The following is a 57,671-nucleotide window of genomic DNA, read 5'->3' on the forward strand; positions in this document are numbered from 1 at the left end:
ACAACACTGGGGCAACCCAGCACGTCAGACGATAGTGCAGATGATTAGCACGACGCCAGATTGCCAATCCCCTCGCCGTCGAGGGATTGGTCGAACACCACTACAACCTTGCACGGTATCGATTTTAAACCCCAGATATTCACGTACGCGCATGTCGCACCGGCTCCATTGCCTGGTGGCTATAGCGTCGGTGTCCCACCCGATCCCATTCCGAACTCGGCCGTGAAACCCGACTGCGCCAATGGTACTATCGCTCAAGCGATGGAAGAGTAGGTCGTCGCCAGGCATTGAAGCCCGTGCAACATGCAAAACACACGAATATCAAAACCCATTCACACTTGTCTCATACCCCTTCGCTAACGCGAATGTCGCGGGGTGGAGCAGCCCGGTAGCTCGTCAGGCTCATAACCTGAAGGTCACAGGTTCAAATCCTGTCCCCGCAACCAACCTCATACCACGACAACGCCGCCCTCACGGGCGGCGTTGTCGTTTATGCTTCAGGTCATAACGCTCGCCCGAAACATTGGCGAAGGGGCGTTGCGTACGTTCGGCTCCGCTATCGTTACTCCGCTAGTCCCTACCAGGTTCGGTTACCGCCCTCAGATCTCACCAGGCGGGGCGGTCGAACTGCGCAGCGACAGCAGCGCGGGGACGGTGATGGGCGTGGGCGAGGTGGGGTGTGCGCCAAGATCAGCAATGATGTGGTTGACCGCTTGAGTCGTCACTTCCGCAATGGGCTGTACCACCGCTGTGAGTGGCGGATGCGCCAGACGGATGATCGGCGTGTCGTCGAAGCTGATCAGCGACAGGTCGCCCGGGACAGTGAGGTTCTGCGTGCGCGCCAGTTCGAGCGTTGCCAACGTCATTTGATCGTTGCTTGCGATGATTGCCGTCGGAGGGCTCGGGAGCGCGAGCAGCTGCTCTGCCGCGGCACGGCCCGAAGCATAACTGAAGTCGCCGACGGCGAGGAGGTCCGCATTCGAAACGCCTGCCGCCTCCATGGCGCCGTGCCACCCATCGACACGCCATCCGCTCAGTTCATACTCTGCGGGCCCTGCGATGAAGCCGATCCGTGTGTGACCGAGCTCGAGGAGGTGTTCGGTCGCAATCCGGGCGGCGCGCGCGTCGTCCATGATCAGCCGGATGCCGGGTCCCTCGGTGAGCGAGCCGATCCGCGCGAAGCTGATGCCGTGCGCCGCGAGCAGGTTGATGATCAGCGGGTTGCCCGAATGCGGTGGCGTCAGGATCACGCCATCGGGTTGCAACGCCGCGATCGCCGCGAGCAGCTCGCGCTCGATATGGTCGCTATGCGTGTCGACCAGCTCGACGATTAGCCGATAGCCATGTTCGGCGCAGGTCAGCATGCCGCCCAGCATCATCTGGTCGAACCAGTCGGTGCCCTGCCGCGCACGCCAGTCGGCGATCGTGCGCTCGCGGTCGTTGAGCGCAAGGATCAGGTAGGAGCGCGATCCGCCCATGCGCTGCGCGGCGATCGACGGGACATAGCCGAGCTTGTCGATCGATGCCTGGACACGGCTCATCATCTCGGGCCGGACGCCGGTATCCTTGTTCACCACGCGGCTGACGGTCTGGAGCGATACCCCCGCATCCGCCGCGACATGCTTGATCGTTACCGCCTGACGTCGTCTTGCCATCCGTGTCGGCTCAGGCAGCGACGGTGGAGGGGCGGGCGGGCGCCGCGCCGCAATAGCGCGCGACGTACGCGGCATGCTCGGGCAGCCCGGCGACGGTCGTGTTGGTGCCGTCGCGCAGCCCCGCCAGCAACCGCGCCAGCTCCTCGTCGCGCAGCTTGGTCGCGATCGGGTGATAGCTTTGCGGGACGATCCCCTGGCCGAGCATCACCTGCACCCAGCTATTCTCCGCGAACAGCTCCTCGTTCTTGCGGAAGACGCGGCCGGTCTCGCGGAACAGCTCGATCTTCTGCTCGAGCGACTCCGGGATCGGCATCGTCGCGCATTGCCGCCAGAACGCGCTGTCGCGGCGGTTGGTCGCCTTGTAATGCAGGATCAGGAAGTCGCGGATCTGGAGCATGTCGGTATGCTGCTGGTCATTGAACTCGGCGACATCGCGCGGGGACACCGCACCCGCGGGGAACAGCCGCAACAGTCGCAGCACCGCGCGCTGGATCAGGTGGATGCTGGTCGATTCGAGCGGCTCCATGAACCCGCCCGACAGCCCGATCGCGATGCAGTTGCGGTGCCATTGCTGGCGCCGCGCGCCAGTGACGAAGCGGATCATGTTGGGCTCGGTGAGCGTCTTGCCTTCGATATTGCCGAGCAGCCGGTCGAGCGCGGCGTCGCGGTCGAGATAGCGGCTGCAATAGACGAGCCCGTTGCCGGTGCGGTGCTGGAGCGGGATGCGCCATTGCCAGCCCGCGTCATGCGCCATCGCCCGCGTATAGGGCAAAGCAGGGCGGACACTCTCAGTCTGGATCGCGATCGCGGAATCGCAGGGTAAATAATGCGTCCAGTCGTCGAAGCCCGCGTGCAGCGCGCCCTCGATCAGCAGCGCGCGGAAGCCGGTGCAGTCGAGGAACAGGTCGCCCTCGATCCGTGCGCCGGACTCGAGCACCAGCGCGGCGATGTCGCCGCTCTCGCCGTTCAGTTCGACCTGCGCAATCTTGCCCTCGATGCGGCGCGTGCCGTCCGCCTCCGCCATCTTGCGCAGGAACCGGGCGTAGCGCGTCGAATCGAGCTGATACGCATAGTTCATCCGGTCGTCGGGCAGATGCGCGAACTTGCCCTGCAACGCCGCACGCAGCTCGAGGCAGTAATCGTCATAGGGCTGCTCGTGCCCCTTGGTCAGGCCGTGGAGCCAGAAATGCTGGAAGCCGGCGGACCAGTGATCCTTGCCGGTGATGCCGAACGAATGGAAATAGCTCTCGCCGCGGTCTTTCCAATCGTCGAACAGGATGCCGAGTTTGAACGTTGCCTGCGTCTCGCGCATGAACTCGGCTTCGTTGATTCCGAGCAACCGGTTGAAGGTGATCATCGGTGGGATCGTTGATTCCCCCACGCCGACCGTCCCGATCGCGTCGGATTCGACCAGCGTGAGGTCGATCGTGCTGCCCATCGTGCGCGCGATTGCCGCGGCCGCCATCCAGCCTGCGGTGCCGCCGCCGGCAATTACGACGCGGCGAATGGGGTGTTCGGTCATCGGCTGAGCGCTCTCAGGAGGAAGGCACGGAGGCGGCCCGCGGTGTCGGCGGTGAGCGGTGCGAGCACGCCGCGCGCGGCTTCGGGGATATGGTCGACGACGTCGGGTCCGTTGGCGAAGACGTAATGGTCGAACATCGCGCGCCAATGCGCCTTTTCGTCGTCGGGCAGGTCGCGGAGCGCCAACATCGCGTGGTTCAGCGCATCCTGAGGCTGACCCAGCCAGCGCGGAGTCTCGCGCCACCAATAGTTCACGAGCACATTGAAGTCGGACAGTCCCTCGACATGATGCCACCACATCGCCGGGATGTAGAGCGCGTCGCCCGCCTCCAGCTCGGCGATCTGGCCGTGCTCCAATGCGTCGCGAAAGCGCGGATGCTTGGCGTAATCGGGATCGTGGAAATCGACCATGCTGACCGCGCGGCCGGCGGGCGTGTTGTCGACCGGGCCGAGGTAGAGGTTGCGGAACTGGTCCCTCGGGAAGACCGTGAACCGGCGCCGGCCGACCGCGACGCAGGCGAGATTGTCGGGCACGTCGTTATGCGCCGCGATCCGCGTGCGCGTGCCCATCCAGATACTGGCTAGCGGGGTGCGGTCGCCGAGACCGACATAGTTCGCCTCGTGCAGCCCGGTGAAGAACTGGTGCAGATCGATCGAGGCGAGATAGATGGCGTGCGCATCGGGCGCGCCTTCGTTCGCGTCGATGCGTGCGAAGATTTCGGGCAATTTCGCGCGGAGCATCTGGAAGTTCATCGCGTGCGCGGCGTCGTAGAAAAGCCGGCCGCCGCTGTCGGGCATCGCGACGGACACCGCGAAGAGCATGTCGCGTGCGTGGCGCTGGATATAGTCGCGTGCCGCCCTCGGCGATTGCCGGCCGGCGCGGACCATCGGCCAGTCGGCGATCAGTCCGCGCACGATGAACGGCGTGGTCGCCTCGCGTAGCCGTGCGTCGAGATCCGCGGGGTCAGTGACGACCAGCTCGCGGATTCGTGGCATCGCTGCGAAGATGCCGGCATCCGTCTCAGCCACGCGCCACCCGCCGGTTCTTGCGGGCGACGAGATCGCCGATCGCGCCGAGCGAGGCGAGCGCCATGAAGATCGGCATCAGATGCCCGGCTGTGTGCAGGTCGGCGACCGTCGCGGGATCGAGTGCGGCGAGCCGGTCCTCGTCGATGACGTGATAGCCGACCAACCGGTTCTTCGACCCGTCGTCGAGCGTCACGTCCATCGTCAGCGGTTCGAGCAGGTCGTAGCGGCGCAAGGCGGCGAAGAAATCGGCGGACGCGACATAGTCGGTGTCGAGCGCGCGGAGCTGATCGGCGACGCGTTCGAGATAGGGCGTCGGCCGGCCGGTCTCGTCGAACACGCGGACGCCCTCGCCGTGCAGTCCGATCCGTCGGCTTGCCATGTCGATATGCACCTGGCGGACGTCGCCTGCGCCGCGCCCGACCAGGAAGGGCTGGCTGTCGATCGCGAGCGGGCGATAGCGCGCGTCCCAGCCGGCGTCGGTCAGGAACAGGTTCTCGCCCGGCTCGAACCCGAACATCGCCAGCGCGCTGAAACTGTCGCGCGCGGAATCGAGCTGGAACAGGATCGGATAGTGCGTCTGTACGCGTCGGAACTCGCTGGGGACGGTGATGCAGGTCATCACCGCATCGCCCATGTCGGCGCCGCGCTCCGTCCGGATGCGCAGGTCGCGGTGGTCGTCGGCGGTCAGGATTACGTGGTCGGACATCAGGCTATCGGTTCCATGACGGGGGCGGGGGCGGGGGCGTTCGCGTGCCGCAGGGCATCGAGATAGGCGCGGTTGGTCGGCAGGCCGGCGGCCAGCATACGCCTGCGCTGTTCGACCTGCGCGAGCAAGCTCTGCGCGCGGGAGCGGTCCGGCGTGAGGATCGGTCCGCGGGTCGGCGCAGGGAATTCCATGCCGTACAGGACGTATTGATAGCTCGCCGCCGGGAAGATCTCGTCGACCATCGGGAAGTCCGCGCGCGAGGGCGGCTGGTGCCGCCAGAGCTGGAGCAACTCGGTTAACCGCGGCGGGATCGAGGCGGCATCGCGATGATCGCGCCAATAGGGCTCGTCGCGTTCGCTCAGCACGTAATGCAGCTTGAGGAACTCGACGATCCGGTCCCAGCGATAGCGGAACAGCGCGTTGAAGCGCATCGCGTAGATGTCCATTGCGCCGCGGTGGCTGGGGAAATTGTCGAGCAGCGCGTCGAGCGAGAGCTCGATCAGGACGATCGCGGAGGCTTCGAGCGGTTCGAGGAACCCCGCCGACAGACCGACCGCGAGGCAGTTGCGGTGCCAGAATGTCTCCCGGTGGCGCGACTGGAACGTGAGCTGGCGGAACGAGGGCGGCGCGGCATCCGGGGCGGTGGCGCGCAGATAGCGGGTCAGCGTGTCGGCCGCGGCATCGTCGCTGAGATGCGCGGAGGAATAGACGCAGCCGACGCCGCGCCGTGTCGGCAGGCCGATGTCCCAGATCCAGCCGGAGCCGTGCGCGGTGGCGTTGGTCTGCGAGGCGATCGGGCTGTCGGCGGCGACCGGCACCTGCACCGCGAGCGCGCGGTCGTTGAACAGCGTGCCGCCGCGATCGACCGTGCCGATCCCGTAATGCCCCTCGATCAACAGCGCGGCGTGACCGGTGCAGTCGAGGAACAGGTCGCCCGCGATCGCGCCCGACGCGCGGGTCCGTACCGCGGCGATGTCGCCGTCCGCCTTGCCGTCGATACCGACGACATGGTCGCGGATGTGGCGAACTCCGAACCGCTCGGTCGCGTGTCGCATCAGCATCGTGGCGAGCTTGCCCGCATCGAGATGGTACGCGTAATTCAGCGTGCCGGCATAATCGGGCATAGCCCGCTGGCGGGGGGCGAGATCGCGGTGGCAGATGGCGCCCTGTGCGCCGACCGTGTCCGCGAACCGGCCGCCATGCTCGGCCCAGGCGGCGACGATATCGCGCGGGTCGCCATCGACCGGCGCGGTGAACGGGTGAAGATAGCTGTCGTCGGCCGCACCGGTCCGCCACCCGTCGAACCGCGAGCCCTGTTTGAAGGCGCCTTCGCAGGCGAGCAGGAAGTCGGTTTCGGTGATGCCGATCCGTTCGAGCGTGCGGCGCATCGTCGGCCAGGTGCCCTCGCCGACGCCGATCGTCGCGACGTCGGGGGATTCGATGAGCGTGACGGACAGCGGCTGTTCCGCCCCGCGATCGGCGCGGGCGGCGATCAGGCAGGCCGCGAGCCAACCCGCCGTGCCGCCGCCGACGACCACGATGGTCGTGATCGGCTGGTCCGCGCACGCAGCGTTTCCGGCACCGTTCTTCTCGACCATCGTCTGCTGCTCGTGTCCTTCTCTGCGCGATCCGACCGTGCCCCGCCGGCTTGGGAAAAGCCACCGTCCGTCATCCTGACGCAGGTCAGGATCCAGAGTAGTTGAAGACGGCGCTTCGTGGCTCTGGATCCTGACTTTCGTCAGGATGACGGGTTTGTGGCGGGCAGGCCACCTCCACCTCGCGGGGGAAGATCGCCCGCCTCAGAAGGTGAAGCGCAGGCCTGCCGAGTAGCGTGCATAGCCGGGCTGCGCGAAGGTGACGAAATTGTCCGAGCGACGATGCCCGCGACGACCCTGGCCGGTGAGGTTGATCGCCTCGACGAACACCGCCAGCCCCTTTTTCAGCTCTGCGCTCGCGCTCGCATCGACCTGGCCGTACGCCTCGACATAGGTCGGGTCGAACGCGCCGCCATTATAGAACTCGCCACGCCAGTTATACGCGACACGCGCCTGGATGCCGTTCTTGTCGTAATAGGCGACCGCGTTGGCGCTGTCGCTGAGCCCGGTCAGCGCGAACTGGCCGATATTGGGGTCGAGCGTATTGTCGTACTTCGCGTCGCCGTTGACGATCGTGTAGTTCAAGATGACGCCGAACCCGGTTTCCCACAGCCGGTGCTGGATCGCGAATTCCCAGCCGTTGATGTTCGCCGTCTGGTCGCTGTTGAACGGCTGGCTCAGCTGGAAGTTGAACAGATCGTCCTGCGGCAGCCCGAAGATGTTGCCGGTCAGCAGGCCTGAGTCGCTCGTGCCCGTGACCTGCGACGAGGCAGGGAAATTGCGCAGGATGTAGTCGCGGACGCGCAGATTGTCGGTCGTGCCCAGTGCCGCCACCGCCTGGCGATAACGCGGACCGGAGCCCGGGTTGCGCAGGTCGAATGCGGGCGTGTTGATCTGAGTCGTGCCGATGAAGTTCTTCACGTCCTTCGTGAAGTAGCCGACTGAGATGTAGCTTTCGGGACCGTAATACCATTCCGCCGACAGATCGATGTTCTTCGACTTGAAGGGGACGAGGTTCGGGTTGCCCTGGCTACCCGTGCCGCCGCCGATGCGCGGGTTGGAATCGATGTTCAGGCCGCCCTGCAGGCTGCCGTAATCCGCACGCGTGATGGTGTGGCTGTACGAGGCGCGCAGCTTGACGTTGCGGACCGGTTCGATGTCGAAATCGACCGCGGGCAGCCAGTTGTGATAATTGCCCTTGAGCGAGGTGAACGAATTGGCGCCATAGGTGAGCGCGAATTCGTTCGCACCGGTCCAGCGCGTGCCGTTCGGGATCGGCACCAGCGCCGACGAGTTTACCTGCGTCTCGTCATAGCGGACGCCGCCGATGATGTGCGCCGCCATGTCGAACACCGTGAACTTGGTGTTGAACTGGATGTAGGGCGAGATCGTCCGTTCGCGGATGCGGCGATCGTTGGTGTAGTTGGCAAGGCAGGTGCCCGGCGCCGCCGTCCCCGTCTGCGGTGCGCTGCAGATATTGTATGTCGAGCGCAGCAGTTCGGCCATCTGCTCGAAGTTGAAGGTGTAGATCGACTTCGGCAGCGCGGGATCGTTCGCACCCGAGACGCCGTTGAACTTGTTCGGCAGGCTGGTGAGGCTGAAGAAGTCGTCTGGGACCGCCGCCGCGCCGAACGACGCGCCGCGCGGATCGACGCCGCCCCAGGTCTCGTTCTGGATGAACCCGTAGGCCGAGCGGACCTTGTTGTCGACGTACGAGAAGCCCCAGTCGATGCTGCTGAGGAAATCGCCGTCGTGGTCGTAATGGCCCTTGAGCTGGAGCTGGTTGATCTCGTCCTTGAAATACGCGTTGCGGAACGCGTTGCCGGTCGGCGTGATCAAGGATGCGTTCAGCGGATCGATGCCCGGATACATCTGGTACGAGATGACCGGCAGGTCCTTCTCGAAGTTCACCGTCTGCGACTGGACGCCGAAGATCGCGCCGCCGATCGACGTGCTGCTGCCGTAATCGTTGGTCGGCTTCGACACCGCGGTCGAGTGATGCGCGTCGAGCGACATCGTGACGTTGCCCGGCGCTTCCCAGGTCAGGTTGCCGCCGAGCGACTTGTTCTCGGATTTGTTCGCGGTCAGCGAGCTGCTGTACGACAGATCCTTGCCGGGTGCGAAATTCTCCGAATAGAAGAGCGGGCCGGCGGCCGGACCATTGGTCCACGCGCTGCGCGTGTCGCCGAAGTTGAACCAGATGCCGACGCTGCTGTCGCGCACCTCGACCTTGTTGCTCGAATAGGTGAAGTCGAGCGTCGCGGTCAGCGTGTCGGTCGGCTTCGCCTGGAGGACCAGCTGGCCGTTGATGCGCTCGCGGTCGATGTCGATGACGTCATAGGCCGCGCTCTGCGGGATCTCGTAGACGTCGGTCGGGCCGGGGCGATTGGTGATGTTCGCGCCGCCGGGCGTACCGGTTTGTGCGAGCGTGCCCCAGTTGTTCTCCGCGCCGAGGAAGCCGTCGCGGAAGCCGACACTGGCCGAGTTGTTGCTCGCCTTGCGACGCTGGTACGCGCCGCTGAACAGGATGCCGATCCGGTCGTCGGCAAAGGTGGTGGACAGGATGCCCGACACTTCGGGCGTGATCGGGTCCTTGCCGTTGCGCGAACTGTCGAGCACGCCCTTGGCGGCGATGCTGCCGCGCGTGCCCGGCTTGTCGAGCGGGCGGGGGGTGCGGATGTTGATCGACGAGCCGATACCACCCGAGGGGACTGCGGCGCGGCCGGTCTTGTAGACCTCGACCGCGGCGACGCCTTCGGAGGCGAGGTTGGCGAAGTCGAACGAGCGCGAGGCGGGCGCGCTGGCGCCGTCGCCGAGCGTCGAGGTCGGCATCTGGCGACCGTTCAGCGTGACGAGGTTATATTCGGGACCGAAGCCGCGGACGGTGACGGTCGAGCCTTCGCCGTTCGAGCGGTCGATCGACACGCCGGTGATGCGCTGGAGCGATTCGGCGAGGTTGGTGTCGGGGAACTTGCCGATATCCTCGGACGAGATCGCATCGACCACGCCCTGGCCGTTGCGCTTGATGTCGATCGCCTCGCGCAGCGATGCGCGGATACCCGTCACGACGATGTCGTCGGTGGTCTCGTTCGGATCGGCTGGGGCGGCCTGTGGTGCGATGTCCGACGGGCCGGGATTGCCGACCGTGGCGGCGGCGTCCTGCGCCATCGCGATGCCGGGCAGGCCGACGAGCGCCAGTGCCGAGGTGCCGATGACGAAACGCGAAAGCGAGCGAGCTGTGAAGCCACGCATGATAGTCCTCCCCTGTCGACGACGCTATGATCTGCGCCTTCTCCGTGAACGTTCACATTCTCCGTCCGTCACACTGTGTCAACAAAGGTAGCGGTACCGTTGTGAACGTTCACACGAAATGGATTCAACAGTGTCCGCGGTGCAACACTTGGCCATCCGGGGCAGGGCGGGGCCGGAGCAGGTGACGGTTTCGCGCGGGTGATGCCGGAGGGCGGTTGCTCCGAGCGGTTCGTCGGGCTTAGGGATTGCGGGATGGCGCGTCCTTTTTCCTTCCCCGCGCCGCTGCCCGATCGTCGGTCGACGGGCTTCCTGCTGGTCTTCGCGCTGGCCTATGTCGGCGGGGTCGTCGGTTATCTGCCGCTGCTGACGCTGTTGCTGCCGATCAGGGTCGATGCGGTCGCCGGGGCAGGGCGGCTCGGCGTGCTCACCGCGATCGTCGTCGCGGGCGCGCTGGCCGCGAGCGTGTCCAACATTGTGTTCGGCTGGGCCAGCGACCGGGCGGTGATGCGTGGTGGGGGGCGTCGCCTCTGGCTCGGCGGGGGGCTGGTTGCGACGATGCTGTCCTATGCCGCGATCGCGATGACGACGTCGGCGATGGGGCTCGTCCTGGCGGTCGTCGCGTTCCAGGTCGCGGTGAACGCGCTGCTCGCGCCGTTGCTGGCGATCATGGCGGATGAAGTGCCCGATGCGCAGAAGGGCGTGGCCGGCGGCTTGCTGGCGATGGCGAGCCCGGTTGCCTCGGCGCTCGCCGCCGCGCTCGTGGCAACCGCGCTGCTTGGCGACATGGCGCGGCTGGGGATCGTCGCGCTTGCGATCGCCGTCTGCACGATCCCCCTGCTCCTGACGCGCACGCAGCCGGTGATGGAGGCGCGGTCGACCCGGCCGCCACCTGCGGTGCTGCGGCGGGACCTCGCGCTGGCGTGGACGGGGCGGCTGTTCGTGCAGATCGCGGGCAGCGCGCTGATGGTCTATCTGTTCTACTACCTGGAAAGCGTCGCGCCGGCAGTGGCACCGGCGACCATCGCGGCGCGGATGGGGATGGTGATGATCGTCGCCTATACGGTGCCGCTGCCGATCGCAGTGCTCGTCGGGCGGCTCGCGGACCGCTCTGGGCGCACCAAGCCGGCCCTGTTCGCCGCGACGATCGTCGCAGCCGCGGGGCTGGTCGGGATGGCGCTGGCGGACAGCTTTGCCGTCGGCGCGATCGCCTTCTGCGTCTATGCCGCGGGGGCGTCAGTGTTCCTGGCGCTGCACGCGTCGTTCGCGATGCAGCTGTTGCCCAGCCCGCGCCACCGCGGACGCGATCTCGGCCTGCTCAATCTGACCAACACGTTGCCCGGCCTGCTCGGGCCGCTGCTGACCTGGGCGCTCGCCACGCCGACCGATTTCCGCGCGGTGATGCTCGTGCTCGCCGCGCTGACGCTGTGCGGCGGGCTGATCATCCTGTTCGCACGTGGCCGGCGTTGAGCGGACGCGTCAGCGTCGCCAGTACCGGACGTAATCGACCGCCATCCGCTGCGGAAACGCCTTGTCGTCGATGCCCTTCTGCCCGCCCCAGTCGCCGCCGACCGCGAGGTTGAGGATCAGGTCATAGGGGCGCGTGAACGGCCAGGCCGCCTTGCCGCCGGGCTGGTCGTTGGCGACGCGCATGGTCGCGCGACCATCGACGCCGATCGTGATCGCGTCCGCGCGCCAGTCGAGCTGATAGCGGTGATAGGCCGTGCAGGCGGTCGCGATCCGGGTCTGCGCACCGCGTTGCGTGCCTTTGGTGTGATTGAACGCCGCGGTGTGGAGCGTCGCATGGACGGTGCCCGCATCCCAGCCGACCATCTCCATGATGTCGATCTCGCCTTCGTCGGGCCATTTGCCGCCCGACGGCAGCAACCAGACCGCAGGCCAGCTGCCGCGTCCGCAGGGCAGCTTCACGCGGACCTCGTAAAAGCCATAGCCATAGGGGGTGCGCGAGACGAGCTTGGCGGCGGTATAGGCCTGACCACCCCAGTCCGGGAATTTCGCCTTCGACAGCGTCTCTCGCCGGGCCTCGATCACCAGCGCGCCGTCTTTGATCCGCGCGTTGGCGGCGCGATCCTTCGCATAATATTGGCGTTCGTGGTTGGCCCAGCCCTCGGCATTGCGCGACGTGTCGAAGCGCCATTTACTCTGGTCAATCGCCTTGCCCTCGAATTCGTCGGCAAAGCTCGGCGTGCCCGTCGGCACGGTCATCGGTGCATCAACGCTATAGTTGGTCGCGCCAAGCGTGGCGGCCTGTGCCGCGAGTACGAGCAGGATCATCGGATCGGCCTCCCCCAAATGCCTCGATACCGTCGCCGCACGATGCGGACGCGGTGCGATGGCGTGACCGGACTATGGCATTCGGCGCTACGGCTCAACCAGCGCCAGTTGCCCCGCCGATCCTCGCTCTTGTGTACCTGAGCGGGTGGCGGTGGTAGGAGCGTGGCCCGGCACGAGCGATCACCGTCTTCGCCGCGTGCGACAGACTGCGAGTAGAACGTGCCCGAGAAAACCGCCAAGTCCTGGGATCCCGCGGTCGTCCGCACATGGCTCGAACGCCGCGTCGTCGCGGCCCGGGCGGATCAAGTGGTGGCGGAGCGCGGCGGATACGAGTTTCAGGACGATTGCGACAAGGCGACCGCCGAGGAGATGGTGTGCGCGCTGATGCTCAAGGGCAGGACGACGCCCGATACGCAGGAGGCGTTGTCGACCGCGCTGCGCGCGCTGCTGGACCGTGACGAGTATCTCTGGCGCGGCGTCTATAACGATACGCGCTTCGACCGGCATGTCCGAAGCTATGTGAAGCGGTTGATCAAGATGGCGAAGACCAATGACGGGTTCGACAAGGTCGCGCATTATCAGTGAGCGGGTGGCTTCAGACCGTTCGGATACCCGGCGGCGCCTGTCGCTTCGCCGGCGGGGGCATGCCATACTGGGTCGGGATCCCCATATCGGCTGGGTTCGCGCCTGATGACTGCCGATCGCTCGTGAAGAAAGATGCTGCTGCGCCCTATGATGCCGACTGACGAGACATTGGAAGATCTTGGCTGGGACGCCTTTTTCAGCGCCCAGCTGTCGGACGAGGATGCTCGCGACTGTCATCCGGTGCGGGTGATGTCGGTCCACCGCGGCAAGATCGCGGTCGCGGGGGCGGGGGCCCGCCACATCGTGACGCCGTATATCGCGGGTGCGCAGCCGACCGACGACCACCCGACCGTCGGCGACTGGGTGTTGATCGACACCTATACGAGCCTGCCGGTCCGCGTGCTTCACCGCAAGAACCTGTTCAAGCGTCGCGCGCCGGGCGATCCGCGTCGCGAGCAGATGATCGCCGCGAACGTCGACACGGTGTTCCTCGTCGCGTCGTGCAACGAGGATTTCAGCGTCGCACGGCTCGAACGTTATCTGGTGCTGGCACATGACGTCGGGGTGACCCCGGTCGTCGTGCTGACCAAGGCGGACCTGGCCGAGACGCCCGAGACCTATGCCGCCGCGGCCCGCGCGATCGAGCCCGGGTTGCGCGTCGAGATCGTCAACGGGCGTGATCCCGCCGCGGTCACCGGCCTTGCCGACTGGTGCGGGCCTGGCCAGACCGTCGCGTTCCTCGGCTCGTCCGGGGTGGGCAAGTCGACGCTGGTCAACTCGTTGCGCGGGTCGGACAGCATCGCGACCCAGCCCATTCGCGCGAACGATTCGACCGGCCGCCACACGACGACGGTCCGCGAGATGCATCGGCTGGCGCAGGGGGGCTGGCTCCTCGACACGCCGGGGATGCGCGAGTTGCAGCTGGCCGACGCGGCGACCGGGATCGCGGAGATCTTCGACGATTTCGCCTCGGCCGCTGAGGCCTGCCGGTTCTCCGACTGTTCACATGGGGTCGAGCCGGGCTGTGCGGTCCAGGCCGCGATCGCGACGGGCGAATTGACAAAGGTCCGGTTCGAACGTTGGCAGAAGCTGGGCGCCGAAGAGCGCGCGGCCACCGCCAAGCCGACCAAGCGACGGTCGCGCTGACACCCTCGAACCCCGCGCGCGCTAAAACATGCACCTGCCTTTCTCTCCTCCTGCTATCGGCCTGACCATGTTGAAGACACGTATCAAGCGACGCGCGATCGAGCGCGACCAGGCGGTCACCTGCCTGGCGGAGATCAAGGCGTCGATCACCGCCCTGAACGACGAGGACCTGCTCGACCTGGCGGATATCTTCGTCCGCGACACGCGCGGGCCGCTGACGGCGATCGCCGCAGCCGAGATGGACAAACGGAGCTTGCGCCTGTGATGCTGCCTCTCAGCCCGCGGGTCCTGTCATGAGACAGCGTCCGTCCCGCCTCCGCCGCCTCGACGACGCGCTCGCCGATCTGCCGCTCGAGGAGCCGATGCTGCTGACCGAGCTCGACGGGTTTCTCACCGGGCTGCTCGTCGGACCCGACGGGATTGCGCAGGGCGAGTGGTTGCAGAGCATCTGGGGCCTCGACGAGGATGGTATCGCGCCGTTCGAGGATCCGCTCGACGTACAGTGGTTCGTCGATGCGGTCATGGCGCGGCACGACGAGATCGCGCGCGATCTGGCCCGCGGCAAGCCGCGACCGATCTTCGACCATGACGAGCGCAATGGCGACGTGTTGTGGGAGATCTGGATCGACGGATTTGCCGAGGCGATGGCGTTGCGGCCCGAACGCTGGGCGGCGATGGCGGCAAGCGCCGATGCGGATGCCGCCGAGGGACTCGCACGGCTGTCGATGCTGATCGCGATCGCGCGTAACGAAAGCCCGCTCGACAGCGTCGAGATCAACGCGCTTGAGGATCGGGCACCGACCGAACTCGTCGAGGGCGTTCTTCAGCTCTACGCCGCACGGTCGCGCGCGACGCCCACCGATCCGGCGCCCTCGGCCGATTCTGCGCCGGTGAAGCTCGGCCGCAACGATCCCTGTCGCTGCGGTTCGGGCAAGAAGGTCAAGCGCTGCTGCGGGTGACGCCCGTTACCCGCCGCTAGCGCGCAGCTTTCGCCAGGCCAGGGATCGCCGGTTGAGCAGCGTGAGATCGGCGTCACCTGCCAAAGCAGCCTCGGCCAAGGCTACCGCACGGTCGAGGATCACGGGGTCGGCACGGGCATAGGCCGGGCGACCGGTGATGTAGTCGTACCAGACGCCGTCACAGGCATTGTCGAGAAAGATGCGCTGGAAGCAATGATCGGCCCGGACCGGCCAGCCGCGATCCGGCGCAGCGGCCGGGAGCAGGTGGCGGGTCAGTTCCAGCCACCGGGCTTCGGCGGCGCGGCGGTCAGCGTCGGTCATCAGGCACCGGCGCGACCGCGATCATCGTCGGGGCATCGGCGACGAACCGGTCGAGCACGCCGTCGGCGATCTTGATCGGGCCGTCGAACCGGGTCGCGCCAGCGATGGTCTTGATCGCCGCCGCCTGGTCCGCGAGCCGCTTGGCGTCGGCGAAATAACGGCTGGCGGCGCTGCTGCCGCGATCGGCGGCGTCCAGCCCGGCGGCGGTCAGTTGCAGCGCGCGTCCCCAAAGCTGCATCGCGTCGAGCCATGGCCGCGACTGTGCGGCAAAGCCGGGGTCGATCGTCCCGGATCGGATGATGTCGGGGGCGTTGGTAATCGCATTGGCCTGTCGGGACAGGTCTGCGATTCCCTGACGCCGGACCGCTGCGTCGCCATCCGCCAGCGCTTCGCGGACGGAGTCGAGCGCTGCCTTCAGGCGCGGCGCCTGCTCCTGCCAGGGCTGGCTGCCGAAGGTCGGCGCCATGTGCTGCGTATCGAAGAAGGTGAGCAGAGCCGCGGTCGCCCGCTCGTCGCCGCCCGCCAGTTCACGCGCGGAGAAGTGCCAGGTCCGATCGGCATCATACGCCGTGTCGTTCCAGCCGAACGCGGCGACCCCGGTCACCGCCGGGCGGCTCGGCGCCTCCTGGTTCATCGGGTTGGACAGGATGCCGGTCAGCTCGCCCGACAGCCCGGCCTCGCGCCGTGCATAGGGGGCCATCAGCAGCCGCCCGGTCGTCTGCGCGTAATCGTTGACCGGATAATTGTCCCACAACAGCGTCTTGCGGCCGAACGCCTTGGTCGCGGCCTTTGCGTCGGGGATCGAGATGGCGGGGGGCACGACGTCGGTGCCGGTCCACTGGACGACGATCCGCGGATCGAGATGCTTGCGCAGCGCCGCCTTGTACGGCGTTTCCTTCGCATCGTAATATTCGGTAGGCACCATGATGAGCGCGCGCGCGCCCGGATCCTTGGCGCGCAGGCCCGCCTGCACCGCGTTGAGCAACTGCGCCTGCGCAACCCCGGCCGCCTCGGCCCCCGAAGGGCCGAACGCGGTCTTGTCGCGGTCGCAGTTCCACTTGGTGTATTCGATGTCGTCGAGCGCGACGTAGAAGCTGCCGACGCCGATCGCCCGCAGCGCGTCGAACTTGCGTTCCAGCGCCTGTACGTCGGCGGGATCGGAGAAGCACACCGACGGCCCGGGCGACACCGCGTAGACGAAGTCGACATGGTTGCGCCGTGCGGTCTGCGCCAGCGTACCGAGCGACGCGAGCGTGGCGGCAGGATAGGCCTCGCGCCAGCGATCACGCGCATAGGGATCGTCCTTCGGGCTGTAGACATAGGTGTTCGCCTTGACCGTGGCGAGGAAGTCGAGATGCCGCGTGCGATCCGCCATCGACCAGGGCGCGCCGTAGAACCCCTCGATCGTGCCGCGGATCGGCATCGCCGGATGATCCTGGATCACGAGCGCGGGCAAGACGGTGCGGGTGGCGAGCTGGCGGAAGGTCTGTACGGCATGGAACAGCCCGTCCGAATCGTGCCCGGCGAGCGTGATGATGCCGGCACCTGCGGCAAGGCTGACGATGGTGTAGCCCTCGGCGTGCGTGTCGAGCTTGGCGCTACTGCGGGCGAGTGCATCGCGCACGACGCCGGCGTCGCCGACGCCCAGCACGATATGAACGCGATCGGGGCCCGCGGGCAGTCGGCGCGCTTCGGTGATCGTCGTCACCCCCGCCGCCGTCAGGATCGTGCGGACGCGCGCGACGGTGTCGGGATCGGTACCCGGTGCCGCGACCAACACGACGGACGTGCCCAGCGTGAGCGTGCCCGTCGTCAGCGTCATCGAGGCTGGCGTCGGGAAGATCGCCGGGCGGGTTATCGGCGCAGCGGACGCCTGGCTCGGCAACGCGGTCGCCCAGCCTGCAAGAGCTGCCACCAGCGACGCGGCGGCGCCGATCTCTCCGGTACGTCGCGCCATCTTTTGCTCTCCGGTATCACATTGGTCTTGTCGGCGCGTGGTAAGGCGAACGCACGGCATCGGCAAGCGAGCAGGCGAGGTGCGGCAGTACTTGAAAGGGGAGTGGTGCCGGTTGCAGGAATCGAACCCGCGACATCCAGTTTACAAAACTGGCGCTCTACCAACTGAGCTAAACCGGCCGGTGCGTGCCGGGCTCTGTGCGCCCGGTGCTGAATGCCCAATGCTTCAAGAAACGCCGAAGGTCCAGCCCTCGGTTTGCGCGATATGCGGGGTCAGTGCGGGCGGGGCCCAGAGGTCGGCGCGGTGCGCGGTCGTGCGCAGCCACGCCGCGGTGAGGATCGCGTCGGTCGCGTGGTCGTCATAGCGTGCGAGCGGCCGGTGCGGCGCGCTGCCGAGCGCGGCGAGCGCCGCATCGAGCGACTCGGCGTCGCGCATCTTGCTGAGGCCCTTGCGGATACCGGCGGCGCGTGCGGCGATCGTCGTGTAGATCTCGACGATCGCCGACCCGCTCGCGGGCAGCGGGTCGAACGGCCAGACCGGTAGGCGCCCGGCGAGCCGGTGCAGTACGCGCATGCCCGTCAGGCTCGACTTGCCGACCTGCGCGGCGCCGACCAGGTTGAGCGCGCTGGTCGGGTTGAGCCCCTGCAGACCCTGCGCCTCCTCGGTCACGCGCAGCCGCCCGCGGCCTTCGAAGAACACGCCCTTGCGCCCGCCATGACGCCGCAGGTGCGGCGCGATCGCGTCATGATCGACAAAGCTGCTCGCGCCGAGATGCAGGTCGTCGGCGCAGATCGCCTCGACCAGCCGCCACAAGGCGCGCGCGTCCGCGGGGCTGTCGGACCAGCCGGGGAAGAACGCACCGCGATCGACGAATGGCAGCGACGGCCCGAGATCGAGCCCGACCAGCGTATCGGGCGGCATCGCACTCGCCAGCCAGTCGAGCGCGGCGGCGCGCGACCAGCCGCCCTCGGGCGCGACCAGCGTCGGGGCCTCAGCACCATGCGTGCAGATCGCAACGGCGATGCCGGGCTGCCGCGCGCCGACCGCACCCGACCAGTCGATTGCGGCGAAATGGCTGAACCGATCAGGGGCGATCGCCATAGCCTTTGCGCTGCGCGACCGAGGTCTGATCCCACGCCGCGGTATCGGTCAGCAACAGCGCATAGGCAGCGACCGCGTCCCTATTCCTCATGCGCGTTTGGTCGCGCGCAGGCCGTCCCAATAGGCCAGCCGTTCCGACAGGCGCTTTTCGAACCCGCGTTCGGTGGGCGCGTAGAAGGTCTGCGGGCTCATCTCGTCGGGCCAGTAATTCGAGCCCGAAAACGCATCGTCAGCATCATGGTCATACGCATAGCCCTTGCCGTAGCCGATATCGCGCATCAGCTTGGTCGGGGCGTTGCGGATCGCGGCGGGGGGCATCAGCGATCCCGTCTCGCGCGCCGATTTCCACGCCGCCTTCTGCGCCTTGTACACCGCGTTCGATTTGGGCGCAGTCGCCAGATACACGCAGGCCTGCGCAATCGCGAGCTCGCCCTCCGGGCTGCCGAGAAAATCGTAGGTGTCCTTGGCGGCGATGCACTGGACCAGCGCCTGCGGATCGGCGAGGCCGATATCCTCGACCGCCGCGCGGGTCAGGCGGCGCAGCAGGAACAGTGGTTCCTCGCCCGCGGTCAGCATCCGCGCGAGATAATAGAGCGCGGCCTGCGGATCGCTGCCGCGGATCGATTTGTGAAGCGCGGAGATGAGGTTGTAATGCCCCTCGCGATCCTTGTCGTACACCGCGACGCGGCGTTGCAGAAAGTTCGACAGCCCCGCCGGATCGAGCGGTTCGGGCAGGTTGACCGAGAACAGCGTCTCCGCCTGGTTGAGCAGGAACCGGCCATCGCCGTCGGCGCTCGCGATCAACGCGTCTTTGGCGGGCGAGGTGACGGGCAGGGGGCGCTCCATCACCACCTCGGCACGGTCGAGCAGCTGTTCGAGCGCGCCGCGACCGAGCCGTTCGAGGATCAGCACCTGCGCGCGGCTGAGCAACGCGGCGTTGAGTTCGAACGACGGATTCTCGGTGGTCGCGCCGACCAGCGTGACGGTGCCGTCCTCGACATAGGGCAGGAAACCGTCCTGCTGCGCGCGGTTGAAGCGGTGGATTTCGTCCACGAACAGCAAGGTGCGCTTGCCCATCTTGGCATGCTCGCGCGCCTCGGCGAACGACTTTTTCAGCTCGGCCACGCCTGAGAACACCGCCGAGATCGCGACGAACCGCAGGTCGACCGCGTCCGCGAGCAGCCGCGCGATGGTGGTCTTGCCGGTGCCGGGCGGGCCCCACAGGATGATCGAGGATAGCCGTCCTGCCGACACCATCCTGCCGATCGCACCCTCGGGGCCGGTGATGTGATCCTGCCCGACCACCTCGTCGAGCGTACGCGGGCGCAGGCGATCCGCGAGCGGCGCGTTCTCGGGGGGCGTTTCGGTAGGGGGGGCGGGTTCGAAGCCCGCGAAGAGGTCGGCCATCCGGCAAAGATAGGGGCGGGGGGGCGGTTTGCCCATCCATGCGCGTCCTCCCGCTAAGGACCGTCATTCCCGTGGCCGACGAGAATTGCGCGAATCTTTCGACCGCCCCCTTGAACACAAAATAGTCTGCGATATATCTCAGATCATGAACGAAGATATATCGGAGAACACTCAAATGCGTTTTGGTACAGGATATGGAGCGTGGACCGGAGGCCCGCGTGGCGACGGCGAGCAACGCGGTCGGCCGGGCCATGACGGTCATAGCGGGCACGGACGGCACGGGCATCGTGGCGGCCCCGGTGGTCGGCGCCGGCTGTTCGATGGCGGCGAACTGAAGCTCGTGATGCTGAAGCTGATCGCGGACGCACCACGCCACGGCTACGACCTGATCCGCGAGATCGAAGGGCTGACCGGCGGCGGTTATGCGCCGAGCCCGGGGGTCGTCTATCCGACGCTCAGCATGCTCGACGAGATGGGGCTGATCGAGGAGCAGCAGTCGGAGGGCGCCAAGAAGCGCTTTGCGGCGAGCGACGAGGGCCGTGCGCATCTCGCCGGGAATGGCGCGATCGTCGATGCGCTGTTTGCGCGACTGGCGGCGGTGGGCGCGGAATCGGAGCGAACCGATGGTGCGCCGATCCGGCGGGCGATGGGCAATCTGCGGCAGGTGCTCCAGCACCGGTTGATGCGCGACGACGTCAACGAGGATACGCTGCACGACGTGGCGGCGCTGATCGACGAGGTCGCGCAGAAGATCGAGCGGTTGAAGTGAGCGTCTCGGTCTCACGCGTGCCGACGCATTCGGCGAGCAAGTATCTCCAGCAGTTGGCCAAGCATTGGAGCCACAAGATGGAGGTGACGGTTTCGGAAGAAGAGGGCCGCATAGCCTTCCCGAACGGCACGGTGTTGGGGATGCGCGCGGACAGCGAGACGCTGGACGTCGCGCTGACGGTGCCGGACGGCGAGGATGTCGAGCGGATGCGCGGCGTGGTGTCGAGCCATCTCGACCGCTTCGCCTTCCGCGAGGCGCCGCTGACGTTCGACTGGGTGGCTGTCTGACGCCGATCGGTGCGTTATCGGTGGTCGATCAGCCGCGCTCGCGGCGCGCCATCACCGCAAGGTAGGTGTCGAGCACGGTCTGGTTGATCACGTCCCAGCGATAGCCCGCCGCCTTGGCATGGCCGGCGCTGCCCATCGCGTGGCGGAGGCCCGGCTCGGCGACGATCCGGCCGATCGCGTCGGCATAGCCGGCGATGTCGGTCGGTGGCACCAGGAAGCCGGTCCGGCCGTCGTCGATCAGGTCGACCGCGCCGGTCGCGCGCGCGGCGACGACGGGGACGCTCGCCGCCATCGCTTCGAGCGTGACGTTGCCGAACGTCTCGGTGACGCTGGGGTTGAAGAACACGTCCATCGACGCGACCGCCCGGCCGAGCGCCTCGCCCGACTGGAAGCCGGTGAACACCGCTTCGGGCACGCGCTCCGCAAACCAGTCGCGCGCCGGGCCTTCACCGACCACCACGACGCGGTGGCGGACGCCGCGGCGGCGCAGCTCGGTCAGCACGTCGGCAAAGACGTCGAGGCCCTTTTCCTTCACCAGCCGGCCGAGGAACCCGACGACCATCTCGTCATCGCCGATGCCGAGCGAGCGCCGCCAGGCCAGATCGCGCCGCGCCGGGTTGAACCGGTCGTGATCGATCCCGCGCGACCAGATGCCGATCGACGACGTCACCCCCCAGCCGCGCAACAGGTCGGCCATGCTGGGCGAGGGGACGACGACCTCGTCGACGCGGTTGTAGAAGCGGGTCAGCCGCTTTTTCGCGAGCGGCTCGAGGAAACCCATCCGGTAATAGCGGAAATAGGTCTCGAACCGCGTGTGGAACGACGCGACCGTCGCGATCGCGCGGGTGCGAGCATAAGCGACCGCGGCATGGCCGAGAAACTCGGGCGCGGAGACATGGACGATGTTGGGCGCAAACGCATCGATGTCGCGGCGCACGCGCGGCGTGATGCCCAGCGCGACGCGATATTCGCCGCGACCGCCGACCAACGGGATTGCGGGCACGTCGACCAGATCGCCGATCGCGGGGAAGGCGGGCTTGGCGACGGTCGGCGAATAGACGCGGACCTGCACGCCGCGCGACAACAGGTGCCCGACAAGCAGGTTCAGCGACTGGTTCGCGCCGTCGCGGACATAGTTATAATTGCCGCTGAACAGGGCCACACGGAGATCGGTCGGCTGCATCCTCCGGGCGGATAGCGCCGCACGTGGGCAAGCGCCAGACAATCCGGCCGCGCGCGCTGTGCGGGGCCGATCCGGGCGAACGATGTTCCCTTATCGTTCCTGCTGGGCTAAGCCGCCGCCATGGCGAAACCCCAGAAACGTTATGTATGTCAGTCCTGTGGATCGGTATCGCACCGGTGGGCGGGGCAGTGCGCCGATTGTAACGAATGGAACACGCTGGTCGAGGAGGCGAACACCGCCGCGACGCCGTTCCATTCGAAGCACAATCTGCAGACCGGCGGCCGCGCGATTCAGCTCGTCGGGCTCGATGCCGAGATCAAGCTGCCCGATCGGATGGCGACCGGCATCGCCGAGCTCGACCGCGCGCTGGGCGGCGGCTTCGTCGAGGGATCGGCAACGCTGATCGGGGGCGATCCCGGCATCGGCAAGTCGACCCTGCTGCTGCAGGCGGCGGCGAAGATGGCGCTTGCGGGCCAGTCGGTCGCCTATGTCTCGGGTGAGGAGGCCGCGGACCAGGTGCGGCTGCGCGCGCGGCGGCTGGGGCTCGGCAATGCGCCGGTGCAGCTCGCGGCGGCGACCTCGACGCGCGACATCCTGACGACGTTGCAGACGCGACCGCCGGCGATGCTGGTGATCGATTCGATCCAGACGATGCATTCGGACCTGATCGAGGGCGCCCCCGGCACGGTCAGCCAGGTCCGCGCGTCGGCGCAGGAGCTGATCCGCTTCGCCAAGGAACGCGGCACTGCGGTGGTGCTGGTCGGGCACGTCACCAAGGACGGCTCGATCGCCGGTCCGCGCGTGCTCGAGCATATGGTCGACACGGTGCTGTCGTTCGAAGGCGAGCGGAGCCACCAGTACCGCATCCTGCGCGCGATCAAGAACCGCTTCGGCGGTACCGACGAGATCGGCGTCTTCTCGATGCAGACCGAGGGGCTGGCCGAGGTCGGCAACCCGTCGTCGCTGTTCCTCACGCACCGCGACGACGCGATGACCGGCGCGACGGTGTTTCCGGCGCTGGAGGGGACGCGCCCGGTGCTCGTCGAGATCCAGGCGCTCACCGTGCGACTGGCATCGGGGGCAACCCCGCGGCGCGCGGTGGTCGGCTGGGACTCGGGGCGGCTCGCGATGATCCTCGCGGTGCTCGAGGCGCGGTGCGGGCTCAGCTTCTCGAACGCCGAAGTCTATCTGAACATCGCCGGCGGCTACCGCGTGCAGGATCCGGCGGCCGACCTGGCGGTGGCGGCAGCATTGATCTCGGCGATGTCGGAGCGCCCGGTACCCGTCGACGCGGTGGCGTTCGGCGAGGTCGCGCTGTCGGGCGAGATCCGTCCGGTGGCGCATGGGCCGTTACGGCTCAAGGAGGCGAGCAAGCTCGGCTTCGAACGCGCGCTGGTCCCGGCGTCGATGACGGGGGAAAAGAGCGGGATGAAACTGTCGGGCTTCAAGACGCTGGCCTCGTTCGTCGATCACATGATGGGGCGGGGGTAGCACCGCGCGGGGTATGACGGGGCTGGCGAGGACGCGACACGAACGCCCGCACTAGCGGTTCGGCGCGCGCATCCCTATTCCAGATCCATGAACCTCACCGCGCTAGACATTGTCGTCCTGCTCGCCGTCGCCGGGTCGGCGGTGCTCGGGTTGATTCGCGGGTTCGTGACCGAAGTGCTGTCGATGTTCGCCTGGGTCGCGATGGTGGCGATGCTGAAGCTGTTCCACATCCCGCTCGCTGCCACGCTGTCGCCGATGATCGGTACCGTCGGCGGCGCCGCGGTGCTCGCCTTCGCGATCATCACCGGGCTGACCTATATCGGCGGACGGCTGGTCGCCAACGCGATCGGCGCGCGGACCAGGACGTCGATCCTGGGACCCGTCGACCGCGCGCTCGGCTTCGGCTTCGGCGCGCTCAAGGGCCTGATCCTCGCCAGCCTCGTCTTCCTGCTCGCGACACTCGTCATCGATACGATGGGCGGTGGACCCGCGCGCCGGCCCGGCTGGATGACGACGTCGCGTACCTACCCGCTGCTCAACGCCACGAGCGCCAGCATCGCCGATTTCGTCGACCGCCGCCGCCGCGGCAAACCCGTGTTCGGCGCCATGACGCCGCCCTCCCGATCCGATAACGCAAGCGAGCCGAAGCCATGAGCGCGCCCCTCTACAACGCCGAGATTTTGCGTCTCGCCGCGACGATCCCGCACCACGAACGCCTCCCCGCGCCGATGGCGACCGCCGAGAAACGCTCGCCGATCTGCGGCAGCCGCGTGACGATCGACGTCGCGGTCGACGCCGAGGGGCGCGTGAGCGAGGTCGGGCTGCTGGTCCGCGCCTGCGCGCTGGGGCAGGCATCGTCGTCGTTGCTCGCCGCCAACATCCTCGGCCGGACGCCTGCCGAACTCGCCGCCGCGCGCGACGCGCTGACCACCTGGCTTGCACGCGAAGGCGATGCGCCCGATTGGCCGGGAATGGATATCTTCACCCCCGCGCTCGATTACACCGCGCGCCATCCCTCGATCCGGCTGGCGTTCGAAGCCGCGGCCGAAGCCGCCGATACCGCTGCAAAGGCCAAAGCCTGATGGCCGAGGGCACGGCACCGTCGCTGCTGCGCGACGGAGTCGTATTGCTCGGGTTTGGGCTGATGTTCGTGCTGTTGTTCCGGCGACTCGGGCTGGGGGCGACGCTCGGCTATCTCGTCGCGGGCGCGGTCGTGGGGCCGCACGTGCTCGGTTTGGTCGGCGATGCGGAATCCAAGCTTGGCTTCGCCGAACTCGGCATCACGCTGCTGCTGTTCATCGTCGGGCTCGAGCTCAATCCGACGCGCCTGTGGCGGATGAAGGAGGAGATATTCGGGCTGGGCCTGTTGCAGGTCGCGATCTGCGGGCTGGCGATCACCGCGATCGTCTGGATCGGCGCGCGTTTCTCGCTGCCCGCCGCGCTCGCGCTCGGGCTCCCGCTCGCGCTGTCCTCGACCGCGCAGGTCCTCCCGATGTTGCGCTCTTCCGGCCGCATGAAGACGCCGTTCGGTGAGCGCGCGTTCTCGATCCTGTTGTTCCAGGATCTCTCGATCGTCCCGCTCATCACGATCGTCGCGGCGATGAGCCGCAATCCCGCCGACGCCAACGCGCCGCCCGGCTGGCTGCTCGCAATCTACACGGTGCTCGCGGTCGTCGGGCTCGTCGTCGCGGGCCGCTTTCTGCTTCGCCCGTTCTTCCGGCTGATCGGCAATCTCGGCGAGCGCGAGATGTTCGTCTTCGCGGGCCTTTTCACGGTCATCGCCAGCGCCGCGATCATGGAGTGGCTCGGACTGTCGACCGCGCTTGGCGCGTTCATCGCCGGCGTCATGCTCGCCGACAGCCCGTACCGGCACGAACTCGAAGCCGATGTCGAGCCGTTCCGATCGATCCTGCTCGGGCTGTTCTTCCTCGCGGTCGGCATGGTGCTCGATCTGAACGCGATCGCCGAGCGGCCGCTGTTCGTGATGGCGATGGCGGCCGCGCTCATCCTGACCAAGACCAGCGTGATCATGCTGATCGGGATGGCGTTCAGGATGACGTGGCGCCAGGCGTTCGCGCTCGGCCTGTTGCTGAGCCAGGGCGGCGAGTTCGGCTTCGTGCTGTTCGCGCAGGCGCAGGCCGGGCTGCTGATCGAACCGCAGGCGGCGAGCCTGTTCGGCGCAATCATCACGCTGTCGATGGCGACGACGCCGTTCCTGATGGGGATCACGCGCCGCTTCCGGACCGAGCCGGTCGCCAAGGGGCAGGAGCGCGACGGTCCCAAGGTCGATGGCGCGAACGCGATCATCGTCGGCTATGGGCGGTTCGGCCAGACGGTCGGCCAGATCCTGCTCGAGGAGGATATTCCGGTGACGCTGATCGACACCGATATCGAGATGATCGACATCGCGGGCGAGTTCGGCGCGAAGGTCTATTATGGCGACGGCACGCGGCTCGACCTGTTGCGCCAGGCGGGCGCGGCGGAGGCAGAGGTCATCTGTTTCTGCATGGACGGCGACCAGCTCGATCCCGCCACGATCGAGGGGGTGCACGAGGCGTTTCCCGACGCGGCGATCTATGTCCGCGCCTATGATCGGCGTGCGCTGGTCAAGCTGAAGAACACGTCGGCGAATGCGGTGGTCCGCGAAGTGCTCGAATCGGCGGTGAAGATGGCGCGGCTGGCGTTGCGCGGCCTCGATGTCGCGCCGGGCGATATCGATCGTGCGGAGGAAGCGTATCGGGCGCGCGACAAGGAACGGTTGCAGTTCCAGATCGACTCAGGCGACATCCGCGCGGCCCGCACCGAGACCGCGCAACGCTTTCCCTGGGGGAACGACCAGCCATGATCATCGTCATTCTCGCCGCCTTGTCGGGTGCGATCGCGGTCGCCGCCGGCGCGTTCGGCGCACATGGCGCGAGCGGTGCCGCCGCGGAGTGGCTGAAGACCGGCGCGCAGTACCAGCTCGTCCACGTCGTCGCGGCGCTGGTGGCGATCCGCATGGAGGCGCGCGGACCCGCCTGGCTGTTCGTGGCCGGCGCGGCGATCTTCGCGCTGACGCTCTATGCGATGGCGCTGGGGGCGCCGCGCTGGTTCGGGGCGATCACGCCGATCGGTGGCGCGCTGCTGATCGGGGGATGGCTGTGGCTCGCATGGCAGGCGCGGTCCTGATCGCGATCAGCGCAGTTCCTGCTGCCACAACCGGATCTGCTCGATAGGATCGGTCTCCGCCATCGCAGTCGCGACCGCGGTGCGATAGCCGCCGGGCCTTAGCCCGTAGCGCGCCAGGAACGCACGGCTGGCGTGGCTCTCGGTGACGAGCCCTGCGTCGAGCGCGATCTCGGCGAACGACCGTCGCTCGGCGGGGTTGGAGAGCGCGCGCCGGACCTGTTCGAGGCGTCGCGCGAGGATGAAGGCGGCAAGCCCCTGTTGCGGCCGCAGCAGTCGGTACAGCGTCGCACGCGACACGCCGGTCTCGGCAATTGCCGTCTCTGCATCGAAATCGGGATCCCCCAGCCGGCCGTCGACCAGCGTGCGAAGCTGGCTCAGTCGCCGCCCGTCGCGCCCGGCCTCGACGATGGTGTCGTGCAGGCCATAGGTTTCCAGCGCCACCTTCAGCAGCGTGCACAGCGCGGACGTCGCGGCCGGCAGCGACGAGGTCTTCATGTTGGGCAGGTTCGACAGCAGCGACTGGACGAAATCGGCGTAGAGCCGGCACTGGTCGGCGGTCAGCACCAGTCCGTGCAGCGCGCCGATCGGCCCGACGGTCTCCTCGATCCGGTCCTGCGCGATCGCGAGCGTCGCGACCCGCGCATCGCGCATCATGTTGCGCGTGGCACGGCTGACATCGACCAGCACGACCTCGCCCGCTTTGATGTCGCGGATGCCGTCGCCGATATCGACCTGCAACAGGCCCTCGAACACCAGCGTCACGGTCCAGTGCGTGAAACCGTCGCGGCCGACCCGCTGCTCGCCGCGGCTGTGGCTGATGTCGTTGAGGCGGCGATCGTAGAGCAGCGCGCGGTCCAGTCGCCAGGCTTCGAACGCGGCGCGCGGGTCTGGGCCGATCTGCGTGACGTCGGCGCCGAGCGCGTAGAGTGCCCGGTACCGATCGATCCGCTCGTTCGGCGGCAACGCCGCGCTGTCGAACGAAACGCGTTCGGGTGCCTCGGGCGCGGTCATGCCGTGCATCTTTGGTGATAGCGGGGCCGGACCGCCCAGACCGCCAGCGCGCAGACGCAGCTTGCGATCACGCCGGTGGTGAACAATGCGGCCCCGAGCGCCCCGGCGGCAGGAACAGTGCCGGCGCCGCCGCTTCCGGCGACGGTCGCCAGCACGCCTGTCAGCAGCGGTCCGACGCCGACGCCCACCAGCGTGACGAGCGCGAGAAAAATGCCGTTGACGGTCACGCGCGCCGAGACCGGGCTCAGCATCTGCACGCCGAACAGCCCGCAGAACGAGGCGATCCCGAGCGTGAGGTTCGCCATCGCCACGCCGACCACCGCCCCGGCGAGGCTGGGTGTCCAGACCAGCGCCGCGAGCGGCAGCAGCGTCGCGATCAGCCCGGTGAGCAGGATCGCCGGGACATGATCATGCCACCCGGTATAGCGGGTCATCAGCCAGCCGCCGGCGAGCTGGCCCGCGGGCGCCGCGATCAGCGTCACCCCGCCAAGCAGGATCGCCGCCTCGGCGGGCAGGAGACCGCGGTCGCGCACGAACAGCGTCGGCAGCCACGCGCCCATCGCCTGGATGAGCAGGACGGGCATGATCGCCGCCGCGAAATAGAGCGCGATCGTCGACCAGCGGACTTCGGCTGGCAGGGGATTCGTCGGCGGACCGTCGGGCAGGGGCTCGGCCGGGTCGATGCGCGCGGCGCTGCGGCGGATACCGAGGAGCAGCGGGAGCATCACGATGTTGGGCAACGCGGTGATCACGAAGAGCCACCGCCAATGCGCGACGCCGCTCAGCGGGTTGGCAGGATCGACGGGAGCGAGGACGGTCAATACCGACAGCAACGCGCCGATCGCCAGCAGCGCGGTGCTGCGCCCGATCGTCGAGCCGCTCGTGAAGACCGACAGCGCACGCGCGCGCCCGTCGGCGCCGGCGGTGTCGACGAGCCAGGCGATCGCCACCGGCACGAACATCGCCTGGCCGATGCCGAGCCCCGCCCGCGCCAGCATCAGCATGGTCGTGGATTGTGCCGCGCCAGTCACGAGCGTTGCCGCGGTCCAGACCACCACGCCGCCGATCAACCACCAGCGCGATGCCCGCCGCCCGCGCAGCATCGCCGCCAGTGCCAGCGCGGTGACGCCGTACGGCACGGCAAAGGCGGTCCCGATCAGCCAGCCCGCGCCGGCATCGGTCATCGGCAGGTCCAGGCGCATCAATGGCAACGCACCGCCGATCATGGTGCGATCGATGAAGGCGAGACAGTGCAGTATTGCCAATACGGTAATGATACGCCTGATGACCCACCCCCCCAGGCGTTCGATATATCCAATAATGACAGCGATCTGGCCCCGGTGGCGGCAGCGGTCAAGCCTTGCGGAGGCGCAGCCGGCAGGCGTGCCGCACCGCGCGGTGACTATTGTCCGGGCGATGCAGTAAACGCGAAATTGTCGCGGACGCGCGTTGCACGTCGCCCAGATCAGTCGCCTGTTCTTAAAGAACACAAAACCGTCGGAATTGAACCGATTTCATTGTCCAGGCGTCGCGTCGGTAAGTCTGTAGCTTCGCGATACGCGCAGCGATTTTGCGTGCGATCGAGGCGTTTCTCGACGGGGCGGTGGCCTGGGCGGGCATCGCGATGCGGTCGCGCTTCCCAACGCTTGCTCGCTGCCGCATGGGGATGCGGTGCAGGCGCCGTATCGCGTGCATGTGGCGCATGGCGGGGGATGGCATGACCGACGGAACGACACGACGGACACTGCTCGGCGCGATGGGCGCGACGCTCGCTTTTCCGATGGCGGCCGGACACGCCCGAACGGCGCGAAACGCGCCGACCCTGATCGCGGGTACCTACGCCCGCGAGGGCGGCAAGGGCCTGTACCCGATCGGCGATAATGGCGATCGGTGGCGGGTCGGGATGCCGGTCGACGGCATTGCGGATGCGTCGTTCGGGATCGGCGGTGGGCCCGGCGGGATGTGGTATCTGGTGCGCGAGCAGGCGCAGGGCGAGGTGTCCGCCTACGCCCCCGGCTGGGTCCGGCGCGCGACGGTATCGTCCGGGGGCGCGGATCCGTGCCACGTCGCGCTCGATCGCCAATCCGCCTGCCTCGCAGTCGCGAACTATTCGAGCGGCAGCGTCGCATTCTTCCCGCTCGACCGGCAGACCGGGGCGCCCGCATCCCCCAGCGTGTTCCGCCATGCCGATGCGGACAGCTTCGCCAGTGCAGGCAAGGATCATGAACGCCAGGAGGCACCGCACGCGCATTGGGTCGGCTTCAGCCCTGACCGTCGCTGGCTGCACGCGGTCGATCTCGGCGCCGACGCGATCTTCGCCTATCGGTTCGATCCGGTGACGCGCAGCGTGGCGCCGCCGGTGGTCGCGTGGCGTGCGCCGGCAGGGGCGGGGCCGCGGCACATGGCGCGGCATCCCCGGCAGCCGCTGGCCTATGTCGTGTGCGAACTGTCGAACGCGCTGCACACGCTCGATGCGCGCAAGGACGGGACGTTCGTCGGTCGCCACAGCCTCTCGACACTGCCCGCCGGGCATCGCGGCGCGTCGCAAGCCGCGCATATCGCGATCGATCGCGCTGGCAAGCGGATCTATGTCTCGAACCGCGGGCATGACAGCATCGCGGTGTTCGCGCTCGATGCGGCCGGCGTGCCGTCGCTGATCCAGCATATCGCGAGCGGCGGGCATTGGCCGCGCGTCTTCGCACTGCTCGACGACGAGCGTCAGCTGGTCGTCGGCAATGAGCGATCGGGGACGCTGGCGGTGTTCCGGATCGCCGCCGATGGTCGCCTTGCCCCCACCGGCGAGACGCTGTCCGTACCCGGCGTCGTGTTCCTCGGGCGACGGGGCTAGGCACGCCCCCGCCTTTGCGAATAGCGCGCAATCTCCTATGTTTGCAGAGACCGGAGACCCGATATTGGCGCGCCGGTCGACAGAAAGGAGTGCCAGTTGGCACACGACGACGATCTTCCGCCACTGGCACGGACTGGAATCGAAGGGCTCGACGATATCCTCAATGGCGGGCTGACCCCGGACCGGATGTATCTGGTCGAGGGGACGCCCGGCACCGGCAAGACCACGCTTGGCCTGGGGTTTCTTCTCACCGGCGTCGCGGTCGGCGAGGTCGGGCTGTATATCACGCTCGCCGAGACCGAGGTCGAGCTGCGCGCGGTGGCCCGGACGCATGGCTGGTCGCTCGACCCACTCGTGCTGTTCGAGATGGTGCCCGTCGACGGCTTCAGCGAGGATCACGAACAGACGCTGTTGCACCCGAGCGAGGTCGAGCTCGGCGAGACGATCCGTGACATGATGGCGAAGGTCGACGAGATCCGGCCTTCGCGGATCGTCATCGACAGCCTGTCCGAACTGCGCCTGCTCGCGCAGAGCCCGATCCGCTATCGCCGCCAGATCCTCGCGCTCAAGCACTTCTTCTCGACGCGCGACTGCACCGTGCTGTTCCTTGACGACAAGAGCGGCAGCGGGGGCGACCTGCAGCTGCACAGCATCGCGCATGGCGTCGTTTCGCTCGAGCAGACGCTGTCCGGGTTCGGTGCGCAGCGGCGGCGGCTCCACGTCGTCAAGATGCGCGGTGTCCGCTACCGCGGCGGCTATCATGATTTCGAGATCGAGCGGGGTGGACTGCGCGTCTATCCCAGGCTGGTCGCGTCGGAGCATAGCGCACCCTATTCCGACGAGGCGATGTCGACCGGGTCGAGCGAACTCGATGCGTTGCTGGGCGGCGGGCTGATCCCCGGCACCGCCACGCTGCTGACCGGCCCAGCGGGCGTCGGCAAGACGACCGCCTCGGTGCAGAGCATGATCGCCGCGCTCAAGCGCGGCGATCGCGCCGCCTATTTCCTGTTCGACGAACGACTGCCGACGTTGCTCAAGCGCAGCGCCGCGCTGGGCATGGACCTGGCGCCGTTCGTCGACTGCGGCCAGCTGGCATTGCGCGCGATCGATCCTGCCGAAATGTCGCCGGGGGAGTTTTCGAACGCGGTCCGTGCCGCGGTCGAGGTGCACGGCGCCAAGGTCGTCGTGATCGACAGCCTCAACGCGTATCTGCAGGCGATGCCGAACGAGCAGTTCCTCGTCCTGCAGATGCACGAGATGCTCACCTATCTCGGGCAGAAGGGGATCGTCAGTCTGCTGATCCTAGGGCTGCACGGAATCACGGGCGATATCCGGTCCGATGTCGACCTGAGCTATCTGTCCGACACGATCGTCCAACTGCGCTATTTCGAGGCGCATGGCGAAGTCCGTCAGGCGATTTCGGTGATCAAGACCCGCACCGCGCGGCACGAAAGGACGATCCGGGAGTTTCAGATCGGTAGCAGTGGATTGCATGTCGGCGAACCGCTGCGGCAATTCCAGGGCGTCCTGGCTGGCGTACCGACATTCTCCGGTGAAGGAACGACGTTGATGGCAAGCCGGATCAGGACCGAGGACCCACAGCGTTAGCATGCAGGACCGCGTGCTGATCCTTGCCCCGCGCGGCCGCGATGCGGCGATCGCGGCGGACCTGCTGTCGCGGAACGCGATCGTCGCGACGATCTGCGCCGACCAGGCCGCGCTGGTGCACGCGTTGCAGGACGGGGCGGGCGCGGTGATGCTCACCGAGGAGGCGCTGACGGTGGAGGATTCCACCGCGCTGACCGACTGGGTCGCGGCGCAGCCGGGCTGGGCGGATATTCCGTTCGTTGTGCTCGCTAACGGCACCCGCGCCCCGCGGACGGTGCGCGCGACCGAAAGGCTGCGCGACCTGGGCAGCGTCGTACTGCTCGAACGGCCACTGCATGCGGAGGCGATGCTCGGCGCGATCCGTTCCGCGCTAACCGCGCGCAGCCGGCAATATGAACTGCGCGACGTCGCGGTGACGCTGGAACGCGCGGTCGAGGATCGCACCGCGGAACTTCGGCTGGCGCGCGAGAGCCTCGAAATTGCGCTCGACGCGGCCGGGATGGGCAGCTGGGATTTCGACCTGAAGAGTGGCGAGACCCGCCGGACGCAGCGGCACGATGATATCTTCGGCTATCCTCAGGGCACAGCGCGGTGGAACCTCGAGACCTTCCTCGACCATGTCGATCCGCGGCAACGTGCGGACGTGAAGCGTGCGGTGGACGAGGCGTGGCGCGCCGGGACGCTCGATCTCGAATGCAGTATCGATGCGGCGGACGGCGTCAAGCGCTGGGTCGTCCTCAAGGGGCGCGTCCGCCACGACGACAGCGGCACCGCGGTACGGATGTCGGGCGTCATCTCCGACGTGACCGACCGCAAGGAAGCTGATGCGCAGCTTGCCCAGGCGCAGAAGATGGATGCGATCGGCCAGCTGACCGGCGGCGTCGCGCATGATTTCAACAATCTGCTGACTCCGATCGTCGGCAGCCTCGATCTGATGCGGCGGCGGCACAAGGACGACGAGCGGACGCAGCGGATGATCGGCGGCGCGCTCCAGGCGGCCGAGCGCGCGGCGACGCTGACGCAGCGCCTGCTCGCCTTCGCGCGGCGTCAGGCGTTGCAGCCGCGCGCGGTCGATATCGGTGCGCTGATCGATGGGCTGGTCGACCTGATCCGCCGCTCGCTCGGGCCGTCGATCACGGTCGTGCTGGAGGTGCCGCGGCATCTGTCGTCGGCCCGCGTCGATCCGAACCAGCTCGAACTCGCGTTGCTCAACCTGGCGATCAACGCGCGCGACGCAATGCCGGGGGGCGGGCGCCTGACGCTGTCGGTCGGTGAATCGGTGGTCGACGATCGCAACACGGTCGGCCTGGCGGCGGGCAGCTATATCCGGCTGACCGCGGCCGATACCGGGATCGGGATGGACCGCGCGACGCTCGCGCGCGCGACCGAGCCGTTCTTCTCGACAAAGGGCGTGGGCAAGGGCACCGGGCTCGGCCTGTCGATGGTTCACGGCCTCGCCGCGCAATCGGGCGGGACGCTGCGGCTGACCAGCGAGCCGGGGGCGGGAACCGCGGTCGAACTGTGGCTGCCCGCGACCTCCGAGACGCCCGTCGACATGGTCGAGAGCGCGTCGGAACCCGTGCCCGCGCGACACGGCGCCAAGGTGCTGCTGGTCGATGACGAGGATGTCGTGCGCGCCGCGACCGCGGACATGCTGCGCGACATCGGCTATGTCGTGATCGAGATGTCGTCGGCGAGCCAGGCGCTGTCGGCGATCCGCTCGGGCGTCGATGCCGACATCGTGGTGACCGACTATCTGATGCCGGGGATGACCGGCGGCCAGCTGATCGGCGAACTGCGCGCATCGGGCAACCGCACGCCCGCGTTGCTGGTGACCGGTTATGCAGCGGCGGGCGAAGACGTTCCCGACGACGTCATCCGGCTCGCCAAGCCGTTTCGCCAGGTCGATCTCGCCGCGCGCGTCGACGAACTGCTGCGCCAGTCGCCGGCGGGCCGGCCGAAGCTGCGCGCGGTCGACTAGGCCTCAGCGCATCATCCGCGCGATCGTCTTCGCCGCGGCCGCGCCATAGGGCGGCTTGAGTCCGGCGAGCTTCGCTATGTCGAGCCGCGATTGCTTGAACACCGCGCGCGCGTGGCTGAACGTGCGGAAGCCCTCTATGCCGTGATAGGCGCCCATCCCCGACGGACCGCTGCCGCCGAACGGGAGATCCTCCATCGAGATGTGGAAGATCACGTCGTCGAGCGTCACCCCGCCCGAGATCGTCCGGTCGAGCACGCGGCGGCGGTCGCCCTCGTCGTTGCCGAAAAAATAGAGGCCGAGCGGGCGGTCGCGGCGGTTCACCTGCGCGATCGCGTCGTCGATTCCGTCATAGCGGCGGATCGGCAGGACGGGGCCGAAGATCTCCTCCTGCATCACGATCATGTCGTCGGTCGCGTCGCGAACGATGTGCAGCGGCATCTTCCGCGAGTTGGCGGCGCCGAAATCCTCGTTCGCCGGGTTCACGACCTCGACCGTCGCACCCTTCGCGCGCGCGTCGGCGATCCAGTCGGTGAGGCGCTGGTGGTGCCTATCGTTCACGACCGAGGTGTAGTCGGGGTTGGCGAGCAGCGTCGGGTACATGGCGCTGGCGGCCGCCCTGATGCCGTCGACGACTTTGGCCTCGTCCACCGCGGGGACGAGCATGTAATCGGGCGCGAGGCAGATCTGCCCGGCGTTCATCATCTTGCCGAGCGTCACGCGTTCGGTCGCGCGCGCGATATCCGCCGAGGCGCCGAGGATGACGGGCGACTTGCCACCGAGTTCGAGCGTGACGGGCGTCAGATTGTCCGCGGCGGCGTGGAGGATGTGGCGGCCGATCGCGGTCGCGCCGGTGAAGATGAGATGATCGAACGGCAGCGCGGCGAACGCCTTGCCGACGTCCGGTCCGCCCGAGACGATCGCGACTTCCTCCGGCGCGAAATAGCGGCCGACGATCTCTTCGAACAGCGCGGCGGTGGCGGGCGTGTATTCGCTCGTCTTCGCCATCGCGCGATTGCCCGCGGCGAGCACGCCCGCGAGCGGCGCCATCAGCAGGTTCACGGGGAAATTCCACGGCGCGATGATGCCGATCACGCCCTTGGGCTGATATTCGACCCACGCCTTCGCGCCGAGCAGCCCGAGCGGGAACTGCACCGGCCGGCGGTCGCGTTGCATCCAGCGGTCGAGATGCTTGGCAGCGTGCGCGATCGGCGCGAGCGATGCGCCGATATCGGTCATCATCGTCTGCTCACGGCTACGATGGCCGAAATCCTCCGACACCGCATCGCAGAACCGCACCGCATTGTCCTTCACCATCGCCGCCGCGCGCTTCAGCCGGTCAAGGCGGACGGCCTTGGTGACCGGCATCTCGGCCATGAACGCGTCACGCTGGGCGGTGAGGATGGTGTGCATGTCGGTCATTCGGGCGTCCCAAGATGGATATGTCGGATAGCTTCAACAGCGTCAGTTTCAATGCGCGGGCTCGGGCGGCGCATATTGATGGACGAACCTGAGCGTGAAGCCTGTTTCGCCGGCAGCGCGTCGCTTCGGGTCGCTTATGCTCTGCTCGAAGAAAAACAGCGACTCCTGCGTTTTATTCGGAAGAGTGCGGGCCTCGCCGACTGCGCGGATATGGATGTCGTTCTGATCGGCTTTCATCGGGTCGATTGGCGAAAACCCGCCAATGGCAGCTTCGTACGTGTCCGCGATAGCGCGGTAAGCATCCATGTTGCCGACGTCGGCCGCACTCCAGCGCACCGAGCAAGCATGGAACGGGGGATACTCGATCCACAATGTGGCACCACCATCGCTAAGGTCCCAAGCACGTGCCGGATCGTCCCGCATCGTCACTTTGACGTCGGACTGGGACAGCTCCCGCGCTCCTCGCGCTACCATCATCGCTTCGACGGCCTTATCGTCAGGAAAACGCTCGAGGCAGATATCCTGATACAATTTGGTCAACCGTAGGACGCGCTCGTCTGCCGGCGTAGCGGCGGTCGTCATCAGCAAAGTCAGCAAGATCGACATCGCGTTCCCTGTTTAACCCGGCAGCATCCCCCCGGACCAGCGCGGTATTGCCGACAATCTACACACCCGGATATCCGAAGCGAGACTTTCACGCCCCCACCGGCAGATCCCGGAACGCCTGATCCTTGTCGACGCGGATCTCGCCAGGCAGGCCTAAAACGCGTTCGGCGATGATGTTCTTGAGGATCTCGTCGGTGCCGCCTGCGATTCGCAGGCCCGGCGCCCACATCGTCGCGGCGTGGAACGCGCCCTTCAACGGGGTCAGCGCGGGGTCGGCGATGATGCCGTATTGATCGCCCGCCTCGACCGCGGTGTTGCCGATCGCCTGCAACTGGTTGGCCGCGACGATCTTGCCGATCGAGCTTTCGGGGCCGGGCACCTGGCCCTTCGACAGCGCGGTGATCGTCCGCATCCGCGTGTTGCGCAGGCCCTCCGATTGCACCCACCAGTCGGCGAGCTGCTGGCGGAACGCGGCGTCCTTGAGCAGCGGGCCATCCGCGCCGTTCGCCTGCGCTGCAAAGGCGAGGATGTCCTCGGGGCCCACGCCGCCCCCCGTTCCGATCGCCAGACGCTCGTTCATCAGCGTGAACAGCGCGACCTTCCAGCCGCTATCGACCGGGCCGAGGCGCTGCGTATCGGGGATGCGGACGTCGGTGAACCAGACCTCGTTGAAGTTCGAGCCGCCCGACATCTGGTGGATCGGCCGGATCTCGATCCCCGGCGCCTTCAGGTCGAGCCAGAACATCGTCAGGCCCTGGTGCTTGGGCACGTCGGGGTTGGTGCGGACCAGGACGATCCCGTAATCGCTGTAATGCGCGCCCGAGGTCCAGACCTTCTGGCCGTTGACCACCCAGTCGGCGCCGTCACGCACCGCGCGCGTGCGGATCGCGGCGACGTCGGAGCCGCCGGCGGGTTCGGAGAAGAGCTGCGACCAGATCTCGTCGCCGCGCACCGCGGGGCCGACGAAGCGCGCCTTGGTCGCATCGTCGGCATAGGCCATCACGGTCGGCACGCACATGCCGAGCCCGATCGTGAAATAGCCGCCATCGACCGCGTGGCGCGCCTCCTCCTGGCCGAAGATGACGCTCTCGATCGGCGTGCCGCCGCCGCCGCCCCATTCGCGCGGCCAGGTGATGCACGCATAGCCGCCCGCCGCTTTCCGCGCCTGCCAGGCCTTCGCCTTGGTCATGTCGTCGGGATAGTGGCCCGCCTCGTGTTCGGCGATGTTCGTATCGAGCCACGCGCGGGCCTCGGCGCGGTAGGTGGCTTCGTCGTCGCTGTCCTTGAAGTCCATATACTGCTCCGATCAGGCGGCGTTGCGCATTTCGAGTTGGCCGACGAGGCGTTCGCGCCACGCCGCAGGCGCGCCCGCGACGAGCGCGAGCTGGCGCGAGCGGCGGTAATAGAGGTGGCAGTCGGACTCCCAGGTAAAGCCCATCCCGCCATGCGTCTGGATATTCTCCTTCGACGCAAACCAATAGGCGTCGGACGCGGCGACGCGCGCGGTGGCGGCGGCGAGCGGCAGTTCGGCGGCGTCCGCGTTCAGCGCCCATGCGCCGTAATAGGCGTTGGAGCGCGCGAGTTCGGTCTTCACATACATGTCGGCGAGCTTGTGCTTGATCGCCTGATACCCGCCAATCTGTCGCCCGAACGCGTAGCGATCGAGCGCATAACCCTTCGCCATTTCGAGACAGCGATCCGCGCCGCCGAGCTGTTCGAACGCGAGCAGCACCGCCGCGCGGTCGAACACCGCCTGCATCGCGGTAATGCCGTCGTCGGTGCCGAGCCGTTCGCAGGGGGCGTCGGTGAAGGTGAGGCGCGCCGCACTGCGCGTCGGGTCGAGCGTTTCGAGGACTTCAGCGACCACGCCTGCACCCTTCTCGACGAGGTAGAGCCCGTCGCGCGCGAGGACGACGATCAGGTCAGCGACGTCGCCGTCGGTAACGGGGATCTTCCCGCCCGTGAGCGTGCCGCCGGAGACGGTGGTGCGGATCGATCGCGCGGTGACGGGGCCTGCGCCTTCGGACGTCGCGAACGCGCCGATGACGTCGCCCGCCGCGATCCGGGGCAGCCACTTCACCTTCTGCGCGTCGCTGCCGTAGAGGAGGAGCGCCTCGGCGACGAAATACACGGTCGAGGCGAACGGGATCGGCGCGCAGGCCCGCCCGAGTTCCTCGGCGATCGCGCAGAGTTCGATATGGCCGAGCCCGAGCCCGCCAAATTCCTCGGGGATCGCCGCGCCAAGCCAGCCCTGCGCGCCGACTGCCTTCCACAATGCCGCATCATAGGCGATGCCGGGATCGTCGAGCACCGCGCGGACGCGGTCGCTGCCGCACTGCGCGGCCAGGAACTTGCGCGCCTCGTCCTTCAGGAATTTCTGGTCGTCGGAATAATCGAAGTTCATGCAGGGTCCTTCGCATGCGCCCAATATTCGTCGCGGAGCAGGCGCTTGTAGAGCTTGCCCGTCTCGTGCCGCGGCAACGCGTCGCGGAAGTCGATGCGGCGCGGGGCTTTCACATGGCTGAGGTTCGCGCGCGCGAACGCGCTGAGTTCGGCGGCGAGCTGCTCGCGGTCCTCGGACGGATCGGCGGGGCAGACGATTGCGACCACCCGTTCGCCCATCTCGTCGTCGGGCGCGCCGATCACCGCCACGTCAGCGACCTTCGGGTGCGTGACGAGGAGATTCTCGATCTCGGCGGGGTAGATGTTCACCCCGCCCGAGATGATCATGAAGCTCTTGCGATCGGTGAGATAGAGATAGCCCTCCTCGTCGAGCCAGCCGACATCGCCGAGCGTCGTCCAGCCCTGCGCGTTGGCGGCCTCCGCGGTCCGTGCGGGATCCTTGTGATATTCGAACGCGCCACCGCCCGCGAAATACACGTCGCCTTCCGCGCGTGGTGGGAGCGCGTTGCCGTCTTCGTCGCAGATCATCGTCTGCGCGGTCAGGTTGCGGCCGACCGAGCCCTTGTGCGTCAGCCATTCCGCGCTGGAGATTGCGCAGAACCCGTTGCCTTCGGTGCCGGCATAATATTCGCCGATGATCGGGCCCCACCAGTCGATCATCGCCTGCTTGACCGGGATCGGGCAGGGGGCGGCCGCGTGCCAGACCGCCCTCAGCGACGAACCGTCGTAGCGCCCGCGGATTTCGGGCGGGAGTTTCAGCAACCGGATGAAATGCGTCGGCACCCATTGCGCGTGCGTGACCCGGTAGCGCTCGATCGCGGCAAGTGCTTCTTCGGGATCGAAATGCTCCATCACGACGATGGTGCCGCCGACCTGCTGCACCGCCATCGACCAGCGCAGCGGGGCCGCGTGATAGAGCGGCGCGGGCGAGAGATAGACCATCTCCGGCGTGAAGCCGTACAGCCCCTTGCCGAGCATCACGAGCGGCGAGACATTGGTCCCGAACGGTTCGTCGGACAGCGCGTGCTTGACGCCCTTGGGCTTGCCGGTGGTGCCCGACGAGTAGAGCAGGATGCCGCCCGGGGACGGATCGGCGATCGGCGTCGCGGGCATCGCGTCGCGCGCGCCCTCGTACGCGTCATAGCGGTCGATCGCCCCGTCGACCATGTAGCGCCGGACGTCAGGCAGCAGGGGGACGAGCCCCGCCGCGACTCCGGCGCATCCCTGGCTCGCGATCAGCACCCGGCAATCGCCGTCGTCGATGATGTACGCCGCCTCACCCGCGGTCAGCTTCGACGACAGGCACGTGCAATAGACACCGGTACGCTCGGCGGCCCACATCACCTCGAGATAGCGCGGCGAATTGTCCATCAGCACCGCGATGCCGTCGCCGCGTTTCAGCCCGAGCGACCGGAGCAGATGTGCGCCCTGGTTCGCGCGCGCGTCGAGGTCGGCATACGTCACCATTTCACCCGTCGCCGCCATGATATAAGCGGGTTTGTCGGGCGTGGTCAGCGCATGCGCGACCGGGTGCATCAGACGCGCTCGATGATGATCGCCGGCGCCATCCCGCCGCCCGCGCACATCGTCACGAGCCCGCGCTTCAGGTCGCGGCGTTCGAGCTCGTCGAGGATCGTCCCGATCAGGATCGCGCCGGTCGCGCCGATCGGATGGCCAAGCGCGATCGAGCCGCCATTGACGTTCACCTTGTCGCGATCGAGCTTCAGGTCGCGGATGAACTTCTCGGCGACCACCGCGAACGCCTCATTGATCTCCCACAGGTCGATGTCGTCGACCGTGAGCCCGGCCTTCGCCAGCACTTTGCGCGCGGCGGGGACGGGGGCGTTGAGCATCAGCGTCGGGTCGTCGCCCATGTTCGCCATCGCGACGATCCGCGCGCGGGGTTTCAGCCCGTGCTTCGCGGCATAATCGGCGCTGGCGAGCAGGATCGCGGCGGCGCCATCGACCACGCCTGACGAATTGCCGGCATGATGGACGTGCGCGATCTCCAGATCGGGATAGCGGCGGTTGATCTGCTTGCGGTACGTCGTGCCCTTGTCGTCGAGCGGCACGTCGGCGATCCCGGCGAACGAGGGGCGCAGCGCAGCGAGACCCTCGGCGGTCGTATCGGGCCGCGGATATTCGTCCTTCTCCAGGACCAGCGCGCCGGTAGCGTCGGTGACGGGGACGAGGCTGCGATCGAACCGCCCTTCGGCGATCGCCACCGCCGCCCGGCGCTGGCTTTCCAGCCCGAGCGCTTCGAGCGTCTCGCGGTCGATCCCCTCGATACTCGCGATCGCATCGGCGCAGATGCCCTGGTTCGACTGCGGGTGCGCCGTGTCGAGCCTGGCGTTGCCCGAGCCGATCCCGAGCGGCCGTTTGCCCGCCGCCATGTCGTCCTGCATCATCGTTGTGGTCAGCGACATCATCTCGGTGCCGCCGGCGATGACGAGGTCTTCCATCCCGCTCATGATCTGCGCCGCCGCGAAGTTCACCGCGGTGATCCCGCCGCCGCAGAACCGGTCGAGCGTCGTCCCGCTCGCCTTGACATCGTACCCCGCATCGAGTGCCGCCATCCGGCCGAGATCGCCGCTCTGTTCGCCGCGCTGAGTCGAGGTCGACCAGATGATGTCGTCGATGTCGCCGGTATCAAGATGGTTGCGCTCGGCGATCGCCTTGAGCACGGTCGCGGCGAGGTGTTGCGGGTGCATATGCGCGAGCGCGCCCTTGCCGGTCTTGCCGATCCCGCGCGGGGTACGGACGGCGTCGATGATGAATGCCTCGGCCACATCGCTCTCCTGTTGCACCCGCCGGTCTGCTCCGATCGTAGTGCCTGATGCCGGATTGCATCCGGCTTCGTTGCGACGTAACATTCGTTATGGGGGTTGGCTTGTCAAGCATGGTATTGATGGAAGCGGTAGCAGTACCGCGGGGCGATCTGGCGCCGCGCGATTGGTTGGAGATCGGGCTGTCGTCGCTCAAGACGGGCGGGCTACGCGCGCTGAAACTGCGCAGCCTGGCGCTGGCGCTTGGGGCGTCTACCGGAAGCTTCTACCATCATTTCAAGGATTTCGATGGCTATCACGCGGCGCTCGCGGGGTATTTCGTCGAGGCACATATCGATCCGCTGGTCGCCAAGCTGACCGCGTCGGACTTGCCGCCGGTCGAGCGGATCCGCGCGTTCGCCGATCATGTCCGCGATCACGACATGGCGCATCTGGCGCTGGCAATGCGCGCCTGGGCGCGGAGCGACGCGCGCGCGGCGGCGGCGATCCGCGAGCATGACGACAAGGTCATGGCGTTTCTCGTCGAGCAGTTGACCGCGCACGGGTTCGACCCGGTCGAAGCCGGGATCCGTGCCTATGCGCTGCTGGCGATCGGTCTCAGCGAACTGCATCCGGACGAGGCGATCGACCGCGACGTGCTGCGCCGCGGGTTGCTAACGCTGCTGTGCGAGCGCTAGCCTGATACCAGACCGCGACTCCGTACAAAAAGCGGAGCGCGAACAGGAGGATGTGGGCATGCAGACGTATGACTATGTGATCATCGGCGCTGGCTCGGCCGGCTGCGTGCTCGCCGCCCGGCTCACCGAGGATCCCGACGTGACGGTACTGCTGCTCGAGGCGGGCGGGCGCAACGACGGCGTGCTGGTGCGGATGCCCGCAGGGGTCGGCGAACTCATCAAGAGCAAGAATGCGAGCAACTGGGGCTTCTCGACCGAGCCAGAGCCGCATCTCGACAACCGTCGGCTGTGGTGGCCGCGCGGCAAGGGGCTGGGCGGCAGCTCGTCGATCAACGGCATGATCTACACGCGGGGGCACCCCCAGGATTACGACGAGTGGCGGCAGATGGGGCTGCCGGGCTGGTCGTTCGACGACGTGCTGCCCTATTTCAAGCGACTCGAAGGGCATCATCGCGGGGACTGTGATCTGCACGGTGGCGGCGGGCCGCTGACGATCTCGGGCGGCGAGTCCGATAGCCCGTTCTACGACGCGCTGGTCGAGGCGGGGCGGCAGGCTGGCTATCCCGTCACCGAGGACTTCAATGGCGCGAGCCAGGAGGGGTTCGGGCGCTACGACCTGACCGTCGCGGACGGGAAGCGTTGGAGCACGGCGGCGGCGTATCTGCGGCCGGTGCTGGCGCGGCGCAACCTGACCTGCGTCACCGGCGCGCGGACGACCCGGATCCGGATCGACAAGGGACGCGCTGTCGGCGTCGACTATGTGCTCGACAAGGGCGCACGGGCGGAGAGCGTTACGGCGACGCGCGAGGTGCTGTTGTGCGCCGGCGCGGTGCAGTCGCCGCAGATCCTCCAGCTGTCGGGGATCGGCGATCCCGACCGGCTGACCGCGGCGGGGATCGGCGTGGTCCACGCGCTCCCCGGCGTGGGCGAGAATCTGCAGGATCATCTCGACGTCGTGATGAACTGGACGTCGCGCGGGCTGCGGACCGGCTATGCGATGACCAAGGGTATCGGGATGCTCGGCGTGGGGCTCAATTACCTGCTGCGCGGGAAGGGCGCGGGGCGGCAGCAATTCCTCGAGGCGGGCGCGTTCGTGTCGTCGCGCGAGGGGTTGTCGCGCCCCGACGTGCAGATCCATGCGGTGCTCGCGATCATGCAGGATCACGGCAAGGTGAAGGCAACCGCGGACGGCTTCACGCTGCATCTCTGCCAGTTGCGGCCCGAGAGCCGGGGGCGGATCGGGGTGGCCTCGGCGGATCCGTTCGCCGATCCGGTGATCGCCGCCAACTATCTGGCGACCGCGGAGGATCGCCGGGTAATGCGGGCATGTATCGGCATCGGTCGCGATGTCGCGCGGCAGGCGGCGCTCGATCCGTATCGTGCCGGGGAATTGTCGCCGGGCGAGGACGTGCGGACCGACGACGAGATCGACGCCTGGGTGCGGCGGACCGCGGAGACGATCTACCACCCGGTGGGGACGTGCAAGATGGGCACCGCGGACGACGCGCTGGCGGTGGTCGACGCGACGCTGGCGGTGCGCGGGCTGCAGGGGTTGCGGGTCGTAGATGCATCGGTGATGCCGACGCTGATTGGATCGAACACCAACGCGCCGACGATCATGATCGCGGAAAAGGCGGCGGACATGATCCGGGGGCGGCAATTGGCGAGGGCGGCTTAGGAACGCTCCCTTCGCCAAAACACCACCCCGGCGGAGGCCGGGGTCCAATTGGGAAGGCCGCAGTAACGGCGCGCAATTCTCAGCCAGTACCGTCCCCCAATTGGGCCCCGGCCTCCGCCGGGGTGGTGGGATGGTTCGACGTGCGGTGGAGACCTCCGTCATCCTGCGCCATCCCCCTGTTCCCGTCATCCTGACGAAAGTCAGGATCCAGAGCCACGAACGATATCGCTTGTGATCCTAGATCCTGACTTTCGTCAGGATGACGGGGAATGGGCGGCTCGGCCCGCCGTTACCGCGGCGCCATCCGGATCGCGCCATCCAGCCGCACGTCCTCGCCATTGAAATACCCGCATTCGATCATCGTCAGCGCGAGCTGCGCAAATTCCTCCGGCCGCCCCAACCGCTTGGGAAACGGCACCGACGCCGCCAGCGCATCGCGCACCGGCTGCGGTGCCGCGGCCAGCAGCGGCGTGTCGAAGATCCCCGGCAGGATCGTATTCACCCGGATCCCCTCGCTCATCAGGTCGCGCGCGATCGGCAAGGTCATGCCGACCACCCCCGCCTTCGACGCGGAATAGGCCGCTTGCCCCATCTGGCCGTCCTCCGCCGCCGCACTCGCCGTATTCACGATCGCCCCACGCTCGCCGTCGCCGCCGGGCTCCAGCGTCAGCATCCCCGCTGCCGACTTGGCGATGCAGCGGAACGTGCCGACCAGGTTGATCTGGATGATCCGGTCGAACGCATCGAGCGGGAAATGCTTGATCGAGCCGTCCTGCTTCGATCGCCCCGCGGTCTTCGCCGCATTCCCCGTGCCCGCGCAATTGACCAGGATCCGCTCCTGCCCATGCGCCGCGCGGGCCGCCGCAAACCCCGCATCGACGCTGTCGTCCGACGTCACGTCGACCTTGCAGAACACCCCGCCAATCTCGTCGGTCAGCGCCTCGCCCTTGTCCGCCTGGAGATCGAAGATCGCGACCTTCACCCCCTTGGCGGCCAGCGCGCGTGCGGTGGCGGCGCCGAGGCCCGACGCGCCGCCGGTCACGACGGCAGCACATTTTGCGAGGTCCATGCATCTCTCCTGTCAAAGCCCCGAGATCCGCGCCCCGGTTGCAGAACAATAGTTATGCCCGTATTCGAGGCTTGCCAAGCCGGCATGTCGAACAGGAATCCGAAGATGACTGAAGCCGTCCTGGACAATGCCAGCCCGCATTGGCTGCCACGCCAGCCCAAGAGCGCGCTCGATCACATTCCCGGCAACGACGGCTGGCCGATCGTCGGCAATACGTTCCGCCTGCTCGCCGACCCCACCGGCTTTGCGCAGCGGATGGTCGCGCGGTACGGGCCGGTCTATCGTAACACGGCGCTTGGCGGCACCAGCGTCATGCTGCTCGGGCCCGACGCGAACGAGCTGATCCTGTTCGATCGCGACAAGACTTTCTCGTCCGAACAGGGCTGGGGCCCGCTCCTCAACCTGCTGTTCCCGCGTGGCCTGATGCTGATGGATTTCGAGCAGCACCGCGCCGACCGGAAAACGCTGTCGGTGGCGTTCAAGCCCGAGCCGATGCGGCACTACGCGACCGAACTCGATGCGGGAATCGCGGCTGCGATCGGCGGCTGGGCCGGTCAGACGGTGCGCTTCTACGATGTGGTCAAGACACTCACGCTAGATCTCGCCGCGACCAGCTTCCTCGGCGTGCCGCTGGGGGCGGAGGCGGACCGGATCAATCAGGCGTTCGTCGACGAGGTGCAGGCGAGCGTCTCGCCGATCCGCAAACCCTGGCCGGGCACGCAGATGCGCAAGGGCGTGAAGGCGCGTGCCTATCTCATCGACTTTTTCGAGCGCGAGATCCCCGCGCGACGCATCGGCGACGGGCAGGATTTCTTCTCGCAATTCTGCCGCGCGACCGATGACGACGGCGCGCCGCTGACCGCGCTGGCGATCGCCGACCATATGAATTTCCTGATGATGGCGGCGCACGACACGATCACCTCGTCTGCCACCAGCCTCGTCATGCTGCTCGCGCGCAACCCGGACTGGCAGGAGCGGTTGCGCGCCGAGGTCGCGACGCTGGATACGGCGCTGCCGCTGACCGAGCAGCTCGATCGCCTCGTCCTCACCGAATATGCGTTCAAGGAATCGCTGCGGATGATGCCACCGGTCCCGTCGATCCCGCGCCGCGCGCTGAAGCCGTTCCGCTTCGGCGGGTTCGACATCCCGGCGGGGACCAGCGTCGGCGTCGGCATCACCTATACGCACCACATGGCGGAATACTGGCCCGATCCCGACCGGTTCGATCCGCTGCGCTTCACGCCCGAGGCGTCGAAGGGGCGCCACCGGTTCGCGTGGGTGCCGTTCGGCGGCGGCGCGCATATGTGCATCGGGCTGCATTTCGCGACGATGCAGATGCGGCTGCTGATCGCGCATCTGCTAACGCGCTACCGGATCGAGGCGGCGGCGGGCAGCGGCGATGCGTGGCAGGTCTTCCCGATTCCGCGCCCGAAGGACGGGCTACCGGTGACGTTCGTGCCGCTTGCCACCACGTAATATGATGTCATCTTCGCGCGGTTCATTCGAAGGAGCCGCCCGTTGCGCTTGACCCTTGCCTTTCTTCTGCTGGCGACGACGCCGGCATTCGCGCAACACCAGCCGACCGCACCGCTATCCGAAGGTCCCACACGCAGTTTCACCGGCAGTGACCTGTTCGGCCTGACGATCGTGGCGGACCCGCAGATCAGCCCGGACGGCAAGACGATCGTCTATGTCCGCCGCACCGGCGACGTGATGACCGACAAGATGCAGTCATCGCTGTGGCTGATCGACGTCGCCAGCGGCCGGCAGACTCCGTTCGCGACGCAGGGCAGCAGCCCGCGCTGGTCGCCGGACGGTGCGCGGATGGCCTATGTCGCGCCCGACGGCGACGGGTCGCAGCTGTTCGTCCGCTGGCTGAGCGGTACGACGAGCGCGCGGATCACGAGCTTCCCCGGCGACCCGCAGGCGCTGGCCTGGTCGCCCGACGGCACCCGGCTAGCCTATATCGCGACGGTGGCGGGCGAGGGCACCAAGCTCGGCGCCGCCCCGGCCAAGCCCGAGGGCGCGAAATGGGCCGAGCCGCTGACGATCATCGACCGCGTCAACTATCGCAACGACGGCCCCGGCTATGTGAAGCCGGGCTACGACCATCTGTTCGTGGTCGGCGCCGACGGCGGCGCGGCGCGACAGCTCACCTATGGCAAGTTCGACGATGGCGGCCCGCTGTCGTGGACGCCCGATGGGCGCAGCATCGTCTTCGCCGCGATCCGCGGGCCCGCGGCGGATCGCCAGGTGATGAATTCCGACGTGATCGCGGTCGATGCGGCAAGCGGAACGATGCGGACGTTGACGACGCGCGACGGCCCCGACGCAAAGCCACGCGTGTCGCCCGACGGCGCGAAGATCGCGTGGCTGGGCTTCGACGACAAGCGCCGCAGCTACGAGAACACGCAGCTCTATGTCGGCGATCGTGATGCAGCCGCGCCGCGCTCGCTGACCGCCACCCTCGACCGCGGAATCGAGGACGCGGTGTGGGCCGCCGACGGCCGCAGCCTGTACGCCAGCTATGACGATCACGGCCAGCGCAAGGTCGCACGCATCGGCGTGGATGGCCGGGTCTCGCCGTTGATCGACAATGTCGCGGGCGGCGGGCTCGACCGCCCCTATACCGGCGGCGACTTCTCCGTCTCGAAGGGCGGCACGATCGCCTATACCGGTGGCGACGCGAGCGCGCCCGCCGACGTCTGGGTGCTGGCAGGTGGCAAACCGCGCCGGCTGACGACACTCAACGCGGTGCTGACCGGATCCAAGGCGCTCGCGCCGGTGCGGAAGATCGCGGTGACCGCGCCCGACGGCCGGCCGATCGACGCCTGGCTCGCCACCCCGCCGGGCCGTGTCGCGGGCCAGCGCGTGCCGCTGATCCTCGAAATCCACGGCGGCCCGAACGCCGCCTATGGCCCCGGCTTCGCGACCGATATGCAGCTCTACGCGGCGGCCGGCTATGCGGTGCTGTGGACCAACCCGCGCGGATCGACCTCCTACGGCGCCGAGTTCGCCAACCTGATCGACAAGACCTATCCCGCCGCCGACTATGACGATCTGATCGCCTCGGTCGACGCCGCGATCGCCGATGGCACCGCCGATCCGGACAATCTGTTCGTGACGGGCGGGTCGGGCGGCGGGCTGCTGACCGCGTGGATCGTCGGCAAGACCGACCGGTTCAAGGCCGCTGCCACGCAGAAGCCGGTGATCAACTGGATCAGCGAGGCGCTGACGATGGACAACACGCTGTTCACCTCGCGCTACTGGTTCACGAAGCTGCCGTGGGAGGATCCGATGAGCTATTGGAACCGCTCGCCGCTGAGCATCGTCGGCAACGTCAAGACGCCGACCCTGGTGGTGGTCGGAGGCGACGATTACCGGACGCCGGTCAGCGAATCCGAGCAATATTACGCCGCGCTGCAGATCCGCGGCGTCCCGACCGCGCTGGTGAAGGTGCCGGGCGCGAGCCATGGCGGCCTTGCCGCGCGCCCGTCGCAATCCGCGGCGAAGGCGTCGGCGATCATCGCCTGGTTCGATCGATATCGGAAGCCCGCGACGGCGCCGGCACAGGGGGCAGCACAATGACGATACGCTACATGATGCTGGCGGGGGTGGCGTTGGTTTCCACCGCCGCCGTCGCGCAGGTGCAGCCGCCGCGCGTCGCCAAGAAGCCGTTCCAGGTGACGTCGCCCAACGGCGCGCGCGAGGACGATTATTACTGGCTGCGCGACGACACGCGCAAGAACCCCGAGATGCTTGCCTATCTCGCCGCGGAGAACGCCTATGCCAATGCGCAGCTGGCGTCGCTGAGGCCGCTTCAGGCGAAGCTCTACGAAGACACCGTGGCGCATATCAAGCAGGACGACAGCTCGGTCCCCTATAGCAAGAACGGCTATTATTACGGATCGCGATTCCAGACCGGCGCGGATTACCCGATCCTCGAACGCCGCAAGGGCAGCCGCACCGCACCGGCCGAAACGCTGTTCGACCAGCCCGCAATGGCCAAGGGCCACAGCTTCTTCGCGCTGAGTGACTGGGCGGTCAGCCCCGACAACGCCCGCGTCGCCTGGGCCGAGGACACGGTGGGACGCCGGCAATATGTGCTGAAGGTGAAGGATCTGGCGACCGGCGCACTCCTCGCCGACACCGTCTCGAACATCGAGCCCAACGTCGTCTGGGCGGACGACAACAAGACGATCCTGTACGTCGAGAAGGACCCGGTGACGCTGCGCGGCTACCGCGTGAAGGCGCATGTCCTCGGCACCCCGGTCGCCAGCGATCGGCTGCTGTACGAGGAAAAGGACGACACCTATTCGATGGAGGTCTCGCGCACCGCCGACGACAAGTTCATCTGCATCGGCGTCGGCAGCACGGTCAGCGACGAGCAACGCTGCGCCCCCGCCGCAGCGCCGACCCGCTTCACGATCGTGGCGCCGCGCGCGCGCGAGTTCCGCTACGGCGCGGATCATATCGGCAATCGCTGGATCATCCGCACCAACAATGACGCGAAGAACTACAAGCTCGTCACCGTCGCCGATGCGGACCTCGCCAAGGGGACGGCGGCCTGGCGCGACCTGACGCCGGCCAGCGACACCGTCTTCATCGAAGGCTTCAAGCCGTTCGACGGCTTCGTCGCGATCGACCAGCGCGAAGGCGGCAACCGCATGATCCGCGTGCTGAGCGACGCGGGCAAGTCGACCCCCGTCACCGCCGACGAACCCGCCTATCGCATGGCGCTCGACGTCAACGAGGAAACGTCGACGCCGTGGGTGCGCTACACCTATGGCTCGCTCGTGACCCCGACGACGACCTACGAGGTCAACGCGCAGACCGGCGAGCGGCGCGTGCTGAAGGTCGCACCGGTACCGGGCTATGATCCCGCGAAGTACGTCACCGAACGCGTCTGGGCGCCGGCGCGAGACGGTACGCGGATCCCGGTTTCGTTGGTCTATGCCAAGGGTGTGAAGCGTGACGGCACCGCGCCGCTCTTCCAATATGCTTATGGCAGCTACGGCATTTCGAGCGATCCGGCGGTCGATCCCGGCCGCATCGGCCTGCTCGACCGCGGCGTCGTCTACGCGATCGCGCATATCCGCGGCGGGCAGGAGATGGGGCGCGGCTGGTATGACGACGGGCATCTGCTCAACAAGAAGAACAGCTTCACCGACTTCATCGACGTGACGCGCTATTTGGTCGCGCAGAAATACGCCGCCAAGACCCGCGTCGCGGCGATGGGCGGCAGCGCGGGCGGGCTGCTGATGGGCGGCGTCGCGAACATGGCGCCCGAGGACTATAAGCTCATTATCGCACAGGTGCCGTTCGTCGATGTCGTCACGACGATGCTCGACGCGTCGATCCCGCTGACGACGTTCGAATATGACGAATGGGGCAACCCCGCGCAGAAGGCGTCGTACGACTATATGCTGAGCTATTCGCCCTACGACAACGTCACAGCGAAGGCGTATCCGGCGCTGTATGTCGGCACCGGGCTCTGGGACAGCCAGGTGCAATATTACGAGCCGACCAAATGGGTCGCCAAGCTCCGCGAAATGAAGACCGACACGAACCCGCTGCTCTTCCGGGTCAACATGGAGGCGGGGCATGGCGGAAAGTCGGGCCGGTTCGAGCGTTACCGCCAGAATGCCGAGTGGCAGGCGTTCATGCTGCAACAGCTAGGGCTGGCGAAGTAGCGCACCGCGCGGTGGGCGAAGACCGAAACGATAAAGAGGTTCGCGAATGCTGGTTCGGATTTTCATGGGCGCGAATTGGGTCGGCGCGGATCGGCAGGAGGATTACGAGTTCGACGCGCTGCCGGCGGTCGGCCACAAGCTCGCGATCGCGTATGAGGATGGCTGGGAGGTCGCGACGGTGCGCGACATCGTCCACCGGCTGACCGACCCGGAAACGGCGGCCGATATCGCAATTCTCGTGTCGGTGCCGGTGCAGAGCGGGCAGGTGTCGGACGCGCTGCCGCTCGCCGGACTTGACGGCGTATCTGCCAAGCCATCGGGCGTATCGGTGCCCAAGACGACGGGCCCCTGGGGGGCGTAACCGAAGCAGAACCTCGACCTACGAATCCTCCCCCGCAAGGGGGAGGTGTCACCGAAGGTGACGAAGGGGGAGGATACGGAACAGGCGTGGCTCTCCCCGCCCCCTCCATCGCTTCGCGCCACCTCCCCCTGGCCGGGGAGGATCGAAGGGTCAGACCCCTGCGTCGGTGAGCGCTTCCAGTTGGTCCTTGGTCAGTTCGAGCGTCATCGCAGGCAGCAAATCTTCGATCTGCTTCACGCTAGTGGCGCTGGCGATCGGCGCGGTGACGCCGGGCTGCGCGATCAGCCATGCAAGCGCGACCTGCGCATGCGTCGCGCCGGTCGCCTCAACCACCGAGTCCATCGCGTCGAGCACGGCCTTCCCCTTGCCGTCGAGCAGTTCGCTCATCCGACCGCCGCGGACGCTCTGGCCGAGATCGTCCTTGGTGCGGTATTTTCCGGTCAGGAAGCCCGAGGCGAGCCCGTAATAGGGCAATACGCCGATATTCTCGGTGACGCAGTAATCCTGCAGCTCGCCCTCGAACTTGGTCCGGCTGACGAGGTTATATTCGGGCTGGAGCACGTGATAGCGCGGCAGGTCCGACGTCTTGGCGGCGTCGACCGCGGACTTCAGGCGGGCGGCGTGGAAATTGGACGCGCCGATGACGCGCACCTTGCCCGCGTCGACGAGCTTGCCGAACGCTTCGAGCACGTCCTCCTGCGAAACATCCTCATCGTCCTGATGCGCGTAATAGAGATCGATCCGATCGGTGCCGAGGCGCTTGAGCGAGGCTTCGGCCGCGGCGGCGATCCGCGCAGGCGCGAGCTTCTCGCCGCCTTCGCCGGGCAACATGCCGACCTTGGTCGCGATCAGCACGTCGTCGCGCTTGCCGCTGGCCTTCAGCCATTCGCCGATCATGCTCTCGGATTCGCCACCCTTGTGGCCGTCGACCCAGGCCGAATAGACATCGGCGGTATCGATCATCGTGCCGCCGCCCGCGACGAACGCGTCGAGCACCGCAAAACTGGCAGCGCGGTCGGCCGTCCACCCAAAGACGTTGCCGCCGAGGACAAGGGGGGCGATCTTGAGATCGGTCGAACCGAGGCGGCGCAGGGTCATCGCGTCTGATCACTTTGATTTGAGGGTATGTCTGTATCGGGCGCCGTTTCGTCAGGAGCGGCGACGACCGCGTTGAGATCGACGCTGTTCGCATCGAGCATCGCGGCCGCCTCGTTCAACTGATGCGCCTCATCGGCAGTAACAGCCCCGGGTTCGCTGGCAGGCGAACAGGCCGCCAGCGCAACGGGTAGAAGGACCGCCGCCGCGCCCCATCCGTCATACCAGCGAACGCTGGTATCTTTCCGCTTGGGTCGAGGAGACCCGAGCCGGGAGTTCCCGGCGTTCACCGGGATGACGGAAGTAGGCAGGCGGCGATCCATTCAGTGATTAGTCCTTGATCGCATTGCCTGCGCGGGTCAGCGCGTTGCCCGTGGCATCGGCAGCGCGGTCGGCACCGTTGCTGATCGAGGCGCCTGCACGGTCTGCACCGGCTTCGATGCGGTCACCGGCGCGGTCGGCCTTCACGTCGAGATTGTCGGTGGCGTTGTCCATGCGCGCACCGGCATTGTCGAGCGAACGCTCGGCCGAACCCAGCGCACGATCGCTGGCGGCGCTGACGTCGTCGACCGCGTTGGCGGTGGTCGCGCTCGCATCGGCGGCGATTGCGTTGGCGGCCTGTGCCGTCTGGTCCTGCGCATTGTTGCTGCAGGCTGCGAGACCGGCCGTCAGGGCCAGCGCGGGGATCAGAAACTTCTTCATATAAACTACTCCCGTTGACAATCTGGCGTCCCTCCCGCGGGTATCCCCGGGGACGTGGCCCTTGTGGACCAGCAAATGCCCGGCCCATAGCGCAATCGAACGCGGATGAAGCGTTTCCGATCCGTCACGATCGGACGCGATGCGATAAGTCGCAGAGGCTTACGGCCGCGTTGACCTCATATAAAGAAATCTTTATATGAGCTGGCATGACGATGGCGCTCGAAATCTTCCGTGCATTGGCGGACGCGACACGGTTGCGGATCCTCGCGCTGTTGCGGCGCATGGAGCTGTCGGTCGGCGAGCTCGCGCAGGTGCTCGGGCAGAGCCAGCCACGCGTGTCGCGGCATGTGAAGATCCTGTGCGACGCCGGGCTTGCCGAGCGGCGCAAGGAAGGCAGCTGGGTGTTCGTGGCGCTGGGCACGCCGAGCGCGGTCGAGCCGATCGCGGCGGCGCTCGATGCGTGGGCGAAGGCCGAGCCCGATCACTGGGCGGTCGCGGATGCGGCGCGGCTCGCGGCGGTGCGCGCGGACCGCGCGGCGAGTGCGGCCGCGTGGTTCGAGGGGCATGCCGACGAATGGGACGCGATCCGCTCGCTCCATGTCGCCGAAAGCGAGATCGAGGCGGCGATGGCGGCGGTGCTGGGCAGCGCGCCGATGGAGACGCTGATCGATATCGGTACCGGCACCGGGCGGATGCTCGAGCTGTTCGGCGGGCGTGCGAAGGTCGCGCTCGGGATCGATCGCAGCTCGGAAATGCTGCGGCTCGCACGCGCCAAGCTGCACGACATGGCGCATGCCGAACTTCGCCAGGCGGACCTGTATGCGCTGCCGCTCGAGGATGCCGCGGCCGATGTCGCGATCCTGCACCACGTCCTGCATTTCGCGCAGCAGCCCGGCGCCGCGGTGAGCGAGGCGGCGCGCGTGCTCGCCCCCGGCGGCCGGTTGCTGATCGCCGATTTCGCGAGCCACGACCGCGAGGAACTGCGGCTGCGCGATGCGCATACCCGGCTGGGCTTTGCGGACGAGCAGATGGCGGCGTGGTTCGCGGGCGCCGGCCTGCACACGGCGCGGGTCGAGACGCTCGAGGGCGGCGAGTTGACGGTGAAATTATGGCTCGGTCGCAAGATCGGCGCGAGCTTGCGTGAGGTGAAGGCGGCATGACGAACATTTCGATCCCCCAATTGGCGGAAGCGCGCCGCGCGCTCGAGGAACCGCTGTTCGCGGATCTGGCGGGCGACGTCGGCATCAGCTTCGAATTCTTTCCGCCCAAGACCGAGAAGATGGAGACGCAGCTCTGGGAGGCGATCCGGACGCTGGAGCCGCTCGCGCCCGATTTCGTGTCGGTCACCTACGGCGCGGGCGGGTCGACGCGCGAGCGGACGCACGCCACCGTCGCGCGGATCCAGCGCGAGACGTCGATGAACGCGGCGGCGCATCTCACCTGCGTTGAGGCGACCAAGGCCGAGATCGACCAGGTCGCCGAGGAATATTGGGCGGCGGGCGTGCGTCACATCGTTGCGCTGCGCGGCGACATGCCGACGCTCGGCCAGCCGTACCAGGCGCATCCCGGCGGGTATGAGAATGCGGCGGCGCTGGTCGCGGGCCTGCGCAAGCTTCATCCGTTCGAAATCTCGGTCGCGGCCTATCCCGAATGCCATCCGGAATCGGGTGATCCCAATGCGGATATCGACAATCTGAAGCGCAAGCTCGATGCGGGCGCGAGCCGTGCGATCACGCAGTTCTTCTTTTCGCCGGAAGCCTATTTCCGGTTCCGCGACCGCGTCGCTGCAGCGGGGATCACCGCGCAGATCCTGCCGGGGATCCTGCCGGTGTCGAACGTCGCGCAGACGCGCAAGTTCGCGGGGCTTTGCGGGGCGGAGATCCCGGCCTGGATGGACCGGCTGTTCGAAGGGCTCGACGATCATCCCGCCGCGCGACAGCTCGTCGCGGCGACGATCGCGGCCGAGATGTGCCGGCGGCTTTATGCGGGCGGGGTGAAGGATTTCCACTTCTACACGCTCAACCGCGCCGAACTCGCCTATGCTATCTGTCACATGCTCGGCGTGCGCGCGAAGCCGAGTGAGACGGTGGCTGCGGCGTAGCTCGATCCTCCCCGGTACGGGGAGGGGGACCAGCGCAGCTGGTGGAGGGGGCTCTCCACCAGCGGGCCGAACGAGGAGAGCCCCCTCCACCGCTCTGCGAGCGGTCCCCCTCCCCGTACCGGGGAGGATCGAAGGATTGACGATGACACCACGTGAACGTTTCAACGCGGAAGCCGCCAAGCGCATCCTGATCACCGACGGCGCGTTCGGGACCGAGATCCAGAACTGGAAGCTCGACGAGGCGGCCTATGCGGGCGACCTCGGCCTGAGCCACGACCAGAAGGGCAACAACGACATCCTGGCGATCACCAAGCCGGAAGTGCCCGAGACGATCACGCGCGAATATCTGGAGGCCGGGTCGGACATCGTGTCGACCAACACGTTCAGCGCGAACATCATCAGCCAGGCGGATTACGGCGCCGAGCATCTGGTACGCGAGATCAACGTCGAGTCCGCCCGGATCGCGCGGGCGCTCGCCAACGAGTATGAAGCGAAGGACGGCCGTCCGCGGTTCGTTGCGGGTGCGATCGGGCCTACCAACAAGACACTGTCGCTGTCGCCCGATGTCAACGATCCGGGCTTTCGCGAGATCGACTTCGATTATCTGAAGGGCGTCTACCGCGAACAGATCGACGCGCTGCTCGAAGGCGGCGAGGGGGTCGGCGTCGACTTCATCCTGATCGAGACGGTGTTCGATACGCTGAACGCCAAGGCCGGGATCATGGCCGCGATCGAGGCGGGCGACGATCTGGGGCGCGACGTGCCGATTATGCTGTCGATGACGCTGACCGATCTGTCGGGGCGCAATCTGTCGGGACATACGGTCGAGGCGTTCTGGCACGCGGTGCGGCATGCTCGGCCGGTGACGATCGGGCTGAACTGCTCGTTCGGCGCTGAGCAGCTGCGACCTCATGTGAAGACGCTGTCGGGGATCGCCGACACGCTGATCATGATCTATCCGAATGCCGGGCTGCCCAACGAACTCGGCGAATATGACGAGATGCCGGCGACGACCGCGGGGCTGGTCGGCGAGTGGGCGGTGGCCAAGCAGGTCAACGTGCTCGGCGGCTGCTGCGGCTCGACGCCGGCGCATATCAAGGCGATGGCGGAGGGCGTGCGCGGGCTTGAACCGCGCGCGGTTGCGAGCCCGGAGGTTCGGACCAAGCTCGCCGGACTCGAACCGTTCACGATGGCGGCCTAGTTCCCCTTCTGCTTGCGGGAGGGGTTAGGGGAGGGGCTGGCCCAACCCGACCACCTCGCTTGCGGCACGTCCCTCCCCCGACCCCTCCCGCAAGCGGGAGGGGAGGAAAGCAGATCATGACCACTTCCTCCTCCACGTCCTTCGTCAACATCGGCGAGCGCACCAACGTCACCGGCTCGGCGCGGTTCAAGAAGCTGATCATGGCGGGCGATTATCCCGCCGCCGTCGAGGTCGCGCGTCAGCAGGTCGAGAGCGGCGCGCAGGTGCTCGACGTCAACATGGACGAGGGGCTGCTCGACGCGCACCACGCGATGACGACGTTCCTCAAGCTGATCGCCGCGGAGCCCGATATCGCGCGCATCCCGTTCATGGTCGACAGCTCGAAATGGAGCGTGATCGAGGCGGGGCTGAAGTGCGTCTCGGGCAAGCCGATCGTCAATTCGATCAGCATGAAGGAGGGCGAGGAGCAGTTCCTTGCCCAGGCCAGGAAGTGCATGGCGTACGGCGCCGCGGTGGTCGTGATGGCGTTCGACGAGGTCGGGCAGGCTGACACCAAGGACCGGAAGGTCGAGATTTGCGAGCGGGCCTACAAGCTGCTCGTCGGCATCGGCTTTCCGCCCGAGGATATCATCTTCGATCCCAACGTCTTCGCGGTCGCGACGGGGATCGAGGAGCACGACAATTACGGCGTCGACTTCATCGAGGCATGCCGCGAGATCAAGGCGCGCTGCCCGCACGTCCATATTTCGGGCGGCCTATCGAACTTCAGCTTCTCGTTCCGCGGCAATGAGCCCGTGCGCCGAGCGATGCACAGCGTGTTCCTATATTATGCGATCCCCGCGGGCATGGACATGGCGATCGTCAACGCGGGCCAGCTCGATATCTATGACGATATCGATCCCGAACTGCGACAGGCGGTCGAGGACGTCGTGCTCAACAAGGATCCCGAAGCGGGTGAGCGGCTCGTCCAGCTCGCCGAACGCTATCGCGGCACCGATGTGGTTGCGGAGAAGGCGGCGGCCGAATGGCGCTCGCTCGACGTCAACAAGCGGCTCGAATATGCGCTGGTCAAGGGCATCGACCTCCATGTCGTCGAGGATACCGAGGAAGCGCGCCAGATCATCGATGGCAATGGCGGTCGCCCGATCGAGGTGATCGAGGGTCCGCTGATGGACGGCATGAACGTCGTCGGCGACCTGTTCGGCAGCGGCAAGATGTTCCTGCCGCAGGTCGTGAAATCGGCACGCGTGATGAAGAAGGCGGTCGCGCATCTGCTGCCGTATATCAAGGCGGCCAAAGAGCCCGGCGCGCGCGGCAAGGGCAAGATCATCATGGCGACCGTCAAGGGCGACGTGCACGATATCGGCAAGAACATCGTTGGCGTGGTGCTCCAGTGCAACGGGTTCGACGTGGTCGATCTGGGCGTGATGGTGCCGTGGTCGAAGATCCTCGAGGCGGCGAACGAGAACGACGCGGACATGATCGGGTTGTCGGGGCTGATCACGCCGTCGCTGGACGAGATGGTCACGGTCGCCGAGGAGATGAAGCGTGCGGGGATGACGATGCCGCTGCTGATCGGTGGCGCGACCACGTCGAAGGTCCACACCGCGCTCAGGATTGCGCCGGCCTATGACGGTCCGGTGGTGCACGTCCTCGATGCGAGTCGCGCGGTCGGCGTTGCCTCGACGCTGGTGTCGGACACGATCCGTGACGAGTTCGTGACGAAGACCGCGGACGAATATGAAGCGGTGCGTCTGTCGCGCGCGAACAAGGGGCAGAGCGAGCTTCTTCCGCTGGCGACGGCGCGCGAGCGTGCGTTCGTGGCGGACTTCGCGATGAAGCCTGCCGCGCCGGTGAAGCCCGGCGTGCACGTGTTCGCGGACTGGGACCTGTCGGACCTGCGCGACTATATCGACTGGACGCCGTTCTTCCGCGCGTGGGAGCTGGCCGGGAACTTCCCCGCGATCCTGACCGACGAGGTCGTCGGCGAGAGCGCGAGTTCGCTCTA

The 57,671-nt window shown here is 67.3% G+C and carries 49 protein-coding genes, 2 tRNA genes and 1 rRNA gene (1 of these 52 running past the window's edge); 27 read left to right on the plus strand and 25 right to left on the minus strand.

What is annotated here, in order from left to right; translation table 11 throughout:
* Positions 1-171 precede the first annotated feature (171 nt).
* Positions 172-286 (plus strand): 5S ribosomal RNA (gene rrf, locus EV283_RS07090).
* Between the two features lie 83 nt (positions 287-369).
* Positions 370-446, plus strand: a tRNA-Met gene (locus EV283_RS07095).
* Positions 447-599: 153 nt separating this feature from the next.
* Here EV283_RS07095 and EV283_RS07100 read toward each other — a convergent pair.
* The 6 genes from EV283_RS07100 to EV283_RS07125 form a co-directional block, all read right to left on the minus strand.
* Entirely contained in the window at positions 600-1,655 is a 1,056-nt protein-coding gene (locus EV283_RS07100) for a LacI family DNA-binding transcriptional regulator (RefSeq protein WP_130324034.1), read from the minus strand.
* 10 nt (positions 1,656-1,665) lie between these two features.
* On the minus strand, positions 1,666-3,177 hold the full coding sequence (locus tag EV283_RS07105) for a tryptophan halogenase family protein (protein WP_130324036.1): 1,512 nt from the start codon (positions 3,175-3,177) through the stop codon (positions 1,666-1,668).
* The gene (locus EV283_RS07110) at positions 3,174-4,205 is read right to left on the minus strand and encodes a cupin-like domain-containing protein (RefSeq protein WP_130324038.1); all 1,032 of its coding nucleotides are present in this window, start codon (positions 4,203-4,205) and stop codon (positions 3,174-3,176) included. The genes EV283_RS07105 and EV283_RS07110 overlap by 4 nt, the downstream gene beginning before the upstream one ends.
* A complete protein-coding gene (locus EV283_RS07115; protein ID WP_130324040.1) occupies positions 4,198-4,911 on the minus strand; it encodes a SapC family protein in 714 nt (237 codons plus the stop codon). Before EV283_RS07115 ends, EV283_RS07110 begins: the two co-directional genes overlap by 8 nt.
* Positions 4,911-6,509 (minus strand): tryptophan halogenase family protein, encoded by a 1,599-nt coding sequence (locus EV283_RS07120; RefSeq protein ID WP_130324042.1) that lies wholly within the window; start codon positions 6,507-6,509, stop codon positions 4,911-4,913. Before EV283_RS07120 ends, EV283_RS07115 begins: the two co-directional genes overlap by 1 nt.
* A 201-nt stretch (positions 6,510-6,710) precedes the next feature.
* Positions 6,711-9,758, minus strand: coding sequence for a TonB-dependent receptor (locus EV283_RS07125; RefSeq protein ID WP_130324044.1), 3,048 nt, complete (start codon positions 9,756-9,758; stop codon positions 6,711-6,713).
* 252 nt (positions 9,759-10,010) lie between these two features.
* On the opposite strand from EV283_RS07125, the gene EV283_RS07130 reads away from it, so the two are divergent.
* Complete coding sequence (locus tag EV283_RS07130) at positions 10,011-11,225, plus strand: MFS transporter (protein WP_130324046.1); 1,215 nt, start codon at positions 10,011-10,013, stop codon at positions 11,223-11,225.
* A gap of 9 nt (positions 11,226-11,234) precedes the next feature.
* Here the strand turns inward: EV283_RS07130 and EV283_RS07135 are convergent, their stop codons facing one another.
* Entirely contained in the window at positions 11,235-12,050 is an 816-nt protein-coding gene (locus EV283_RS07135; protein WP_130324048.1) for a glycoside hydrolase family 16 protein, read from the minus strand.
* 219 nt (positions 12,051-12,269) lie between these two features.
* Between EV283_RS07135 and EV283_RS07140 the strand changes: the two genes are divergently transcribed.
* From EV283_RS07140 to EV283_RS07155, 4 genes are all read left to right on the plus strand, one after another.
* Positions 12,270-12,635 (plus strand): hypothetical protein, encoded by a 366-nt coding sequence (locus tag EV283_RS07140; RefSeq protein ID WP_130324050.1) that lies wholly within the window; start codon positions 12,270-12,272, stop codon positions 12,633-12,635.
* Between the two features lie 132 nt (positions 12,636-12,767).
* Complete coding sequence (gene rsgA, locus EV283_RS07145) at positions 12,768-13,781, plus strand: ribosome small subunit-dependent GTPase A (RefSeq protein WP_242615843.1); 1,014 nt, start codon at positions 12,768-12,770, stop codon at positions 13,779-13,781.
* 67 nt (positions 13,782-13,848) lie between these two features.
* On the plus strand, positions 13,849-14,046 hold the full coding sequence (locus EV283_RS07150) for a hypothetical protein (RefSeq protein WP_056420453.1): 198 nt from the start codon (positions 13,849-13,851) through the stop codon (positions 14,044-14,046).
* 28 nt (positions 14,047-14,074) lie between these two features.
* On the plus strand, positions 14,075-14,740 hold the full coding sequence (locus EV283_RS07155; RefSeq protein WP_130324052.1) for a UPF0149 family protein: 666 nt from the start codon (positions 14,075-14,077) through the stop codon (positions 14,738-14,740).
* Positions 14,741-14,746: 6 nt separating this feature from the next.
* On the opposite strand, the gene EV283_RS07160 is transcribed toward EV283_RS07155, so the two are convergent.
* From EV283_RS07160 to EV283_RS07180, 5 genes are all read right to left on the minus strand, one after another.
* Positions 14,747-15,061: a GCN5-related N-acetyltransferase gene (locus tag EV283_RS07160; RefSeq protein WP_130324054.1), complete on the minus strand. Its 315-nt coding sequence runs from the start codon at positions 15,059-15,061 to the stop codon at positions 14,747-14,749.
* Positions 15,048-17,018, minus strand: coding sequence for a beta-N-acetylglucosaminidase domain-containing protein (locus EV283_RS07165; RefSeq protein ID WP_130324056.1), 1,971 nt, complete (start codon positions 17,016-17,018; stop codon positions 15,048-15,050). The genes EV283_RS07160 and EV283_RS07165 overlap by 14 nt, the downstream gene beginning before the upstream one ends.
* Before the next feature lie 103 nt (positions 17,019-17,121).
* Positions 17,122-17,197, minus strand: a tRNA-Thr gene (locus EV283_RS07170).
* Between the two features lie 46 nt (positions 17,198-17,243).
* Entirely contained in the window at positions 17,244-18,119 is an 876-nt protein-coding gene (locus tag EV283_RS07175) for a hypothetical protein (protein ID WP_207223059.1), read from the minus strand.
* Positions 18,120-18,206: 87 nt separating this feature from the next.
* A complete protein-coding gene (locus EV283_RS07180) occupies positions 18,207-19,526 on the minus strand; it encodes a replication-associated recombination protein A (protein WP_130324058.1) in 1,320 nt (439 codons plus the stop codon).
* A 175-nt stretch (positions 19,527-19,701) separates the two neighbouring features.
* On the opposite strand from EV283_RS07180, the gene EV283_RS07185 reads away from it, so the two are divergent.
* Positions 19,702-20,295, plus strand: a complete 594-nt coding sequence (locus EV283_RS07185) for a PadR family transcriptional regulator (RefSeq protein WP_130324060.1) — start codon at positions 19,702-19,704, stop codon at positions 20,293-20,295.
* Entirely contained in the window at positions 20,292-20,582 is a 291-nt protein-coding gene (locus tag EV283_RS07190; protein ID WP_130324062.1) for a DUF2218 domain-containing protein, read from the plus strand. Before EV283_RS07185 ends, EV283_RS07190 begins: the two co-directional genes overlap by 4 nt.
* 28 nt (positions 20,583-20,610) lie before the next feature.
* Here EV283_RS07190 and EV283_RS07195 read toward each other — a convergent pair whose 3' ends face one another.
* Positions 20,611-21,765: a glycosyltransferase family 1 protein gene (locus EV283_RS07195; RefSeq protein WP_130324064.1), complete on the minus strand. Its 1,155-nt coding sequence runs from the start codon at positions 21,763-21,765 to the stop codon at positions 20,611-20,613.
* A gap of 120 nt (positions 21,766-21,885) precedes the next feature.
* Here EV283_RS07195 and radA point away from each other — a divergent pair, with 120 nt between their 5' ends.
* From radA to EV283_RS07220, 5 genes are all read left to right on the plus strand, one after another.
* Positions 21,886-23,256, plus strand: a complete 1,371-nt coding sequence (gene radA, locus EV283_RS07200; RefSeq protein ID WP_056420431.1) for a DNA repair protein RadA — start codon at positions 21,886-21,888, stop codon at positions 23,254-23,256.
* 87 nt (positions 23,257-23,343) lie between these two features.
* A complete protein-coding gene (locus EV283_RS07205; protein WP_056420428.1) occupies positions 23,344-23,910 on the plus strand; it encodes a CvpA family protein in 567 nt (188 codons plus the stop codon).
* On the plus strand, positions 23,907-24,338 hold the full coding sequence (locus EV283_RS07210) for an iron-sulfur cluster assembly scaffold protein (protein ID WP_130324066.1): 432 nt from the start codon (positions 23,907-23,909) through the stop codon (positions 24,336-24,338). The genes EV283_RS07205 and EV283_RS07210 overlap by 4 nt, the downstream gene beginning before the upstream one ends.
* A complete protein-coding gene (locus tag EV283_RS07215; protein ID WP_130324068.1) occupies positions 24,338-26,101 on the plus strand; it encodes a cation:proton antiporter in 1,764 nt (587 codons plus the stop codon). The genes EV283_RS07210 and EV283_RS07215 overlap by 1 nt, the downstream gene beginning before the upstream one ends.
* Positions 26,098-26,424, plus strand: coding sequence for a DUF423 domain-containing protein (locus EV283_RS07220; protein ID WP_130324070.1), 327 nt, complete (start codon positions 26,098-26,100; stop codon positions 26,422-26,424). The genes EV283_RS07215 and EV283_RS07220 overlap by 4 nt, the downstream gene beginning before the upstream one ends.
* A 6-nt stretch (positions 26,425-26,430) precedes the next feature.
* On the opposite strand, the gene EV283_RS07225 is transcribed toward EV283_RS07220, so the two are convergent.
* A complete protein-coding gene (locus tag EV283_RS07225) occupies positions 26,431-27,435 on the minus strand; it encodes a helix-turn-helix domain-containing protein (RefSeq protein WP_165391714.1) in 1,005 nt (334 codons plus the stop codon).
* Positions 27,432-28,700, minus strand: a complete 1,269-nt coding sequence (locus EV283_RS07230) for an MFS transporter (protein WP_130324074.1) — start codon at positions 28,698-28,700, stop codon at positions 27,432-27,434. The genes EV283_RS07225 and EV283_RS07230 overlap by 4 nt, the downstream gene beginning before the upstream one ends.
* 452 nt (positions 28,701-29,152) lie before the next feature.
* Between EV283_RS07230 and EV283_RS07235 the strand changes: the two genes are divergently transcribed.
* The 3 genes from EV283_RS07235 to EV283_RS07245 all read left to right on the plus strand — a co-directional run bounded on the left by EV283_RS07235 (position 29,153) and on the right by EV283_RS07245 (position 33,872).
* The gene (locus tag EV283_RS07235; RefSeq protein ID WP_165391715.1) at positions 29,153-30,283 is read left to right on the plus strand and encodes a lactonase family protein; all 1,131 of its coding nucleotides are present in this window, start codon (positions 29,153-29,155) and stop codon (positions 30,281-30,283) included.
* A 96-nt stretch (positions 30,284-30,379) separates the two neighbouring features.
* Positions 30,380-31,891 carry an ATPase domain-containing protein gene (locus EV283_RS07240; RefSeq protein ID WP_278044194.1) on the plus strand — a complete coding sequence of 504 codons (1,512 nt, stop codon included), beginning with the start codon at positions 30,380-30,382 and terminating at the stop codon, positions 31,889-31,891.
* Position 31,892: 1 nt separating this feature from the next.
* The gene (locus EV283_RS07245) at positions 31,893-33,872 is read left to right on the plus strand and encodes a PAS domain-containing sensor histidine kinase (protein WP_130324078.1); all 1,980 of its coding nucleotides are present in this window, start codon (positions 31,893-31,895) and stop codon (positions 33,870-33,872) included.
* A gap of 3 nt (positions 33,873-33,875) precedes the next feature.
* On the opposite strand, the gene EV283_RS07250 is transcribed toward EV283_RS07245, so the two are convergent.
* From EV283_RS07250 to EV283_RS07275, 6 genes are all read right to left on the minus strand, one after another.
* Complete coding sequence (locus tag EV283_RS07250) at positions 33,876-35,291, minus strand: coniferyl aldehyde dehydrogenase (RefSeq protein WP_130324080.1); 1,416 nt, start codon at positions 35,289-35,291, stop codon at positions 33,876-33,878.
* 48 nt (positions 35,292-35,339) lie between these two features.
* The gene (locus tag EV283_RS07255; protein WP_130324082.1) at positions 35,340-35,897 is read right to left on the minus strand and encodes a hypothetical protein; all 558 of its coding nucleotides are present in this window, start codon (positions 35,895-35,897) and stop codon (positions 35,340-35,342) included.
* Between the two features lie 88 nt (positions 35,898-35,985).
* Entirely contained in the window at positions 35,986-37,191 is a 1,206-nt protein-coding gene (locus EV283_RS07260; RefSeq protein WP_130324084.1) for an acyl-CoA dehydrogenase family protein, read from the minus strand.
* A 12-nt stretch (positions 37,192-37,203) separates the two neighbouring features.
* Positions 37,204-38,301, minus strand: coding sequence for an acyl-CoA dehydrogenase family protein (locus EV283_RS07265; RefSeq protein ID WP_130324086.1), 1,098 nt, complete (start codon positions 38,299-38,301; stop codon positions 37,204-37,206).
* A complete protein-coding gene (locus EV283_RS07270; RefSeq protein WP_130324088.1) occupies positions 38,298-39,836 on the minus strand; it encodes an acyl-CoA synthetase in 1,539 nt (512 codons plus the stop codon). The genes EV283_RS07265 and EV283_RS07270 overlap by 4 nt, the downstream gene beginning before the upstream one ends.
* Complete coding sequence (locus EV283_RS07275) at positions 39,836-41,089, minus strand: acetyl-CoA C-acetyltransferase (protein WP_130324090.1); 1,254 nt, start codon at positions 41,087-41,089, stop codon at positions 39,836-39,838. The genes EV283_RS07270 and EV283_RS07275 overlap by 1 nt, the downstream gene beginning before the upstream one ends.
* Positions 41,090-41,208: 119 nt before the next feature.
* Here EV283_RS07275 and EV283_RS07280 point away from each other — a divergent pair, with 119 nt between their 5' ends.
* Positions 41,209-41,763, plus strand: a complete 555-nt coding sequence (locus EV283_RS07280) for a TetR/AcrR family transcriptional regulator (protein WP_165391716.1) — start codon at positions 41,209-41,211, stop codon at positions 41,761-41,763.
* 58 nt (positions 41,764-41,821) lie between these two features.
* A complete protein-coding gene (locus EV283_RS07285) occupies positions 41,822-43,441 on the plus strand; it encodes a choline dehydrogenase (RefSeq protein WP_165391717.1) in 1,620 nt (539 codons plus the stop codon).
* A 289-nt stretch (positions 43,442-43,730) separates the two neighbouring features.
* Here EV283_RS07285 and EV283_RS07290 read toward each other — a convergent pair whose 3' ends face one another.
* On the minus strand, positions 43,731-44,510 hold the full coding sequence (locus EV283_RS07290; protein WP_130324096.1) for an SDR family NAD(P)-dependent oxidoreductase: 780 nt from the start codon (positions 44,508-44,510) through the stop codon (positions 43,731-43,733).
* Between the two features lie 105 nt (positions 44,511-44,615).
* Between EV283_RS07290 and EV283_RS07295 the strand changes: the two genes are divergently transcribed.
* The 4 genes from EV283_RS07295 (at position 44,616) to EV283_RS07310 (ending at position 50,564) form a co-directional block, all read left to right on the plus strand.
* Positions 44,616-45,986, plus strand: a complete 1,371-nt coding sequence (locus EV283_RS07295) for a cytochrome P450 (RefSeq protein WP_242615844.1) — start codon at positions 44,616-44,618, stop codon at positions 45,984-45,986.
* 66 nt (positions 45,987-46,052) lie between these two features.
* Positions 46,053-48,098 carry a S9 family peptidase gene (locus EV283_RS07300; RefSeq protein ID WP_242615894.1) on the plus strand — a complete coding sequence of 682 codons (2,046 nt, stop codon included), beginning with the start codon at positions 46,053-46,055 and terminating at the stop codon, positions 48,096-48,098.
* On the plus strand, positions 48,095-50,203 hold the full coding sequence (locus EV283_RS07305; RefSeq protein WP_207223060.1) for a S9 family peptidase: 2,109 nt from the start codon (positions 48,095-48,097) through the stop codon (positions 50,201-50,203). Before EV283_RS07300 ends, EV283_RS07305 begins: the two co-directional genes overlap by 4 nt.
* 46 nt (positions 50,204-50,249) lie before the next feature.
* Positions 50,250-50,564, plus strand: coding sequence for a hypothetical protein (locus EV283_RS07310; protein ID WP_130324102.1), 315 nt, complete (start codon positions 50,250-50,252; stop codon positions 50,562-50,564).
* Between the two features lie 150 nt (positions 50,565-50,714).
* On the opposite strand, the gene EV283_RS07315 is transcribed toward EV283_RS07310, so the two are convergent.
* Genes EV283_RS07315 through EV283_RS07325 form a run of 3 tightly spaced genes read right to left on the minus strand, consistent with a single transcriptional unit; the run spans position 50,715 to position 52,361 of the window.
* Entirely contained in the window at positions 50,715-51,662 is a 948-nt protein-coding gene (locus tag EV283_RS07315) for an aldo/keto reductase (RefSeq protein ID WP_130324104.1), read from the minus strand.
* Entirely contained in the window at positions 51,659-51,982 is a 324-nt protein-coding gene (locus EV283_RS19405) for a hypothetical protein (RefSeq protein WP_242615845.1), read from the minus strand. Before EV283_RS19405 ends, EV283_RS07315 begins: the two co-directional genes overlap by 4 nt.
* A gap of 7 nt (positions 51,983-51,989) precedes the next feature.
* On the minus strand, positions 51,990-52,361 hold the full coding sequence (locus tag EV283_RS07325; RefSeq protein ID WP_056420363.1) for a hypothetical protein: 372 nt from the start codon (positions 52,359-52,361) through the stop codon (positions 51,990-51,992).
* Positions 52,362-52,567: 206 nt separating this feature from the next.
* On the opposite strand from EV283_RS07325, the gene EV283_RS07330 reads away from it, so the two are divergent.
* The 4 genes from EV283_RS07330 to metH form a co-directional block, all read left to right on the plus strand.
* On the plus strand, positions 52,568-53,521 hold the full coding sequence (locus EV283_RS07330; RefSeq protein WP_130324106.1) for a metalloregulator ArsR/SmtB family transcription factor: 954 nt from the start codon (positions 52,568-52,570) through the stop codon (positions 53,519-53,521).
* Positions 53,518-54,462, plus strand: a complete 945-nt coding sequence (metF, locus tag EV283_RS07335) for a methylenetetrahydrofolate reductase (RefSeq protein ID WP_130324108.1) — start codon at positions 53,518-53,520, stop codon at positions 54,460-54,462. The genes EV283_RS07330 and metF overlap by 4 nt, the downstream gene beginning before the upstream one ends.
* Positions 54,463-54,604: 142 nt before the next feature.
* A complete protein-coding gene (locus tag EV283_RS07340) occupies positions 54,605-55,663 on the plus strand; it encodes a homocysteine S-methyltransferase family protein (RefSeq protein ID WP_130324110.1) in 1,059 nt (352 codons plus the stop codon).
* A 116-nt stretch (positions 55,664-55,779) separates the two neighbouring features.
* Positions 55,780-57,671, plus strand: partial view of a methionine synthase gene (gene metH, locus EV283_RS07345; protein ID WP_242615846.1) — the 5' portion only. 715 nt of this gene lie beyond the right edge of the window; only the first 1,892 of its 2,607 coding nucleotides appear in the window; the start codon lies at positions 55,780-55,782; the stop codon falls past the right edge of the window.

The organism is Sphingomonas sp. BK036 (assembly GCF_004216825.1).
In the GTDB taxonomy this organism is placed as follows: Bacteria; Pseudomonadota; Alphaproteobacteria; order Sphingomonadales; family Sphingomonadaceae; genus Sphingomonas.

Coding starts and splice junctions, on each gene's coding strand:
- EV283_RS07270 (WP_130324088.1), bottom strand. CDS start 39,836: ATGCACCCGGTCGCGCATGCGCTGACCACGCCCGACAAACCCGCTTAT.
- metF (WP_130324108.1), top strand. CDS start 53,518: ATGACGAACATTTCGATCCCCCAATTGGCGGAAGCGCGCCGCGCGCTC.
- EV283_RS07225 (WP_165391714.1), bottom strand. CDS start 27,435: ATGACCGCGCCCGAGGCACCCGAACGCGTTTCGTTCGACAGCGCGGCG.
- EV283_RS07165 (WP_130324056.1), bottom strand. CDS start 17,018: ATGGCGCGACGTACCGGAGAGATCGGCGCCGCCGCGTCGCTGGTGGCA.
- EV283_RS07150 (WP_056420453.1), top strand. CDS start 13,849: ATGTTGAAGACACGTATCAAGCGACGCGCGATCGAGCGCGACCAGGCG.
- EV283_RS07285 (WP_165391717.1), top strand. CDS start 41,822: ATGCAGACGTATGACTATGTGATCATCGGCGCTGGCTCGGCCGGCTGC.
- EV283_RS07255 (WP_130324082.1), bottom strand. CDS start 35,897: ATGTCGATCTTGCTGACTTTGCTGATGACGACCGCCGCTACGCCGGCA.
- EV283_RS07135 (WP_130324048.1), bottom strand. CDS start 12,050: ATGATCCTGCTCGTACTCGCGGCACAGGCCGCCACGCTTGGCGCGACC.
- EV283_RS07265 (WP_130324086.1), bottom strand. CDS start 38,301: ATGAACTTCGATTATTCCGACGACCAGAAATTCCTGAAGGACGAGGCG.
- EV283_RS07280 (WP_165391716.1), top strand. CDS start 41,209: ATGGAAGCGGTAGCAGTACCGCGGGGCGATCTGGCGCCGCGCGATTGG.
- EV283_RS07125 (WP_130324044.1), bottom strand. CDS start 9,758: ATGCGTGGCTTCACAGCTCGCTCGCTTTCGCGTTTCGTCATCGGCACC.
- EV283_RS07120 (WP_130324042.1), bottom strand. CDS start 6,509: ATGGTCGAGAAGAACGGTGCCGGAAACGCTGCGTGCGCGGACCAGCCG.
- EV283_RS07310 (WP_130324102.1), top strand. CDS start 50,250: ATGCTGGTTCGGATTTTCATGGGCGCGAATTGGGTCGGCGCGGATCGG.
- EV283_RS07245 (WP_130324078.1), top strand. CDS start 31,893: ATGCAGGACCGCGTGCTGATCCTTGCCCCGCGCGGCCGCGATGCGGCG.
- EV283_RS07115 (WP_130324040.1), bottom strand. CDS start 4,911: ATGTCCGACCACGTAATCCTGACCGCCGACGACCACCGCGACCTGCGC.
- EV283_RS07160 (WP_130324054.1), bottom strand. CDS start 15,061: ATGACCGACGCTGACCGCCGCGCCGCCGAAGCCCGGTGGCTGGAACTG.
- EV283_RS07250 (WP_130324080.1), bottom strand. CDS start 35,291: ATGACCGACATGCACACCATCCTCACCGCCCAGCGTGACGCGTTCATG.
- radA (WP_056420431.1), top strand. CDS start 21,886: ATGGCGAAACCCCAGAAACGTTATGTATGTCAGTCCTGTGGATCGGTA.
- EV283_RS07100 (WP_130324034.1), bottom strand. CDS start 1,655: ATGGCAAGACGACGTCAGGCGGTAACGATCAAGCATGTCGCGGCGGAT.
- EV283_RS07130 (WP_130324046.1), top strand. CDS start 10,011: ATGGCGCGTCCTTTTTCCTTCCCCGCGCCGCTGCCCGATCGTCGGTCG.
- EV283_RS07205 (WP_056420428.1), top strand. CDS start 23,344: ATGAACCTCACCGCGCTAGACATTGTCGTCCTGCTCGCCGTCGCCGGG.
- EV283_RS07305 (WP_207223060.1), top strand. CDS start 48,095: ATGACGATACGCTACATGATGCTGGCGGGGGTGGCGTTGGTTTCCACC.
- EV283_RS07215 (WP_130324068.1), top strand. CDS start 24,338: ATGGCCGAGGGCACGGCACCGTCGCTGCTGCGCGACGGAGTCGTATTG.
- EV283_RS07235 (WP_165391715.1), top strand. CDS start 29,153: ATGACCGACGGAACGACACGACGGACACTGCTCGGCGCGATGGGCGCG.
- EV283_RS07210 (WP_130324066.1), top strand. CDS start 23,907: ATGAGCGCGCCCCTCTACAACGCCGAGATTTTGCGTCTCGCCGCGACG.
- EV283_RS07325 (WP_056420363.1), bottom strand. CDS start 52,361: ATGAAGAAGTTTCTGATCCCCGCGCTGGCCCTGACGGCCGGTCTCGCA.
- EV283_RS07220 (WP_130324070.1), top strand. CDS start 26,098: ATGATCATCGTCATTCTCGCCGCCTTGTCGGGTGCGATCGCGGTCGCC.
- EV283_RS07340 (WP_130324110.1), top strand. CDS start 54,605: ATGACACCACGTGAACGTTTCAACGCGGAAGCCGCCAAGCGCATCCTG.
- EV283_RS07175 (WP_207223059.1), bottom strand. CDS start 18,119: ATGGCGATCGCCCCTGATCGGTTCAGCCATTTCGCCGCAATCGACTGG.
- EV283_RS07155 (WP_130324052.1), top strand. CDS start 14,075: ATGAGACAGCGTCCGTCCCGCCTCCGCCGCCTCGACGACGCGCTCGCC.
- EV283_RS07180 (WP_130324058.1), bottom strand. CDS start 19,526: ATGGCCGACCTCTTCGCGGGCTTCGAACCCGCCCCCCCTACCGAAACG.
- EV283_RS19405 (WP_242615845.1), bottom strand. CDS start 51,982: ATGGATCGCCGCCTGCCTACTTCCGTCATCCCGGTGAACGCCGGGAAC.
- EV283_RS07330 (WP_130324106.1), top strand. CDS start 52,568: ATGACGATGGCGCTCGAAATCTTCCGTGCATTGGCGGACGCGACACGG.
- EV283_RS07195 (WP_130324064.1), bottom strand. CDS start 21,765: ATGCAGCCGACCGATCTCCGTGTGGCCCTGTTCAGCGGCAATTATAAC.
- rsgA (WP_242615843.1), top strand. CDS start 12,768: ATGCTGCTGCGCCCTATGATGCCGACTGACGAGACATTGGAAGATCTT.
- EV283_RS07185 (WP_130324060.1), top strand. CDS start 19,702: ATGCGTTTTGGTACAGGATATGGAGCGTGGACCGGAGGCCCGCGTGGC.
- EV283_RS07290 (WP_130324096.1), bottom strand. CDS start 44,510: ATGGACCTCGCAAAATGTGCTGCCGTCGTGACCGGCGGCGCGTCGGGC.
- EV283_RS07105 (WP_130324036.1), bottom strand. CDS start 3,177: ATGACCGAACACCCCATTCGCCGCGTCGTAATTGCCGGCGGCGGCACC.
- EV283_RS07315 (WP_130324104.1), bottom strand. CDS start 51,662: ATGACCCTGCGCCGCCTCGGTTCGACCGATCTCAAGATCGCCCCCCTT.
- EV283_RS07295 (WP_242615844.1), top strand. CDS start 44,616: ATGACTGAAGCCGTCCTGGACAATGCCAGCCCGCATTGGCTGCCACGC.
- EV283_RS07260 (WP_130324084.1), bottom strand. CDS start 37,191: ATGGACTTCAAGGACAGCGACGACGAAGCCACCTACCGCGCCGAGGCC.